We start from the raw sequence: 57,671 nt of genomic DNA, 5'->3' as shown, positions 1-57,671 counted from the left end.
GATAGGGAGTCCAATAATCGGACCGCTATCGTCATTATCCGCAATGATGCGTACTTGTTCGCCCGTCAACACTCGTTTAACCCTGTCCGCTTCAACATGGAGCATCTGGCGTCCATCAATGCCTCGCTCCAGCAAAGTCCGGCCTCGACTGTCGAAGATTTGCATTTGATACGTATCTAAAGAGTGCATGGAGAGTAAATATTGTTCAAATTGAGACAACGGCATACCTGCACGAAGTCGAACCAGATCTTGTCCCAATTTCGATAAATCCTGAAACGCAACCTCCTCCATCTCTTTTTGAAACAACATCCCAGATACAGAAAACGCAGCGAAAACCCCTACAATTAATGCTAGCATAAAAGTGAGCACGACCCGGACATACAGCGTCTTAATCATGGTATACCTCTAAGCGGTAGCCGAGACTGCGGGCTGTAACGATGTTGAATATGTCCGTATAACTGGAAAAACGTTCGCGAAGGCGCTTAATATGTACGTCTACCGTGCGATCGTCCCCTACGTAATCGATTCCCCATATTTCTTGAATCAGCTGCTCGCGCGTCAAGATTTGTCCTGGGCAGCTTGCGAGCTTAAATAGCAGCTCGAACTCTTTCAACGGCAATGTCATAGATGAATCGTCTTCCGGCTTAATCACTTTATAACTGCTGCGATCCAATCGCAGCTGGCCAAGCTGGACAACTTGTGAATATACGATCCGATAACGTCGAAGCAACGCTTTCACTCGCATGACGAGCTCCATCGGATCGAACGGCTTCGTTATGTAATCGTCAGTACCAAGCTGAAACCCTTTGATCTTCTGCCCCGGCTCCCCCTTCGCGGTCACCATAAGCAAGGGCAAATCAGGATAGCCGCGCCGCAGCTTGCTGCACAGTTCCCACCCATCCATACACGGCATCATAATGTCCAAAATAACCAAGTCCACTCGATTCACTTCCATTAGTTGAATGGCTTCCAATCCGTCCCTTGCTTCAAGCACCCGGAACCCTTCGTTACGCAAGTACAATCCGATAAGCTCGAGAATATGATCGTCATCATCCGCTACCAATATCGTCCTCATCCACCCCGGTCTCCTTCAACACAAATGGTTCGTTCCCACATGCAATATACTTGCCTGATGTTCACCAAGCAGTCAGCTTGAGGCTGTTCAAGTTCCCTTCTTGAACTTGACCTAATTGTATTATATTGCAAGTGTTAGATCCATAATTTTACGTATTGAAACAACCGTATCCACCTAATCTGCAGGCCCGATTTCGTCTTTCACCAGCCTGTCAGCGAAGTAGAGCTCTACATTAGGGTTCACTGTATGCAGCAGCTTGCACTCTTGCCGGACGGCACCGAACATTTCACCTCTCTGGGCAGCAGTCAGTCCTTCAGCCGTAATATAGAACTTCAAATCCATAATGTAACCCTCCTCGTTCACCTCGTCTTCGACCTCAATCTGCAGAGAGGTAATATTCCATTCCTTCTCATTAGCATAGTCCTCCATCGAGGTTCCCACACTGGAAGCGAGCCCGAGCAGCCATAGTTCCAAAGCACTGAATCCAGCTTCATGACCTTCACCCCCGCCTCCATGTTCAATTAAGACGTTGCGCGAATGGGCGCACCCAACTTGCTGATACGGTTTCTGTCTTTTCACAAATACATGCATAAGCAAAGTCTCCTTTTCATCCTCGGCCAGTTTGTTTGCAACTACTGACATAGTAAGGTTTACGGGCGAATTTCCAGTACTTTTTTCGACAATTTTCTCTCTTTTCATCATTATTCCTTTCATTTCCAATATCAGTTCTGTGGTTACGTTAGCAAAGATTCCGCTTAAAATCAGCACTGCTAAGGAAGTTCGAACAATAGTTACATTTTTGTAATAATGATTCTCCCAGACTATTGTCAACTTTTCAACAACTATGCTAGTCTAGTTTTGTCGATTAATTAGTAATCAACTTACATTTTTTACATTCAAGGAGGAGATGCAGTGAAAACCGCCTTACGCACTGTCCTAGTGGCAGGCGCAGTATTCGGTTGCATGCTGTGGGCAGACGGCGCTCTTGGAGCGACGGTACATGCTGCCGAAGCAAAGCAAGTGACGATTAACGTGAACGGAGAAGCATTACAATTTACTGATATTATTCCAATTCTTGATGAAGATGAGAACCTTTACGTCCCGCTGCGCGGCTTTGCCGATCGAATGGGGTATACGATAAATTGGACGACTGTTGATGAAGATATTGTTGAGATTGAATTTTCCAACGGCGACAAGACCATACGGTTCCGCACCGACAGTCCGAAAGCCGAAGTTGATGGCCAAACCGTTGATATGGGAAGCGAGCCATGGGCGTACAAAAACAATACATATCTCCCGCTGCGCTTTTTAATGGAGCAATACAATTTAGAATTTACATGGAATCCTCAATACTTAAAGACCATTCCAAGCATTGAGCGCCATGCCCCAGAAGTGTCTAAGGCAGCTGAGCCAAAAACAGGCGCCCTGACGGATCGCATCCTGAACACGGCCCATAGTTACGTCGGGGTGCCCTACGTATGGGGCGGCACTTCGCCGAGCGGCTTCGATTGCTCCGGATATGTTAATTATGTATATAGCAAGCATGGAATATCCCTGCCGCGCACTTCCCGCGACATGTACCGTGCCACCGGCACGTCCGTAAGCAACCCGCAGCCTGGAGATTTGCTCTTCTTTGCGGACGGAGGAAAATCCATAACGCATGTTGGCATCTACATCGGCAACAACCAGTATTTGAATGCTTCATCAGGCAATGCTCACCGCGTTATTGTGTCGAGCCTGTCATCCTCTTGGTCAAGCCGCACCTATGTCGGTGCCAAGCGTGTTCTTTAATTTACCTGTCTGGAGGCCGCAGAGATAATCTGCGGTTTTTTTCGTTTTTACATGCATAATTATTTTTATAGAGATTATAGTGACATCGCAGAAAAGTTCGGGATCCGGCGCAAGAAGCAGCAGCAGGGTAAGCTTGGTATTTAAACAGTACTATTACAGCACAAGGAAGGGATTGTTCAAGATTCCATAATCTGCTACGCTCGTAGGGAAACCGTTGCTGTGCAAAGGAGGAGAAGCATGAAATTATCTATAGGTGGATTTTCGTTCAATAACATGCGCGTGGAAGGGAAAATGGATATTTTCTCTTATATTGACACGGTGCATGCACGTTATCAGCTCCACGCCATTGATTTCTGGAACGCCTTCTTCGCTGACAGCTCGCGCCCGCTCTGGAAAGTCGCTGACGACGACCAACTGCGGCGCATCCGCGACGCTTTGAAGGAGCGAGAAATGACCCTGGTGAACATTGCTGTAGATAGCGCACATCTATGGGACGCTGATCCGGAGGTACGGGAGGCGCTCCATCAGAATGCGCTCTCCTATCTGCGGGCCGCTGAAATACTAGAGGCGAAATCGGTGCGCTTGGATGCGGTGCTGCACGGTGACGGTCAGCTAAGCGACGAAGCTTTGGAATACATTGTCGCACGTTACCGTGAATATGCTGATCGGGCCGCTGACGGCGGTTACTGGGTAGGCCCCGAAAATCATACCGGGCTCGCATTGTTCCCGGAATCTCTCGTTCGCATCTCCGAAGCAGTCGACCACCCGCATTACGGCATTCTGCTTCATCTCGGACGCTGGCAGGCGACAGGCGTTCCATTCGGCCACCGTAAAGCTACAGCGGAAGATGCCGCGCTCTTAGCGAAGGAAGGAGATCGACAAGTTAGCCGTTGGGTCCGCCATACCCATGTCGATCACCGCTTAGTTGAGGCAGATAACGCCGTGGAGCGTGTATCCAGCTTGATCCAAGCCGGATACGATGGATATTGGGCCATTGAGTACAATGCGGACAATGACCAATTGAACGCAGTAGGCGACGCATTGAACAAGCTGCGTCATCATGTGGCCGCGTGCCGGAACGAGAGCAGCAGCAGTTCAGAACATATTTCAGACTGAATGTTTTTATAGCGCGTGTTCAAAAAGACCTATTCAGCATCGAAAAGGTTGCAAGAACCCGAATTTAAGGAGGAGCGGATAGAGAAGAGATAGTGATAGCAGGAGGAAAATAAATGGAACGAAGACGTATCGCCATCATTGGTGTCGGTCAGATTGGAAAGCACCATGCAAGTGAGTATGCGCATGTCGGAGGTGTCGACGTTATCGCGGTATGCGATGTGAATAAAGGAGAAGCAACGCGCGTCGCCGAGCAATACAGGGTGCCCCATGTGTATACCGACTTCCGCAAGCTACTGCAACGAGATGACATCGAGGCTGTCGATGTATGCTTGCACAACAACTTCCATGCTCCAGTTACGATAGCCGCATTGGAAGCCGGCAAGCACGTCTACTGCGAGAAGCCGATTGCCGGCTCCTACCGGGACGGCGCAGCAATGGTAGAAGCCGCCGCAGCAACCGGCCGCATGCTGCACATCCAATTGGGGACGCTTTATTCCAAAGAGACGAAAGCAGCTAAAGCATTAATCGACGCCGGGAAGCTTGGCAAGCTGTATCACGCCCGCTCCACAGGCTTCCGCCGCCGCGGCCGCCCATTCGTCGACGGATACGGCTCGATGGCCTTCACACAGAAAGCGACCGCTTCAGGCGGAGCGCTATATGACATGGGCGTATACCACATTTCCCAACTGCTATACCTGCTTGGCCTGCCGAAGGTGGCGCGCATCAGCGGGCAGACGTATCAAGAAATGGAAATGCTCCAGGACCGCCGTGAGCAGAGCAAGTTCGACGTGGAAGAGCTTGGTCTTGGCTTCGTCAAATTCGAAGGCGGCGTGACGCTCGATATCGTAGAAGCATGGGCGATATACCTTAGCAGCTTCGAAGGCAGCAGCATCGTCGGATCCGAAGGCGGTATCCGCATGCCTTACCGCACGAGCCAGGGAGCGCATTCGTTCTCTTATCACAGCACAGTAGCTGATTTAGACTTGAACGCGACGATCGATCTCGATGCCATGGACAGCCGCAATCATTTGCTCAACCCGAATGAATGGGCATACGACTCTTCGCAAGGTCACTGGGCAGCTGCGTTGAACGGACTTGTGCCGCTTCTGCCAACAGCTGAATTGGCGCTGAACACCATGCTTATCAGTGAAGGCATCTATATGTCGAGCACGCTCGGTCGCGAGGTGACTGCGGAGGAGATTGCTGCATCCTCCATCTCCACGGCCATTGACTTATCTACCCTCTAACGGCTGCGACCACCCCCTTGTAAACGGCTTGGGGGTGTACGGTAGAGCTGCTCGTTCGCTCGGAGCGTCTGATATGTTGTATGATGGAAGCAGCAACACTGTCTTCCGTCCCGTGCCCGCACGGAGACCTAACATCATAGATAGAGGTGATGCGATATGTCCACATCCGAATCGATGACACCGTCTACCCGCTCCACTGCACCAGCCCTTCAAGCCGAGCTGACGCGCGGAAGCGCACCAGGCAAGCTAAGCTTGCACTTATCATGCGGCAGGCCTGGTGCCGAGTATGAAGTGTACAACAGCCCTTCACCCGACTGGGATCGGGCGCAGGCTACCTTCATCACCAGCACCACCGGCACCGAGGGAACAGCTCTGGAGTTCGGCGATCCAACGCCCGGACGCCGTTGCTACGTTCACGTGGTGCAGAGCGGTTATGCGGTGTTGACCGTAGGTGAACGCGTGCTGCCGCTTGCAGGCGGTTCCAACTTTCGCGATCTGGGAGGCTATGCTGCCAGCGACGGACGAAGAGTGCGCTGGGGCCGGCTGTACCGGGCCGCAGAGCTATCTGAATTGACAGCGGACGATGTGTCCTACCTCGATTCACTCCATCTGCGCGCCCTGTGCGATTTCCGCGACAGCGATGAAGTAGCCTCCATGCCTTCTCCGCCCCTGCAGGCAGTGAACAGCAATCACGTCCCGCTCGTGCAGTTGTCAGGGTCAACTGCCATTCGCCAATCGCGGGATGTCATCCGACAGCCGTCCGCCTTTAATACGGGCGAGCCGGGGCAGCTGCTCGTCGACCTGAACCGTTCGCTCGTTCATTCCACAGCCGGCATCCGCAGCGTCTTCGAGCTGCTGCTTCGCGAGGACGGCACGCCGCTTCTCTTCCACTGTACAGCCGGCAAAGACCGCACCGGTCTCATATCTGCACTCATTCTCATCGCGATCGGTGTCCCGAAGGAGACGGTCATGCACGACTATATGCTGACGAATAGGTACTTGAATGTCTTTAACTTGCGTCTGAAGACGGAAGCCAGGATAGCGGATAGGCTCGGGCTCGTGAACCCTGACGTGCTGCAAGCCGTCATGGAAGCTCGTCCAGAGTACTTGACCGCCGCGTTCGAGGAAATGGAACAAGCATACGGCGGCATCCACCCGTACCTAGAGGATGCCCTCGGCTTAACCGAAACGGATATAGAAGAGTTGAAGCGGAAGCTGCTGGAGTAACTGCAGCGCCAGCCTGTCACGGCCCTTGCCCCCACGGAGGTTTTCCGTAAGGGTCAGGGCTTTTTCGCATGGAGCGAGAACGAATAAGATGTTGATAGAAGGAACCTTGATTCTCTATATATTTCTTTTGAACGGAAAAAATAGAAGAAGACCAAGCCCTCAAAGAGAACTCGGTCTTCCGTATACACTAATATAGCTGTTCAGTTGTTCAACTGCTCTGCTATCCCAATGTGACGACTTCGTACTGCGAAGCCAAATCGACAAATGCGCCCATACTCGATATTTCGCCTGCTGCCAGCTCATCTGCGATGCCATAATGATCGACACATGTCTTGCAAGCGAGCACCGGCACCCCCGCTTGAGCCAATTCCGCGAACTGCAGCGATGCCAGCGAACGGGACGTAAGGGCCAACACTCCGCGGTTCATGCAGAAGATGGCCGCCGGTTGCTCCTCCCGCTGCTTTAGCAACGTCAAAAATGTTTCCAGAATGGTAGCGCCGAGACCGTTCTCCTGCGCCCCAATCGAATCCGATGTCAGTAAAATGACTTTCCCGTTCATGCTTCTTGACCTCCCAGCCTGTACGGCAATCTCTGCCGATCTCTCACGCAGCCTGCTCATTCCGGTCTATTCGTGCGTCAAGATTCGGCGTAATTACTTCTTCGGCAGCTCAAATGAGCTCTTTAACGAAACAATTAAGTTAAACACGATATGATCTTCGCTCGAGCCTTTTGGATCGACATTGAAATACCCATGTCGGAAAAATTGGAACTTATCCTGTCCCTTTACATCCTTCATGTTCGGTTCCACGAAGCCGTGTTCCTTCACGAGCGAATTCGCATTGATGCGATCCAAGAACGATGACGAATCATCTTCATCATTCTCTTCATCCAGGATAAGCGGCTCATACAGACGGAATTCAGCCGGAAGCGCGTGCGAGGCTTCCACCCAGTGAATCGTCCCCTTCACTTTACGCCCGGTAAATCCGCTGCCGCTCTTCGTTTCCGGATCATACGTGCAGTGAATTTCAACCACGTTGCCGTTCTCGTCTTTCACGAAGTCATGGCATTTAATGAAATAGGCGTGCTTCAAGCGGACTTCATTGCCAGGGAACAAGCGGAAATACTTGTTCGGTGGATTTTCCATAAAGTCATCTTGCTCGATATAGATTTCGCGGGAGAACGGAACTTGGCGTACGCCCATTTCCAGATTCTCCGGATTGATTTCTGCATCCAGCCATTCCACTTGGCCTTCCGGATAGTTCGTAATAACGACCTTCAGCGGCTTCAGAATGCCCATTGTCCGCGGAGCTTTCAGCTTCAAGTCTTCACGAAGGAAATGATCCAAATATTTCGAATCGATAACGCCACTCCCCTTCGTTACGCCGATCTCCCGACAGAACGTACGAATGGACTCTGGTGTATAACCACGGCGGCGAAGCCCGGAAATGGTCGGCATGCGCGGATCATCCCAGCCGTCCACCGCTCCTTCATCAACCAACAGCTTCAGCTTGCGCTTGCTCATCACCGTATTTGTCAAATTGAGGCGGGCAAACTCATATTGATGCGGTATCGATTCCATCTCGCACTGTTCGATGAACCAATCGTACAGCGGGCGTTGGTCCTCGAATTCCAACGTACAGATCGAGTGCGTGATGCCTTCTATTGCGTCCTCAATCGGGTGTGCGAATGCGTACATCGGATAGATGCACCATTTGTCGCCCGTATTATGATGCGTCGCATGGGCGATACGATAAATAACCGGATCGCGCAAGTTGATATTCGGCGAGCTCATGTCGATTTTGGCGCGCAGCACCTTTTCCCCGTTCTGGAATTCGCCGCCCCGCATACGTTCGAATAAATCCAGATTCTCTTCCACCGGGCGGTCACGATGCGGGCTGTTCTGTCCTGGCTCCGTCAACGTCCCCCGCGTCTGGCGGATCTCGTCCGCGCTCAAGTCATCGACGTACGCTTTGCCCTTGTTAATGAGCAGCACCGCACGCTTATACATTTCCTCGAAGTAATCCGACGCGAAATAAAGTCCGTCCCATTCAAAGCCGAGCCATTTCACGTCCTCTTTAATCGACTCGACATACTCCGTATCTTCCTTCAACGGATTCGTATCATCAAAACGCAAATGCGCGCGGCCTTTGAACTCGCGTGCGAGTTCGAAGTTCAAGCAGATCGACTTTGCATGTCCGATATGTAGATAACCGTTCGGCTCCGGCGGAAATCGGGTCACGATGCTGTCCACACGGCCTTCCTTCAAGTCATCTACGATGATGTTACGAATAAAGTTGGATGTGTTAGTTGGGTTTTCCACCAATAATCAACCTTTCTTTGCCCTTAACGCTTTGCTTATTAATATACCCGTATCGTTGCGGGAGTTCAACTCTGATTCACCTGCTCCCTCATGTGCGGGCAGATGCTTCGCGATCAAAAGCGACCTTTTTGAATACCTCTTATACAAGCAGATTAAACAACGTCATATCTTTGTTTAATTCAATAAACTGAATGCCTTTCTTGCGGAGCCGTTCGACAAGCGGCTCATAGTCTTCTGGATGCTTGAGCTCAATACCTACTAGAGCAGAGGCATTGTCCATGTTGTGCTTCTTATTATATTCAAATCGCGTAATATCGTCGTTCGGCCCGAGCACCTCCTGCAGAAACTCACGCAAGGCGCCTGCCCGCTGCGGGAAATTGACCGTAAAGTAATGCTTCAAGCCTTCATAGATAAGCGAACGATCTTTAATTTCCTGCATCCGATCGATGTCATTGTTGCCGCCGCTGATGACACAGACGACATTTTTGCCGCGGATCTGGTCACGGTACAAATCGAGCGCCGCAATCGGCAGCGATCCGGCAGGCTCAACGACGATCGCATTTTCGTTGTACAATTCGAGAATCGTCGTGCAAGCCTTCCCTTCGGGAACGCGAATTACATCATCCAGCACCTGCGAGCAAATCTCGTAAGGCAGCTGGCCGACCCGCTTCACAGCCGCACCGTCGACGAATTTATCAATCGTCTCCAACGTAAGCACTTCCTTCTGTGCCAGCGCCGCCGTCATGGAAGCTGCCCCTTCCGGCTCCACACCGATGATGCGGGTCGATGGGCTAACGGTCTTGATGTACGTACCAACACCAGCTGCCAGACCGCCACCGCCAATGGTAACGAACACGTAATCAGCCGGCACATCAAGCGACTCCATAATCTCCATGCCTACGGTGCCGTTCCCTCCTACGATAAAGGGATCATCGAACGGATGGATGAAGGTCATGTCGTTCTCTTTGCAAATGTTCATCGCCGCTTCGAATGCATCATCATACGTATCTCCCGTGAGCACCACATTGACATGAGAGCCCCCGAAGCGCTTCACCTGCGTCACCTTCTGGCTCGGTGTCGTGCTTGGCATGACGATCGTGCCTTGAATCTTCAACGCCTGGCAGGAATAAGCCACCCCTTGCGCATGGTTGCCTGCGCTGGCGCAGACGATGCCGCGTTCAAGTTCTTCGGCAGTTAAGTGGCGAATCATATTGTATGCCCCGCGTATTTTGAAGGATCGCACAATTTGCAAATCCTCCCGCTTCAAATATACGTTACAGCCGTATTTTGCCGATAATATCGGGTCTCGTTGAAGTGGGGTCCGAACAATCACTTCCTTAAGCACGTGGTGTGCGCGAACAATATGCTCCATTGTAACGGCTGGAGCCGTGTGTGTCGTCTCCATATCGGTTTCCTCGCTTTCGGTGTAGGTACTGCATGTCTAGTCTTATATTTTGCTTATAAAAATAAAAAAAACTCGCCCCAATAAGGGACGAGAGCTTCTTCTCGTGGTACCACCCTTGTTCCACAGAAACAAGAGCTGCATGAATAAGGTTACTTCTTACTTCTCTCAGACGCCTCTTCTCTTCTACTCAGGGAGCTAAAGACAGTATGAAAGCAATGCACCTTACTGCATACTACACTTCATGTCCTGCGGCACTTGGCCGCGGATTAACCGCGCATCCAGGTAACGGCGGATATACCGTCCACACTTACTATCTGCGAAGCCGCATGTTCCGGCAGAGTTCGGCATAGAATCTCGGAGAGGATGTTACGCTGTGCCAGACGTCGACTCGCACCAGCCGTCGACTCTCTTCAGACTGCATCACAACGCACTTGTTCTCGTCATCGATGTTGGTCTAACCTTCCAACTTATTTCTCTTATTATGAACAAGCGGCCTGCCCAATGTCAATGGGCCGCCGCAGTTCTTCACAAAACTCACAAAACGATGGCAATATTTCGATTATGATTCCGTGCCGGTAGCCTGTCCCTGCGGCATAGGCATAGGTGGCGCAGCTTGCTTCCGCATCCGTAGAATCGGCGTCAGCACTACAATGCCGATCAAAAACAAGACCGTCGCGGCTTCGTACATGAATACAATCGAGGTCATTCCTTTAATCCAGCCTGACAAGGACATCGTAATGACCATTGCCCCCATGAACATTGGGCTCAAAATGCCATTGACGCGACCGATAAACGCACCTTCGGTATTTTGCAAAATCATCGTATTGATTCCGATCTGAATCGAAGGCAGTACGAGTCCGCTGATGAACTGCGCGGTCAGCGTCAGCCACAGATCCGTGGACAGACCGGCTAACAGCATGCCGCCGCTGCTGGTCAGCATTCCGATTGCAAGCATATGCTGCGGCAACAGCTTCTTCGACAGCCCCATAGCCAGCGCCCCGCCGATCAGCATTGCGATACCGTTAGCCATCAACAGATAGCTCAAATATTCTTTTGGCAGTCCAAGCCGCTCCGTAACGAGGAACGCTCCCATCGGTTGGATGAGACCGAGCGCCAAGCCAGCAAAGGCAAAGCTAGCCCCAAGCGGCTTCAGCAGACGGCTCTGCATCACATAGCGGAAGCCTTCAGCCAGTTCTTGCCATACGTTCGAGTTGGCATGCTTCTCTTTATCCTCTGCATGATCAGATGGAAGAAACAGGAGCGCGACCGCGGACAATATAAACGCGATGCCCGTGACGACGAGCGATACGGATATGCCGTATTTTTGGAAAATAGCCGTTCCGATAGCCGGACCGAGTATCATGAATAACGCAACCATCGTTTGAAAGATGGACATCCCCGCCTGCAGCATCTCCTCTGGCACGTGCTGCTTGAACAGCTTCATAGAGGAAGGCTGCGAGAACTGGGATAAAATTGCGGAAATGAACGTCGTGAAAAAGACAGCTTGCCATGAGCCAGATAAAATGGTCAGCATGACGGCGAAAACAGACAGAGCGCTTAAGAAGTCACACCAAATCATCGTGCGCTTCGGGCGCCAGCGATCGGCGAATGTGCCGCCGATAAAAGAGAAGACGAAGATGGGAGCGAATTCCGCGACGGACACCATCGATACGGCGAACGCATCTCCATTCGTCATTTCCATTACAAAAAGCAGGACTGCAAAATTCCTCACCCATATACCAACCTGCATGAACAGACCGGCCAGCATGATTGCTTGCACAAAGCGATTGCGGAACAAGCTGAAAGCTGAATTGCTATTCCCAGATTGTGCGTTAGCCATGGTGCATCTCTCCCCATCACATCATAGATTGTCGTTCTGTTCTCTCTAATTTTGTTGCAGAACCCATTCAGTTTAATGGAATTCATCGAGCAGCGCAATCGTTTTTGAGACGTATTTTTTTCCTAACTGCGTATTAGTTTATCGGAAAAGATAATCGTATGCATCCGTTCGCAGAGGGACTTCTATCTCCTGTTCGAGAACGGATTGAGAGCGGTTCATGAGACGGAAAAGAGGTAGGTCTGCAGGAGGAGTTATGAGTTTTGAAGAATCATACAAATTTATTGAAATAACAGGAAATTATTATACATTGCTATGGTAAAGTATTAATGTTTTAATTAATTATCATAGTAACGTTAGGGTGACAATATAATGAATGCGGTCTTATTATCATTGGTCGTATTATTCGGATTAAGTTTGTTGCGGGTGAACGTCATCTTCTCCATGCTGACGGCCGCAGTCGTCGGCGGGCTGACAGGCGGACTCGGCATGACCCATATGGTGGAGGTATTCACCGAAGGCTTGAAGGATAACGCGAGCATCGCTCTGAGTTACGCGCTGCTCGGCGCATTTGCCGCAGGGTTGACCGAGACCGGACTGCCGGAGCGGCTGGTGAAGCGAGCCGTTCGGCTCGTGAGCGGGAAGCAACCGGGGGATACTCCGCGGGCTGCGGCACGTTACGGCGTGCTGGTTGCGATCGCCTTCATCGCCTGCTTATCGCAAAATGCAATCCCGGTGCACATCGCCTTCATTCCGGTACTGATACCGCCGCTCTTGGCGCTCTTTAACTCGCTTCAGCTTGATCGGCGCGCAGTGGCGTGCGCCTTGACCTTCGGCCTTATTACGCCATACATGTTCCTGCCGGTCGGCTTCGGCGCCATTTTCCATGAGACCGTAGTCAGCAATATGACAATGAACGGTCTTACTGTTAATGCGTCCATGCTGCCGAAAGCGATGATGATCCCTGCTGCTGGCATGGTAGTCGGCCTCATGACGGCGCTTGCCCTATCCTACCGCAAGCCGCGGACCTATAGCGTGGTCACGGAATCAGCGGCTGGAGCAGGCATGGGAGAAGCTGAGGCTGCAGAGTCCCGGACAGGCGCTGGCGGCACATGGGCCGGACTCGGTGCCGTGGCAGCAATGCTTGCCGTACAGCTTAGCACCGGATCGATGATATACGGCGCCGCAGCAGGTCTTGCCGTGCTCCTCATCACGCGCGTCATCGCATGGAGCCGGGCTGACCGCGTGCTTACCGATGGCATGCGCTCGATGGCTTACATCGGCTTCGTCATGATGTCGGCCTCCGGCTTAGGCGCGGTGCTGCGCGAAACCGGACATATCGAGTCGCTCGTGCAAGCGGCCGTCCATACGGTGGGCGACAACCGGGCACTGGCAGCTTTACTGATGCTGGCCATCGGCCTGCTCGTCACGCTCGGCATCGGTTCGTCGTTCTCGACGATTCCGCTCATCGCCACCGTCTTCGTACCGCTGTGCATCGAGCTCGGCTTCAGCCCGCTGGCGACCGTAGCGCTTATCGGGACCGCCGCAGCACTCGGCGACGCCGGCTCCCCTGCCTCAGACAGCACGCTCGGGCCGACGGCCGGATTGAATGCCGACGGTCGGCACGACCACATTTGGGACACGTGCATACCGACGTTCCTCCATTACAACGTGCCGCTCTTGCTGTTCGGCTTCATTGCCGCCATGGTGCTGTAAGAGGCTGTTCAAAAAGCTCCCTTTTTGAACACGCACTGTAACGGAATAGATAAAGGAGACCATGATGGGGTCTCGACAGAAAAGGGGCGATCCGCTGGATCGCCCCTTTCGCTTGTCTCTGTTGTAATCTTTGCCGTCCCGCCTACACGCCGTAACAACGCCGCGCATTATTCCGCAGCAGTTCCGCCGCTTCACTAATGTCCATCGCGTGAATTCGCGCCCACGTTCCGGCAACCTCACGGACCATCGAAGGTACAGTCACCTGACCCGCACACGGGCCTTCAAACGGCCATGGCCCATCCGTCTCAGTCATTGCTTGCTCCACCGGATAGCGGCGGGCCAGTGCCTGTATTTCCTCTTCATACACAATGTCCGGCGTGAATGAAACGAAATACCCGTTCCGCGCCATTTGCTCCACTGTCCGCGCATCTCCCTTGAACCAGTGAAAATGCGCCTTCTTCACACTGCTGCGCTCCAGCAAGTCAATGACGAGCGGAGCATCGTCATACACGGCATGCAGCACGATTGGCTTATTCCATGCTGCTGCCCGCTTAACGAAGTGCTCCAGCAGCTCCATATACGGCTGACGCTCGAAGGGCCGCCCCTGCTCCAGCGCCTCTTGTCGCATATAGTACGGCAGCCCGACCTCGCCTACCGCGATCATGTCTTCCCCATGCGCATCCATCCAAGCGAGCAGGCTGGCAAGTTCGGCATCGGCCGGCAGCGTCTGCTCGGGGTGAAAGCCGTAAGCCGGCAGCACTCGCCCGGGATAACGCTCGGCCCACGCCTTCGTGCGCTTGCCCGATTCCAGCCCCATCGATACCGCCACGACATAATCGAGGCCCGGCGCTTCCAGCGCTTGCTCGAGAGCCGCTGTATCCTCGGGCGGATACAGGTCCAAATGAATATGACTGTCCACCATATTCGCAAGCTGTTCAATCTGTTCAGGATGATTAGAATGATTAGGATGCTTGCGCTGCACCGTCATCTCTCTCCACCCCCTATTTCGCTTCGCCGTATTTCAATGCGCCATCCGTTCCGCTTCCATTGCCCGGCTTATCGTTCTTCCCTTTGCCTTGCTCCATCATACGGGCATTCCCCATCAGCGCGATGCAGATGAGCGCCAAGGCAACCGGCACGAGGGCCCACATGAAGGTGCCGCCGATGGAATCGCCAAGCGCGTCAGACATACCCTTTAGCACTTCAGGCGGTAAGTTCTGGCTCTGACCCGCATTAAGCAGCTGTTCCGGCTTAATATCGGCAGCTGCGCCACCCTCAGGGAACATCTCCTGCATGCGGCTGGAAAAGATACCCGATTGCACAGAGCCGAACACGGTAATCCCAATCGTCATCCCGAGCGAACGGGAAAAGGAGGCCGTCGAGTTGGCCGCTCCGCGCTGGTGATATTCCATGCCATGCATCGATGCCATGCTGATCAAGGAGAAGGAGAACCCTACACCAAAACCGGTTAACACCATGTACAGCGTAATTAACGCACGCGGTGTATCGGCCGACAGCGTGCTTAGCGAAAGTATACCTGCGGTAAAGAAAAAGCCGGATATAATCATCAATTTGCGATAGCTTGTTCTAGATGCCATAATTCCGCCAATCGAGCTCGTAATGACAGACCCCACCATCATCGGTGTCAGAACAAGACCGCTGTTCGAGGCCGCTCCGCCATATACCCCCTGAACGAACAACGGAATATATACAGTGGCGAGGACGAACGTGACTCCATAGAAGAATCCCACGCCCTGGCTGGCTGCGAACAGACGGCGCTTAAAGAGCGAGAACGATATAATCGGTTCCTTCACACGCTGTTCAATAAGAAGGAATGCAATCAGGAAGACGACAAACGTTGCGAATAGTCCTAGAATGACCGGCGAACTCCACTCAAACTTTTTGCCGCCGAGCTCCAGTGCGAACATAAAGCTCACTACGGCAACGACCAGCGTAACCGCACCGCCCCAGTCAATCCGCTGCTTCGTTGTCTTTGCTGTCTCTCTGTAGAACTGTAAAATAAACCATAATGACAGAACACCAAGCGGCAGGTTAATGTAGAACACCCATTCCCAGCCGATATACTCGGTAATATAGGCGCCCAGCAGCGGACCCGCCACACTTGATATACCGAATACCGCCCCGAACAGTCCAGTCATTTTGCCCCGTTTCTCCACCGGGAACACATCATAAATAATCGTAAATGCAATCGGCATTAAAGCGCCTCCGCCAATTCCTTGAATAGCGCGGTATACGCTCAGCATTACAATGCTGTCCGCAGTTCCGCACAATGCGCTGCCGATCAAGAAGACGAGTAGGCCAAATATGTAGAACCGTTTGCGTCCGTACATGTCCGACAGCTTTCCGAATATCGGCATGCCTGCCATCGTCGCAACCATATATGCGGAAGTAACCCAGACGTATTGCTCATATCCGCCCATCTGCCCGACAATGGTCGGCATCGCAGTCGCCACGATGGTGTTATCCATCGCCGACATCAAAATACCGAGCAGCAGTCCGGCAACGACGAAGCGTAAGTTGCTGTCCTTTGCTATCATTCTGTTTCCTCCCCAATCGAAACAGCTTTGCCGTCCCCTCGTTATGGACGAAACCGTTTCTGTGCGACAAATAAGTCGAGTATGAAGGTGATAAGCACATTATACTCATTCATCCAGAAAACTGCAGTTCCACTGTTCCGTTAACCTTCTTTTTTGACAGAACCTCATTATAAACGTAAAAACTAACATTTTCCACCCAAATATGAACGGTTGGTCTATTAATGATAGCATCCCTAAGCATACGCCTAGTTGGTTTACCTCTGTCTTTTCAAATCCATTTAGCGGACAGCGATTTCGTGATTTCCAATTGTGATACCAGCCCGCGAAGCAAGATGATCTGCACCTTTTTGAACACGAAATGTTAATAAATTGTGTTGATAAAGCTATTCGTATGCAATTACTGAAAAACGCAAGCCCTGTAATATTGCCAGGTCAGATAGGGCTTGAGATATTCGGTAGACACTCCGTAATAGAGCCTGTCCAAATGCTTCCTTTTTGAACATGCACTAAACGTAAAAAAGGGCTGCTCTCCTGTGGAGAACAACCCTTGCCGTATTATTCAACTGGCTTCTGAACGCTGTGCAGCAGCTCTGACAGATCCCGCTTCAAGCGGATGAACTCTGCTTCCGAGGCCAGCGCCTCGGTGCGCGGCCGCGCGAACGGCACCCGCACCTTCTGCAGCACCCGGGCTGGACGATTCGAGAGCACGTATATCGAATCGGACAGGAGCAGCGCCTCCTCAATGCTGTGCGTAATGAACAGCACGGATCGACGGTGGCGCTCCCATAGATCGATGAGCCAGCGCTGCATGCCGCTCCGCGTCAGCGCGTCCAGCGCACTGAACGGCTCGTCGAGGAGCATGAGCTCATGTGGGCTCATCATGGCGCGCAGAAAAGCGACGCGCTGCTGCATGCCGCCAGACAGCTCATGCGGGTAGGCACGCTCGTAGCCAGACAGGCCGACGTTCGCGAGCCACTTCCGCGCCTCTTCGCGCGCCTCCTTCTTGGAGGTCCCGGCTATTTCCTGGGCGAGGATGACATTGTCCTCCACCGTGCGCCAAGGGAATAGCGCGGGCTGCTGTGGCATATAGCTGACGTGTCCCGTCTGGCCGACGACGTCTTGGCCATTCACCTGAATTGCCCCTGCCGCCGGACGGAGCAAGCCGCCGATCAGGTGGAACAAGGTGCTCTTGCCTGAGCCGGAAGGGCCGATAATGGACACGAACTCGCCTTGCTGCACCGTCAGCGACACGTTGTCCAATACGTGGAGCTTGCCCGTGCTTCCGGCAAAGGACATGCTGGCGTCCTTCAACTCAAGCGCAAATGGGCGGCCTCCTTCTCGCGCGGAATGCACATCCCGCGCTTCCGCAAGTATCGCATTTCCGTTCATGGGGCTTCTCCTTTCATCACTTTTTGTCATCACGGCGCCAGTGGATCAGCACGCGCTCTAATGCGCGTACGACTCCGAACATCGCCAAGCTCAACAAGACGACGACCACAATCGCGACAAACATCCGATCGGTGCGGAACGCCGCCTTTTGCAGCACCATGTAATAGCCGATTCCTTTGTCTGTACCGAGCCATTCAGAAATAATGGCGCTCATGACGCTGTACGTCGCAGCAATCTTCAGGCCAGAGAACAGAGACGGCAGCGCATGCGGCAGCTCTAGCTTCCAGAATAGCTGGGCCCGCGTTGCGCCGGCCATGCGCATATAATTCAGCATCGTTCGGTCGGTCTGCGCCAGACCATCGAGCGCAGCCACGCATACCGGGAAGAAGCAGACGAGCGTGATGACGACAATCTTCGGCATCATGCCGAAGCCGAACCAAATCATGAGCAACGGCAAGAGCGCGATGGTCGGGATGTTCTGGCTGACGATGACCAACGGATAAATGGCGTCTTTGAGCCAGGGAATCGGATGAAGCAGAAACGCGAGCAGAAGCCCTACAGCTGCCCCGACTCCGAACCCTATGATAGTTAGCTTCAGCGTTGCGAGCGTATGCACCAGGAGGGCGCTCCCGTTGTCGGCCGCTTCCTTCATGATATCGAGCGGGCTCGGCAGCATCCATTTTTCTACGCCGGACACCATGACCCCGACTTGCCATAATAAGATAAATAGCAGGAACGCCGCCATGGGCGGTCCTGCCTTTGCGAGACGGCGTCGGTTCATGGCCGGTATTTCACCGTCAATTCATCCATCGTAATGCCGGAAGGCATGTACAAAATTTTGACCTGGGAAATGACGTTCAAACTACCCAATTCGATCATCGCTTCGTTCATCCGTTCAATGACCTGCATCAATTCACTCAGTTCGCCTTCCATCGTCGTTTCCAGCGGTCCCACTTGATACTTCACGCCTGAGGCTTGAATGACTTCGATCGCACGGTCCACGTAAGGGATCACATTTTCCCCATTCTTCGTCTTCGGAATAATTTGAATGCTCACTAAGCTGTTCGCCATTTTATTTCTCCTCCTTAGTCAAGTCTCCTATCCGTTCTGCACATTCCCTTCTCCTGTCCTTCTGGATGTTAAGCCGAAGGAAGGAAATCGTTCGTGTACGCTTTATCGATATCAATCGCTTTTTCCATCAGCTTGTGGTCGAGCAGCCAGTTCATGTAGTTGTCCCACACTTCCCGCTTCTGCTCGCCCCAACGTGCCGCATCATCCTGATATTTCGAGCTGAGCCATTTCTGGCTTGCCACAACCAAGTCTTTATCCAAGTCCGGAACGGCCTTCAAAAAAAGATCGGCTGCATCCTCCGGCTTGTCGATCGCGTATTGATAGCCTTTGGAGGTTGCGCGCATAAATGCTTTTATAAGTTCAGGATCCTCTTGAATCAGTTTTTCATTCGTCGCAATGACCGGAGTATAGTAATCTAATTTATCCGAGTATTGATTAACATACATCATATCTATCGGCTCATTGCGCAGCTCGGCTTCGATGCCCGTCCAGGCGTAGAAAATCCACGCGAAGTCGATATCCTTCTTCACGGCCGTAAAGAAATCCGCCGAACCCATGTTGACGTTCTTGATTTTGTCATAGTCCGCGCCTTCCTTCTCCATAAGAGAACGGATTACCATCTCTTCCACAGGAGAGCCCCAGCCCCCGTATGTTTTGCCTTCGAAATCCTTCGGCGTCTTAATGTTTTTGTCCTTCGGCGCTGCGAAGCCTGACGTATTGTGCTGAATGATGGCGGCGATGGACACAATCGGCACGTTCTGTACGCGCGCAAGTGTAATGCCCTCTTGAATGCTGATGCCGAACTGCGCTTCGCCGGAAGCGATCATCGCATCGGCTCCGCCGGTGCCCGGTTGGATAATCTCCACATTCAAGCCTTCCTCTTCATAGAAGCCCTGCTCCTTCGCTACATAGAGGCCGGTATGGTTCGTATTCGGCGTCCACTCCAGCACCACCTTGACGTCCTTCTTCTCCTTCGGCTGCTCCGTGTCTTGGTCTTGAGCACCGCTTTGCGCCGCCTCATTATTTTGAGGCGCTGCCTCTTGACCCTTTCCTCCGCATGCAGCCAGCACAACAGTCATCATCATGACAAGTGCGAGCAACCATCCGCGTGCCATCCGCGTTCTTTGCATCGTCAATCCCCCGCTTTTCTATTCGTTCATAACACTCTTTCGTTTCGTGCTTTTCAACGGCGTGACGACAACCAATGCATGCTATGAAAATAAAAAAAGCGCCCCTCATCGGGACGCTGTTCTGCCATTATATGCGTACATGCGAAAATGCATGGTGCGATGACCGCCATCTTCTCCTTCTTTCAAGTTAATGCTTGCCCGCCTCCGCTGCGTATAACCTTCGGAAGCCACTTGGCGTTCCAGAAGCGCAGCAAGTTACAGGACATCTGACAAGCATGAAACCTGATATTAGAGACGCGGTTCAACGTCTTTCCTACGCTGGCATTATCCAGATCAGGTGTAAGGGTCGGTATCTTTAATGGGATACAATCTCAGCCGGCCATATTCCAGCACCCCTAGCGTGCGTATATAGTTGTCGAAGTTTGCCGTTTCATTCGTAATTATAGTCCCCGGTCACCGTAAAGTCCAGCATTTTGGACCCGGATGAACCCCTTCGCCTACATCGTTTCTACACATTTTTCATGTACATTAATTCACAAGGAGGGATGAACAATGAAAAAGAGTGTCCTCGCCATTACCGTGCTGGCCACAGTCTTCGTCATGGGCACGGCTGCTTATGCAGCTGTGGATGATTCCGGGTTCGGGCAAATGCTGCCGTGGATGAAGCAAATGCATCCATCAATGAATGAAAATGAGTTGGAGCAAATGTATAACGATTGCCATGGACGAAACGGTGAACGGACGCGCGGCATGATGCAGAACGATATTCCGGCCGAATGGAGATAGAAGCATTTTCACAGTTGTGTTAAAAGAGAAACCCAATTCCGCAGGGAGTTGGGTTTCTCAATATTCTGTAACTGACTTAGTAATGGAAACTTTTTTCTTGTCTCCGAAATGATATAGCCATCCAACATAAACGTAATCGAGGCCTTTTGAAGATGGGCGACCACGTTTGAAGCAAGTTCTATGTGCTATCGTACCCTCTGTCAAATAGTAAGGTATTTCGACTCTTTATCATGAACGAAATGTTCCGTTCGTACAGTGGTGCGTTCAGACTGACGGGGAATCGCTTCATCCGACACTTTGCTCCGTTCTCCCCAGCCTTCAGGGGGCGGGCATTCCATGAGGGCTTCGTCCGGCACTTTGCTCCATTCTCCCCATCCTTCAGGGGGCGGGCGTTCCATGGGGGTTTCATCCGACACTTTGCTCCATTCTCCCCTTCCATCAGGAGGCAGGCATTCCATGGGGGTTTCATCCGACACTTTGCTCCGTTCTCCCCAGCCTTCAGGAGGCTGTACGCCAATGACCATTTCTGGTTAACTTCCAATATAATCGGACACCTCATGGCATGATCTCTATACGACACGGCATGTCCTATATCCTCGACATGATCCTTCCTGACTGTATGGGAGAATGGAGCAATGGACTATTGCACGGTAGCCCGACACTCGATATCATGTTTTCGTTTGCAAGGGACGGGGGTGCTGCCTTTCTGAATGAAGGGGAGAGTGAGGCAAGGGGTGGAAATGACATGCCTTCTCCGGGAAGGTAACGTGACGACTCCAAGGCAAAAGACATCTTCTATCCCGATTGTTTATAAACTCTATAGTGTAAAAGAAACCCGGCCGTGGGTCAGGTTTCTTTATATAGGGGATACGCACCTGCCAGTGCGTACTGCAAGCGCTTTGGACCTCCATGTTAACTATCGTCGGCTTCTCCGTCACCCCTCAGCCGTAAGCTCGTCATACCAGCGCTTTACATCCGCCGTCAGTCGTCCCGCCAGCTCAGGATGTTCCTCGGCCAAGTTGATGCGCTCGCCTGGATCGTCAGATAGGTCGGACAGATGAACTTCATCCGGCTGTCCCTTGTAGAAGTCCAGCATTCCGTTGAGCACAAGCTTCCAATTGCCTTCGCGCACGGCAAGCTGCTTGCCGTATTCCCAGTACAGCCGCTCGTGCGGCGAGGTCCCGGCTTGTGTCAGCATCGGCTTCAGACTGCGCCCGGCAAACGTGCCAGGGGCATACGGCACACCTGCCCAATCCAGCACCGTCGGCACTATATCAGCCATCATGACCGGCTCATCGTTCACGCTGCCGCATGTGCCGCCCCGAAGCGCATCCGGCACGTACAGAATGGCCGGCTCGCGGATGCCGCCGTCAAACAAGCTCGCCTTATGCCCGCGGAAGATGCCGGCGCTGCCGCCATAATATTCGTCCTCGCGTCCGTCCAGCCAGTTGCGCGCTTCCGAGGACGGCCCGTTATCGCTCGAAAAGAAGATGAGCGTGTTATCATATAACCCGGCGCGCTTCAAGGCCGCCACTACATCCCCAACTCCGTCATCGACCGCCGAGATCATCGCTGCCATCACTTGGCGATCCCAAGGCAAGTGCGCAAAGCGGTCCATATATTTCTGTGGCGCATGCATCGGATAATGCGGCGCATTATAGGCGACATAGAGGAAGAACGGCTTCTCTTCTTCCCCTGCTGCTTGAATAAATTCAACCGACTTCTCGGTAATGACCTCCGTCAAGTAAGCCCCGTTGTTCCACACTTCACGATCGTTGTCCCACAAGTCGTGCGTCGGATTCACTTCCGGCGAGCCATGATAGAAGATGTGGGAGTAGTAATCCACGCAGCCGCTTAAAAACCCGTAGTAATCGTCGAACCCGCGCTCGTTCGGACGCGCGCCTTCCCCTGCGCCAAGATGCCATTTTCCGTAGATGGCCGACCGGTAACCATGTGGCTGCAACAGCTCTGAAATCATCGGCACATCGCGATGCACGCCTGCAGTGTCCCGCTTGCCGCCGACGATATGGTCAATCCCGGCCCGCCGGGGATACTGTCCGGTAAGGAGCGAAGCACGGGACGGCGAGCAGACCGGGGAATTGGAATACCACTGCGTAAAGCGAATCCCCTTTTCCGCCAAATCATCCAAATGCGGCGTTCGTACAGCGTCCGATGCGTAGCACCCTAAATCGCCATATCCCAAGTCATCGCAATATATTAAGATTACATTTGGCTTTCTATACATTGCTGTAAGTCCTCCCTATTTGTCTCTTAGGCGCATGCGCACAAATTCAATAAGCAAACTGTCGTCATGCTCCTTCATCCATGAAGCCAACGCCTGCCGCATATCGGCCAACATATCGGCATAGGATGTGTGCCCAACCAGGTTAACTAACTCATGCGGATCGTCGCGCAGATTGTACAACTCGTCAATATCGCCGCAGTTGAATACATACTTGTAATCGCCGCGCCTAATCATACGCTGCGTGAACATGACGCCGCCAAGTCCAGCCCCTTCCGTGACGACCGATTCTGGCCAATCGTCTACCTCCTTGCCCTCTATGAAAGGCAACAACGAACGGCCATCCGTTCCTGCAGGAAGCTCATGAACGCCTGCACAGTCCAGCACGGTGGCATACAAGTCGCACATGCCTGCCATAGCGGACTCGCGCCGGCTTGCGGGCTGCCCATGGGATGGCTTAATGAGAAGCGGAATGTGGCACGTTTCGTCATACATGAAAAAGCCTTTGTCGCACAGTCCCCCATGGATGCCGAGCGATTCCCCGTGGTCGGCGCAGAACATAATAACGGTATTATCGTAAATGCCACGCTGCTTCAGGAAGTCAACGATGCGTCCGATCTGTGCGTCAATATGGGTCATGCTCGCATAATAGTGCTTCACGAAAAGCTCGAACACGCTCCAATCCGTCACCGGACTTCGTTTAATGTCATGTATGAGCGGCTTGCCCACTTCCTTTGCTTGGAAGTTCTGCCACGGCGGAATCGATATATTACGGTATAAATCCAGTGTGCTGCTGGGCGCAATATAAGGCTCATGCGGCCCCCAGTAATGAATGCCCATCATGAATGGCCGCTCTCTCTCCAGAAAACGTTCCATGTGAAACATGGCGCAATTTGTCAAATAATGCTCGATCGTCGTCTCAACAGGAGACGTCACTTCTGCCGCAAAATGACCTTCGTAATGCCCGCTGATGCGGTGCTCTATTTTCAGTTCCAGTCCGGCATCCGCCAAGTATTTCCTGAACTGCGGATAATTCCATCCGCCGCCCCCATGCCCAGGAAAGTCATCCCCCTCATAACCGACATCGGAAGGGAGGGAACGATGACCTGCCATGATGTCCGGGAACGCCACATGCTTCAAGTTGCGGTCGAACTTGGAGCGTTCCACCGGGCCTTGCCCGAGATGCCATTTGCCCGTATGTCCGATGCTATAATTCGTATGCCGCTGCAGTTGGCGGCTGAGCAGACTCGGACTGTCCGGAAGCTCGTTGACAATGCAGCCTAACGTGTACGTATTAGTCTGCATGCCGTGCTTGAACGGATACATGCCGGTCTGAAGCGAAGCTCTTGCCGGCGTGCAGACCGGACAAGTCGTATAGGCATTGTCGAATACCACGCTGTCTGCGGCTAACGCATCCAGATTAGGCGTCTGGCACAACGTATTCGGATCATAACAGCGCAGCGTGTCGCGGCGCTGTTGATCGGTGACGATCATAATGATGTTGGGACTCTGTTCGCTCACGCTTAGGCACCTCCTCTATGTGCGGGCTCCGTATAGTGCAGGTTCTATGAAAAGTGGATATAGCAAGAACAGCGAAGCCGAGCCTTTTCCGGCTGCGGCCTCGCTGTATATCCAATTATTGCTTTGATTTCTTCCACTCATCAATTTGACGCTGTGCTTCCTCCATCACTTTCTCAATGCCAGCCTGTTTATATTTTTCCATGGCCTTCGGCACATACACTTTCGGATCGACGGTTCCTGTCGTCAGTGTCTTCATGAATTCGTCCGTCACGTTCTGCACGGCCGCAATCTCGGTGCGAATCTTGGACGTATCCAGTGCAAAGCCAAGCAACGGCGCATTGATAGCTGAGTTGTTGAAATCATCGAACTTCTGCCATTTGTCTTTCGGATCTACCGGCAGCAAATCAAGCAAGAACAGGTTGCCCAGGGTGAAGGTCGGCAAATCGTAGCGTTCCTTCTTCGCAGGCAGCAGCTCAATCGTCTGATCGTCCACCCGCTTATAGTGCTCGCCTTCGATGCCGTAGTTAATCAGGTTGCGCAAATATTTGTCCGTGTTGAGCAGATTCAGGAATTCCATCGATTTCTCCGGATATTTCGATGTCGCAGAAATCGCCATCATCGACCCGGTAACGGACCAGTTGTATACTATCGGAGCCTCAGCCGGTTGAACGACGACTTTGTCTGGAATTCCCTCAGACCAGCTATTCTCCGCATACGGCTGGTAATGCGCCGTATCGACGAACCAACGTCCTGTCTTCAGCGCTTCACTCTGATTGGCATCGGTGTATGATGCGACATCGGACGGCAAGTATCCCGCCTTGTAGAACTTGCGCATCGTTTCGAACTGTGCCATCTGCTCTGGAGTATCCAGCGTAAGTTGAAGCTTCAAGTCTGTGGAATCAAGGGGGACGCCGATTGGAATATCCGCGTTAATGATATAATCGAACATTTGCGGCAGACCGATTTTGGAGTTGATCGGCTTGATGTTTTCTTTCTCAAGCACCGTCTTCAGCATTGGCTCCAAATCTTCAAGTGTCTTCACTTTTGTAATATCAAACCCATATTTATCGACCAGCGTCTTATTGAAGCGGAACACCCGCTGCGCCGGAAGCTCTTTGTTGACTGGAATCGCATACAGCTTGCCGTTAATCTTCGCCCCTTCAAGGAAGGATGGGTGGAGCGCTTCCTTAATGCCTTTTCCGTATTGGTCCACCAAATCATTCAGTTCAAGGAAGGCTCCCTTTTGCGAGTTGTTAATATAGTTAAATGCCCAGGAACAAGTAAATGCAATATCATACGGCTCGCCGGAAGCAGCAATAACTTGCATCTTCTGGTCATAATCGCCCCAATCCAGCATCTTCATCTTGATGGTGGCGCCGATTTTCTCTTTCGTATATTCGTTCACTTTCGCCATGACTTTGTCTACATCCGACTGCGGAGTGCCAATCGTGTACCAGATAAGTTCGACGGGCTTCTCATCCTTCTTGGCCGTTTCGCCGGAAGCATCGCCCGGCTTGGCCCCGGAAGAGCTGTTGCCGCATGCCGCTAGCACCATCGATGACATGAGCACCATAATGAGAGTGAGCAGTAATGTCTTCTTTCCATGTTTCATAGTAAATCCCCCTTGCTGCAAGATGGTGTGCTAAAGCTGTTAACCTCAGTTGATAGTATCTTACCCTTGCAAATGGACTTCATGAGCTATAATGGAATTACTGCAATAAGCGAGGTGAAGGATTACAAACGATGCGGAATGCATCGCCCTCCAACTTGTAATCGCTTACATTGTTTATATCTTTATTATATTTGACCTATTGAATAGAATCAATCTAATTTTCTTACCATTACACTTCCGATCACTTACACTCCAGGCTGCCACTACTTATCCCTTGACGCTGCGCGATGCTCGGAGGCAGCTAGTCGCAGCAATGACTGCAGATAGAATGCAATCTATCATTTCCACGAAGCCAAACAAGCACCTCCCCGCATCGGTTCATTGCGGTCCAGGAGGGCTTGTTTTAATTAAAATGGGAGTTCTGCATGCATAAGCATGTACAACCTGACCCGCTATTTGCACAGCAGCTTATTCGCTTTCACTGTGGCAACATGAACGAGCCCCTATTCTTTGCGAAGGTTTTATGAAGCCGCGAGAAAACCTCTAGCGAGACCTTTCAAAAGATGGGGGATCGCGTTTAGACTGACGGGGATTCGCTTCATCCGACCCTTTGCTTCGTTCTCCCCTTCCGTCAGGCGACGGTACGCTCGGGGGGCGACATACAACCCTTTGCTTCATTCTCCCCTTCCATCAGAAAACGGCACACCTTAAGGAAAACGCTGGTTCAACGCCATCATGCTCAACCGTTTATACACTGGTATCTATGCAACACGTCATGCGCCTTGGCCCCCTCGTTATCCTTCCTGACTGTATGGGAGAATGAAGCTAAGAGCCGTTCTAGGAAAGTCTGGACCGAAATCATGGTTTCGTTTGAAAATAGGGGCTGAATTTCTGAATGATGGGGAGAGTGAAGCAATGGGTGTACAGGCATACTTTCTCCAGGAACGGGAACGCCTAAAAGCCTGCCTTCCTTTTCATACAAAAGGAAAACAGGCCAGCAGGCCGAACCTATAGGGCTGACTCGGATGCGTCAGTTAGAAGTCCGATCCCGCTCCAGATAGTCAGGCACACGGAAGCTTCTTGCCCAATACAGAAACGGTGTCGATGCAATGGATAAGATTAGCTTCACCACGTAAGTGGTCAAAAAGATCTGGAACCAGACGTCCCACGTATATAATCCGGAACCGGCAAAGGCAATCGTGCAGAAAACGAGAGAATCGGCCAATTGACTAATACCGGTGCTTCCGTTGCTGCGAATCCACAGCTGGTTTGCTTTCGGATATTTTGCCCTTACCAAGGCAAACAGCTTCACGTCGAGAAATTGGCTGACAAAATATGCCGTCAAGCTGCCTAGCGCCAGACGCGGCATGAGACCGAAGATCGTTTCGAGCGACGGCTGGGCAATGTCGGTTGGCTGCGGCGTGAAGACGAGCGCCATCTGCATGATGACCGTCGTCATAATAAGCGTAAAGAATCCGAACCATACGGCACGGCGCGCTTCCTTCGGCCCGTACTTCTCGTTCAGTAAATCAGACGTCATGAACAGGCTAGCATTGGCCGTATTGCCAAGCGTCATGACGATGCCAAACATTTCGATCGTCTTAGCGACTTGAATGTTCGCGATTACGGTCATTACTCCTATCCAGGCATATAAGCCGTACTTCCCGAACAGCCGGTAGCAGAGCAAAAAGAACGCAAAGTTCGCCAAAACGAACGTGACGCCCCACACAAAATTAAACATGATGCAATCCCCTTTAGTTTTGATTACGCGGGATGGTTTCGAACCGCGACGCCTTGCCGCAACATCATCTACAGATGGGATAGTGCCGGGCGCAGTCGTTAACTTTAACATAAATGAATGAGAAAGCCAATACAAAAATCGCATGTCCGGAGTGCTTGGAACCAGACATGCGAAGAGATTTAATTTCCTTATTCATACGAATGACTATTCAAGACGGCATCTCCCAAAACTCATGGCCCTGGTCAGATTTCAAATAATCTATCCCCTGCTGCATGACTTTGATTTGCGCCTGGTAGTCCTGCATGCCGAACTGTATCGAAATGAGGCGCGGCGGCGAAAAATTCGTCTTATACTCCTCATATACTTCTTCTAACTGCTGCAACAGCCGGATTCGCTCGCTCATCCCCTCTTCCAGCCAGCGAATCAAATCATCCGTGCTTCCGTATTTCCCAAAATATAGTCGGGCCAATATATCTGAACGATAAAAGTCCGCCTGAATCGGAGAGGCTAAGTACTGCTGAAACTGCTGCTCGCCAAGATCGGTAATCGTGAACAGGTGCTTGTCCGGCTTGCCCTCCTGCATAACGGTCTCCTTGACGATCATGCCGGATTTCTCCAATTGCTTCAGTGCCGGATAGACGGAACCATAGCTGGCATCAAAAAAATGGGATAACTCTATTTCATATTCCTGTTTAATGTCATATCCCGACTTAGGACCTTGCATGAGCAGACCGAGTACGATGTCTTTCGCTTGCATGTTCTTTTCACCTCATTGTTTGTTCGGCAAAGTTTGTTTTTGCAAAGAGCATGTAGGTGTTGACATATGATCCGAATGCATCTGATTTTACGGTGTCTTTATTGTATAAGATAGAGGCTAACATGGCAAAGTATGGTGTAGAGTATTTTAAAAATTGTTTATTTGGTGTGACATTTATCACATCTAAAATATGGACTCGATGTTATAATTGGGTTGTCAAAAGGTTAGTTAAAATTTTCACAAAGTATTTTTTAATAAGGAAAAGGTGGGGACTGAAATGAAAAAGAAACTTGTACTGTTGTTATCCGCAGTATTGGTCGTAGGCATGCTGGCTGGCTGCGGCGATAAGAAAGAAGAAGCGAAAGAACCTGCAACAGGCACGGAAACAACTACTGACACTAACACAGCTACGGAAGCTCAATACAAAGATGGCGACTACCATGCCGAAGCAGCTGACTTTGACGAAAAATCCGGCTGGAAAGATACCCTCGACATTACTGTAAAAGATGGCAAAATTACAGCAGTTAACTGGGACGCTGTCAGCAAAGACGGCGGCAAAACAAAGAAAGAATTGGGCGAAGAGTATGGCATGAAAAAAGCCGGATCTGAGTTCGAATGGAGCGAGCAAGCCAAGAAAATGGATGAAGAATTGATCGCGAAGCAAGATCCTAAAGCTGTTGCAGTTAACGGCGAAGGCAAAACAGACGCTGTATCTGGCGTATCCATCCACGTAAGTGGCTTCGTGCAATTGGCTGAACAAGCGTTGGCTCAAGCGAAGTAAGACGAATCTCTTATCTTCCTTGATGGAAATAGGTAAGACTTTGGAAGCTCCGCTGTAGGAAAGCAAGATGGTCAACGAGCATGCTTTGGACGGCTTGGTGAAAAACATCATTGCTTTTTTACTCGCGGGGCTCCATTGTTGATAGCATGAAGTTCAATTTTTAACCATTTACAAATAAATAGCTATCGCAGGGGTGAAACCATGAAAAAGATCGTTGTCTTGGGCGGCGGTTACGGTGGGGTCCTGACGGCGAAGAAGCTGGCGAATCGTCTAAAAAAAGACAAAGACGTCAGCATCACGCTGATAGACCGCAAACCTTTCCATACGATGATGACCGAGCTGCACGAAGTTGCGGCCTGCCGTGTTGATGAAGAAGCCATCAAGATGGACCTGAAGCAAATCTTTGCCGGTCGCAAAGTAGAAGTCGTATTGGATGAAGTTACGAATATCGATTTCGACGGCAAGGCATTGAAAGGCAAGAAAAAATCTTACGATTATGATTATCTCGTAATCGGTACCGGGTGCAAGCCATCCTTCTTCGGCATTTCCGGTGCGGAAGAGAACTCATTCTCGCTGTGGTCCTTCGAGGACGCAGTCGTATTGAAGCATCAAATCCGTCAAATGTTCATGGATGCAACGAAAGTATCGGATCCAGAACTGCGCAAGCAAATGCTGACATTCGTCGTCGTCGGCGCCGGGTTTACCGGTGTGGAAATGATCGGCGAATTGGCGGAATACCGTGAAGAGCTGTGCCACGAGTTCTGTGTGGACGAGTCAGAAGTTCGCCTTGTCGTAGCCGATATGGCTCCGAAGATTTTGCCTATTCTGCCGCAGAATCTGATTGACAAAGCGGATAAATATCTCCGCAAAATGAAGGTTGAAATTGTAACCGGGGCTAAAATTTCCGGTGTTACGCCGAATTCCGTCGTTCTCGGTGAGAACAACGAGATCAAATCGAGCACCGTCATTTGGACGGCCGGTGTCGAAGGTTCCGACCTCGTCGGCAACCTCGACGTACAGCAGCAAGGGCGCAAACGTATTTTGACGAACGACAAGCTGCAGTCCGTTGACCATGAAAATGTGTATGTTGTCGGCGACAACATCTTCTATATTCCGGAAGGCGAAGAGCGTCCCGTTCCGCAAATGGTCGAGAACGCAGAGCATTCCGCGGGTCTCATCGCCCACAATATCACTTGTGACATCAAGGGCGGAACGAAGAAGTCCTACAAGCCTACGTTCCACGGTACGATGGTGTGTATCGGTGGCCGTTATGGGGTAGCTGCCGTGGGCACGCCGAAGAAAATGTTCCACTTCTCAGGCTTCATGGCGATGTTCTTCAAACATATGATCAATATTGTGTACTTCTTGCAAGTACTCGGATTCCATAAGATTTGGTCTTACATGATGCACGAATTCTTCCATGTTAGAAACCGCAGAAGCTTCGTCGGCGGTCACTTCTCGAAACGTTCGCCGAATTTCTGGCTCGTTCCGCTGCGGATTTATATCGGTGTCATGTGGCTGATGCAAGGCTGGGAAAAAGGCGCAAAATTGCTGAAGGATCCTTCCCAGATGTTCTTGATCCCGCCTAAGGCGATGGACGGCGTAACGGCTGCTTCGCAAGCGGTGGATGCGGTGCATTCAACCGTAGATGCTCAGACGGCGGCATCGGCCGTAGAGGGCGCAAGCTCGGCCATCAAAGCGATTCCAGTGCCTAACTTCATTAAGGGTATTGTGGATTGGTCGATGGATTTAATGTTCTACACGCATGACGGCGGCTATACGACGATGGCTTACATTTTCCAAGGCTGCATGGTTGCGGCTGAAGTCATCTTCGGCATTATGCTCATCTTGGGCTTGTTCACAGCTATCGCTTCGATAGCAACATGTGCAATGGGCGTCATGATTTACACGTCCGGTATGGCTCCTTATGAAATGTTCTGGTACTTCTTCGGCGGCATCGCGCTTATCGGCGGTTCCGGCAGCACGTTCGGTGCGGATTACTATCTGTACCCTCGCCTGAAACGAATCTGGAAGAAGATACCGTTCGTGAAACGTTGGTACCTTTATACGGATTAATACGTAAATAAGAATAGTCTTTATTGCATATAGGAAAAGTAATGTGTACCATGTGTCACATTACTTTCCTTATTTCTGAGGGAAGCGGGGGGTTCCCATGAATCGGCAACTCATAATGGAAACAGGTCGGCTCCTGACGCAAGAGATGCCGCCTGAAGCAGGCATCCGATTGACGGTCGGAAGCGATGAACATTTCTTGTTGGATATGGCGAGCGCGCTGCATGCCTACGATATGGAGCCAGATGAGCGGCGGGCGCTGCTCGGCTGCTATTGGCTGCTTCGTCAAGCCATGCGCACCCATCAGCATGTTCCTGCCGAGGAACAACTTGCGGGTAAAACCGTATTGGACGGCGACTTTTTGATGAGCATGTATTACCAATTCGCCGTTCGCCACGGACAGATGAAGCTCGTCATCGACTTGGCCACAACGAACAAGCGCATTCAGATTCGGCGCGCGGAAGGCAACACGACGGATATGCTTCTGCACCAGCGCATATGCCGGTTTCTAGCGAAGCATTACAAGCAGGTGGCTTATGAAGTCATATAACGATTCGCTTCACGAGCAGTTGAATATCCCGCTGCAGCGCATTAATCGCGATTTAGAGCGCATCGTTCTGCACGATCCGGATGTATCCTCCCGATCCATTGTCGCTCAAAGCGTCTTGGAACTCATCCGTGCAGGCGGCAAGCGCCTTCGTCCGATGATGACGATCGTAGGCAGCCGATTCGGCACTGAGCCGGAATCCGACGACGCATACCGTCTTGCAGCTGTCGTCGAGCTTATCCATGCGGCCTCGCTCGTTCATGACGATATTTTGGACCAGGCGGATATGCGGCGTGGCCAACCGGCCCTGCACCGCAAGACGGGTATATATAAAGCGGTGCATATCGGCAATTACATGATGAGCCGTGTCATCGAGCTGATGACTTCCAACGTCCAAGAGCCCGAACGTTACATTCAGGATGTAGCGTCCGTGACGACGACCCAGCTATGCATTGGCGAATACCAGCAGATGCATCATCGCTACAATTTCGAGCTGTCGCTTGATGAATACTGGGAGAAGACGCGCAACAAGACCGCGCTCCTAATGGCGACATGCTTGCAGGTCGGGGCGAAAGCCTCCGATGCCGACGACAGGGTATCGGAGCTGCTCTATGCCTTCGGCGACCATCTTGGCATGGCGTTTCAAGTTCGCGACGATATTATGGACTTTACCAAGTCTGCGGAACAATTGGGCAAACCAGCCGGTGCGGACCTTCGCAACGGCCATGCAACACTGCCTGTCATATTAGCAATGAAGGACGAGGCTGTAGCGAGCAGGCTGCGCGAGCTGCGTTCGACTTCACCTGATGCGGCGTTCGACGAGGCTATTGAATTCATTCGCGCCAGCGGCGCATTGGACCAAGCGCTGTTGATGAGCCATGACTTTATGCAACGGGCATGGGGCATCATTGATCAGCTCTCGGATTTCAACGCTCATGAGGATTTAAGAACGCTGTGGAACTACTTCGAAGAACGAACTTACTAACGATATCATGAGTGGAAAGCCGAACCCTTTTTGTGAAGGGCTTCGGCTTTATTGTTATCTTCATTTACAAATTGTACCGTTTACTCTTTTGCGCGTTAGGGCAAGGTGGTATTATGTTAATGTGCAGTTTGCTTGTCAAGCTATCACATCTTAGACAAAGGGGGATCGACAATGAAGCCTCGACGATTTGTAATCGAAGCCGTGATGTTAGCGGTATACGGTCAATTATTTACTCCCAAGCGCCCGGTGGAGTATATCATTCCTTACACGACCATTATGGAATTGTATGAGATGCGTTTAGAAGGCGATCAGGTGATGCCCGATCCTGAAGATGACGTACATGCCAAGCAGCAGATTGAGCAGCTCATTACTTTTTTCGAGAGTGAGCTGAATAAAAAGAAAATCGAACGTGCCTTGACGGTGCCTTGGCGTCAAAGCCCACCGCTGCTTCTGCAAGAAAACGTCTCCTGCATCATCGTGAATGCCATGGACAATGCCCGCTATGGAGAGCTGTTCGATCCAGTGGAGACTGAACTTATTCTTACTGCATTACGCGAACAAGCTCCCCTGCTCACGGATCAATTCGAGTTTGTCGGCCGTCTAATCGAGAATGAAATTCCAATTCCGATATATGATATCGATGACCTTGATTATGCACTAGAGCAAGAGGACGCCAAAGGCGATTCCAACATGAAATAGCGACAACCCGCCCCTTCGCTGTCAGGAGGCGGGTTGTTGTTGTTTAAATGATTTATTTTCGCTGGAGCCTATGTGAAAATATCTCTGTTCATCCGTCCCCCTCTTCGCCAGATCCACGGTACAAAATACAGTCCCCATGACTTTTAATGGCCTTATCCGTGCATTTCGCTGTACATTTTCCAATGGAGCTTACTACGACCGCGGGAAACAATGTAGTTCAATTTTATATAGAGGGTGCGGCTTCGAAAATACTGAACATACTAGCGCTGGGCGTATAGAAGTTGATGTAACTCTCTATTTTATCAGTTATGTCATACGACATACCCGACGAACTGCAAATGTACATTCGTTTTCACCATTTTTTCTAATAAGAGCCTGAAAAACTGCAAAAATGCAATCGAAGTGTTCATTAACATGAAAAAGGGAAGCCATGCCGGGATATCGGAGCATGACCTCCCCTTGCTTATGTTATCGCAGAAAATAATCGGCCATCGTACAGAACAGGATGACCATGCTAATGACTTGGTTCAGGTTATATGACGCTACATTCATTCGTTGGCGGCTCGATGGCTTGATGATGTTGTGTTCAATCGCGAGCAGCACGACGGCAGCTCCGATGCCTGCCAAGTAAAGCCAGCCTAGGCCTTGTATGAAGAACAGAGCGAGCAGCAGCACAATCATAATCGTATGCAGCGAGCGGGCGATGAAGAGAGAATCTTCGTACCCGAATATGCTCGGCACCGACCACAACCCCGTCTTGCGGTCGAATTCAATGTCCTGCGTAGCATAGATAATATCGAAGCCCGCGATCCAGAGCATGACGATGGTTCCCAGAATGAACGGCGTAACGGCGAACTGCCCCGTTACCGCGAACCAGGCGCCGACTGGCGCGGAAGCAATCGTAAAGCCCAAGTACAGGTGGCATAGCCATGTAAACCGCTTCGTGTATGAATACGAGCAGATGAGCACAATCGCTACTGGCGACAGCCAGAGACAGAGCGAATTGAGCATGCCTGCCGCTAAGATGAAGATAGCGAAATTAATGATGACGAACAGCGTCACTTCGCGTTCCCGCAGCAGCTTGCGCGGCATATGGCGGTGCGCGGTGCGCGGGTTCGCTTCGTCGAAGCGCCGATCCACGAGTCTATTAAAGGCGTTCGCTCCATTCCGAGCTCCTATAAGCGCGATCAGCGACCACAGCATCACATGCGCCGAAGGTATGCCGCCTGCCGCCCAGACCATGGAGATGACGGCAAACGGCAGCGAAAACAGCGTATGCGAGAACATGACAAGCTCGCCGAACATGCGCGTCTTCCGGAATACTTTCTGAATCATTTCCATGAGTTGCTCCTCCATTACGGGACGTTCCGGCATTGTCTCTCAACTATTAAAGTCAAAACGGAATAGTCGAGCCTGATGAGGAACGCCCATATCCGCTTAAACCTGATGCCTGCGACGCCCGCATGACTTACGGCTGAACGCCGGCCTAAATGCCAGCCAGCACGTCATCCAGCTCGGTCAGCATCGACTTGATATTTTCTTCCGTCATGACGATCGGCGGCTGAAATGCGAGCACGTTGCGGCCCACACCATTCTTCCCGATAATGAAGCCCCGATCCTTCATCGCTTCAAGCACGCGGTCCGTCAATGCCGCGCTCTCACCATCATCTGCACCGCACAGCTCGGCACCAAGCATCATGCCCTTTCCGCGCACGTCGGCGATCATTCTGTGCTTCGCTTGGAGCTTTTGCAGTCCCGTCTTCAATAAGCCGCCTAGACGCTCTGCTCGTTCCACCAAGCCTTCCTGCTCAATATAGTCCAATACGGCGAGCGCAGTCACTGACGATACTGGATTGCCCCCGAACGTCGATGCAGATGCGCGGTTGAAGCTGGCCGCGATCTCATCGGTCGTGGCGAAGGCACCGATAGGTATTCCGTTGCCGAGCGCTTTCGCCATGGACATGATGTCCGGCACGACGCCGTAATGGCTCATGGCGAACATGCTTCCCGTACGGCCGAACCCGGTCTGAATCTCGTCGGCGATGAGGAGGACGCCATATTGCTCCAGCAATGCCTTCACTTCGCGGAAGTACCAATCCGGAGGCGCGATCATGCCGCCGTTCCCTTGAATTGGCTCTACGATCATGGCCGCAATCGTGTCGCCCTTCTCTGCGAGCACTCGCTTCAATGCCTCAATCGAACGGCGCGCAGCCGTCTCGTCATCGGTCGTCGGATCATACGGACGCGGGATGAAGGTTACGCCCTGATCAAGGTGATCGTCGGAACGCCACATCGGAATGCCCGTCACGCCCATCGTCAAGAAGGTGCGTCCATGCAAGCCTTGCTCCAAGGCGATGAAGTCACGGCACTTCGTATGCAATCTGGCCAGCAGCATCGCGCCCTCATTCGCTTCTGAGCCGCTGTTGCAGAAGAAGGTCCGCTTCAGATTTCCAGGCAGAATCCCGTTCGCGAGCCGTTCCGCCAAGTCTGCCATCGGTTGGGTCAAATAGATGGTAGTCGTATGCTGCAACGTCTGCAGCTGCTTGATTGTCGCATCCGTAATGCGGGGATTGCAGTGCCCGCAAGCTACAACCGATACGCCGGCAAAAAAGTCCACATACTGTTTTCCCGTATCGTCGAACAAATATTGCATGGAACCGCGCACGATTTGCGGCGGATTGCTATAAAAATGATGCGTACACGGGAAGAAATATTGCTTCCGCTTCACGATGACGCCCTCCGGTCCGATATAACCGTTCTCTTTATCTTTTCCAGTGTCTATCACCTTTCATCCACCCCTTCCTTCGTTTATACTCTGGCTGGTTCCAAGGCCAGCGCTTGTCCGAACTGCAGCGATCCGAGCGTATAACCGGCATATACCGGCTTCATCTCACGGTACAGTTCTCCGCAGTGCGACAAGTCTTGAATAGCGGTCCGGTACATCCGAATGATGTCACGCAGCTGTTCGGTCGTGTATGTCTTGCCTTCAATCCGGAAATGGTTCACGCCTGCTTCATGCAGTTCCTTCAGGAACGGCATATAGCACAGCTCCTTCGCCAGAGCCAAGTGATTGCGGCCGTTCCAATCGCGGTAGACTGGATTTTCCCCTTTATCTGTCAGCAGCACAAGGTACTGATTGTCGACATGCTTGTTGTCTTCCTGCATAATCGGGTCCATCACTTCCGCGTTCTCGTACAAATCAAGCTCCAAATACATCACGATCGGCGAGCCATGCACGATAACTTCTACCGGCACCTTCGATTGCTTCAGCAGGTTCGAGAAATCGTCCAATGGAAGCTCCAGCGAAGAATGCACCCGCTCCATGCCGAAATGGTTGTGATAGAGCTCTGCCGACATATGATTGAAGACGTTCAAGTTAAAATCGCCAATCATCGGCAGTCCCAAGTCGCGGAATTTGTGCATCGCGCCGATATTGGTCACGAGCAATCCATCCAGACCATAGCTGCCATTGCGCAGCAAGTGATTGTATTGTTCCATATGCATTTCGTTCATCATCCGCGGCATGCCGAGAACGATCTGCGAAGCGCCCTTCATCGAGGTCAACGCTTCGAGATCATTCCGGGTAAACGGCCGATCTGGCTGGAATACATCACCGGTTACATATACCGTATCGACTCCCTCTTCCACAGCTGCCTTCGCTTGTTCCAAATTGTTGACGTGTACGGACAGCTGAGGACGCACATCCGCTGTTTCAGGCTTGCGGCTTTCCGCAATGGTGTCACGCACCTGCTCCAACCGTTCCAGCTTCACTTCGCGCTCCGCCGTAGGCGTGCTGAATACTTTCCCTGTGCTGTAGAACTTGCCTGTACCCTCATAACGGGTGTTAATATAATCAATTCCCGGCTTGCCGAACGCATAGGCAGTAGAGAAATCACGCTTACGATTCTCGTGCAGCGTCTCACTGTTCTCCATGCGGTCATAACCGATTGGGTCGGCAATATACCGGTCAATTGCGTCGCCATAGCTGTTAGTAATCATAAGCAGAAATTCCTGATCGCGCATCCGTCCTTCGAGCTTGAAGGAGGTAATGCCTGACTTAATCAGTTCAGGAATATGCTCATACATGTACATATCTTTCGCCGCCAGCGGATATTCGGTCGGATATACGTTGCCGTCCTTCTTCACGCGGTAGTCCCAGCGGCATGGCTTCATGCAGCGGCCGCGGTTGGCGCTGTTGCCGTACAGCATCGAGCTGTACAAGCAGTTCGCCCCATGCACCGTACACATATCGCCATGCACAAAATATTCAAACTCCATGCCCGTCTTCGCATGCAGCAGCTCGGCTGTATGCAGATCCATCTCGCGCGAAGCGACGACCCGCGTGACGCCCATTTGCTTGAGCGCTTCAATCATATCCAGATTGTGAACGTTCATCATGACGGAGGAATGGATGGGCACATTCGTTAATTTCATATCTTGGATGAGTGGGAATACGGCTAAATCTTGTGCAATGATCGCGTCCGGACCAATATCGTTCAAAAACGACAAATAGCGCTTTGCTTCGTCCAGGTCCTCTTCGTTCATCAGGTTGTTCACGGTCACGTACGCGCGTTTGCCGCGTTCATGCGTCATGTTAATTGCTTCACGTACTTCGTCGTACGATAAGTTATAGCCTTTGCGCATCATTCTCATATTGAGGCTCGGTCCCCCGAAGTATACCGCGTCGCAATTCGAATCAATGACCGCTTTGAAAATATCAAATGTTCCGGCCGGAGCCAACAGTTCAATTTCTTTTCCGTTAAAATATCTAGCCACAGTCGCTCTCCCCCAAGCTTATATTGTGTTTATTTTGCAGCATGCAGCAGCAATTTCCTCACAAAAATTATATCATATTTTAAACTAAACTTGTGATTATTTTCACAATTTATGACCAAAAATGTGCTGTTCCAAACACTATTGTTGAAAAAAATTCACGTTTTAGGCTCTTACCACCACATTACAAGCAGCAGCATCGCGATAAACAAAGCCATAAATGCATGATCCGCTCCACTCCACGCTAGCTTCCTAAGTGAAGTACGGGGAGCGTTCAAAACATAGCCCCGCGCCTCCATCGCTTGCACGAGCTCCTCTGCACGCCGAAACGCACTCACAATGACCGGCACCATGAGCGTCATGACCATTTTTCCTTTTTGGGTAAAGGATAGATCTTGAGCATCTGCCCCGCGAGACGCCTGCGCCTTCATCACCTTGTCCGCCTCTTCAAAAATGGTAGGAATGAAGCGTAACGAGATGCCGATCATCATCGACCATTGCTGCGGCGACCCGCCTGCGTATTTGATAGGCTTGAATACGCGTTCCAATCCGAGATTCAAATCTACCGGAGTCGTCGTGAATGTTAATATTGCTGTAAAAGTAACGAGCAGCGCCATACGCCATACCGCATACGCGCCATAGGTCACCCCGCCGGTCGTAATGTTCAGTCCGGCTACATTCACAAGTGAATTTCCGCTCTTATCGAACAGCATGTAGAAAATAAACATAAAGGCCATAATGAACCATAGCGGTCGTGACGCGCGAAAATAGCGGTACAGCGAAATGCGCGAGCTCATCATAATGAGGAGCGCGAATACGGTTAGTGCGGCAAGCTCCGTGAATTGCTCGGCTAAAATAACTGCAACCAGATAGATTACCATCGCAATGAGCTTCGCACGCGGATCGAGCCGATGAATCCAGGAGTCGGCAGCGACATAGCGGCCGATCATCATTTTGGCTTGCATAGCTGATCCTCCTTCCCGTTCTCGCCATCATAGTCATTCTGGATGTCTTTGAGCCGGGCTGCAATCCAGTCCGCCCATGCCTCGATATCGTACGGCAGTTCTTCCCACGCAGCGCCTGTCCTCTCCATTACGAGAGCGGCAAAGCGCAGCGTGCTCGGAATGACGATGCCCGCCGCTTCCAGTTGCTCCGGCTGACTCATCAATTCAGATCGCGTGCCTTGGAACGTCACCGTCCCTTCCTTCATCAGCACGAACGTATCCGCATAAGCAAACACCTCATCCAGACGATGCGTAACCATGACGATCGTCTTGCCCTCTTCCCTGCATAAGCGGTGAAGCAGCTGAATCAGCTCCGTCCGGCTCACCGGATCCAACGTAGCCGTCGGCTCATCCAATACGACCACTTCCGGGTTGGAAGACAACACGGTGGCAATCGCTATTTTACGAATTTGCCCGCCGCTCAGTTCGAAGGGACTCGCTTGCAGAAGCGCGTCATCCAAGCCGACTTGCCTCAGCGCCTTGCGGGCCGAAGCGGCAGCCTCCTCCTCACTCTGCCCGAATTGGAGCGGACCGAACTTCAGATCGCGCTCCACCGTCTCTTCAAACAATTGATGCTCGGGAAATTGAAATACGAGTCCGACTCGCTGCCGCAGCGATTTTAGGCCCTTCTGTTTCTCCCCGCCGACAAACGTATATTCAAGTATTTGCAGCGAGCCAGAGACGGGCTGCAATATACCGTTAAAATGCTGCAAAAGCGTAGACTTTCCGGAGCCAGTCGAACCGAGCACGGCAATGAATTGCCCCGCTTCCAGCGTCAGATCCAGTCCGTTCAGCGCCAGAGGCGCAGATGGCCCCTGTCTAGGGTAGTGAAACGTTAACCGTTCTGCTCGCACAATGGCCATAGCGAATTCACCAGCTCTCTTTCATCATTCGTATCCGCCACGCCGATGCCGCGCGCTTGCAGCGCTTGAGACAATGCCAACGTAAACGGAGGCTGCAGGCGGCATTCCCGCATTAGTTCTTCTTTATGGAACAATTCGGAAGGCCGCATATCGGCCGCAATCTGTCCCTCTTTCAACACAATGGCACGGTCCGAAGCTAGAATTTCCTCCGCATCGTGTGTGACAGAAATAATGGTGTAACGGCTCGACGCATGCATCTGCTGCAATTGCGCCGTTAGCTCCCGCTTGGAACGTTCGTCGAGCATCGAGGTAGCTTCGTCGAAAATAATAATATCGGGCCGCAGCACCATAATTCCTGCAATGGCCACCCGCTGCTTCTGGCCGCCAGACAGCTCTGCCGGATGGCGTTCCAGCCATTGGTCAACACGGAACTCAGCGGCAACCTCTGCAATCTGCCGCTCCATCTCTTCCCGGGAGACGCAGCGGTTCTCCATGCCGAATGCAATATCGTCCTTCACTGTCGTTGCAAAAAATTGATTATCCGGATTTTGGAACAAAAAACCGACGCGTCGGCGAATCTCACCTACGCTGCTATCATCAAGGTGCAGCCCATTCACATAAATATGCCCAGCATACGGCATAAACAAACCGTTCAACAGCTTAATGAGCGTCGATTTGCCCGAACCATTCGGACCGACGATGGATACCCATTGTCCATGCGGTATATGCAGCGATATGCCTGAGAACAATTTCTGCTTGCCTCCGTATTGAAAATGCACGTCCTTCATTACGATGGCATCGCCCGGATTTAAATCGTGCGCGGCCGACGATTCCAGAGACGGATGGGACGCAGATTGCTGCGTATGCGCAGGTGCGGGTACAGCCTGATGCGGCTGCGCTGCTTGAACTGGCTCCTGCTCCACGGAGAGCGTTCTGCGCTTGCCGTCTGCTGCGGATGCGTCGACTTGAGGAGTCCAAGTGTCGAACAGCGGCAGCTTCTCCAGCGCGGCAACGATGTATTTTACGGCAATGCCGATAAAAATCCCCGTAACGACCCCGGTAATGAGCAAAGCAGGCAAATAGTAAAATATATTAGCCGTACCGAAGACGATATACGCCGCCGTCAATTGACCTGCATTGTGGGCAGCCCCGCCGACAACGCTGATACCGATTAAGCTCACGCTGTCGCGGCCTATCTTCAGGATGGCATACATGACGATAAAGCTGAACAGCGATCCCAGAAAGCTGAATAAGAAAGCGGAGAATGTGCCGAGCATTAATGTCATGAGGAGCGTCTTCAGAACGACGAGCATTAGCGCATCGCGTCCGTTCAAAAAGTACAAGCATGCCAAAATCATCACGTTGGCAAGCCCCAGCTTCGCTCCGGGAATAGGGAGAATCGTCTGTACCGGGAGCATCGCTTCAACGAATCCGAGCACGACAGCAACAGCGCTGAAGATAGCTATAATGACCGCTTTCTTCAACGCTTCCGATTGGTTCGGCAGGCGTGAGCCCCCCGATTTATTGAACGACGGCATCGATGTCACTCTCCTCACCGCCATCTCCTTCGCTGAACAGCTCCACGAGCACGCGATGGGGCAGACATACAATCGTATCGTTCGGTCGCGATACGAAGCCGAAGGATAGACATACTTTGTCCGGGCAATCAGCATCGAACATTTCAATGCCGTAATCGTGAACTTTCAGGATGTTGAAGCCGTGATCGGTGTCCACTTTAATAATTTGCTCTTCCTGTGTCAATTCAACTTTTTTATAGGGCTCGCCATCTACGGATATATGGGCGACCACCTTTGAATTGTGCAAATTTTCACTTTCGTTCTGAAACAGCCACTTCGGCACGATAAACGCCAGCGCCGCGATGACAATTACACCGATGAGGATCAGGTCTCCACGTTTCATGTTTGTTGACTCCTCGGGATTCATTTTAATTTTGAAACTATATGTCATTATACCTCTTCGTGAAGGAAGGTTCAATGTTCGTTACTTGGCGGAACCGTGAACAAAGGATATAAAAAGAGCTTTCTTCGCTCCATGTATGATGTGCTTGATTTGCAACTTTTATGGGAACTGCTATAATAAGATGCTTGCATAAGACCACTTTAAGCTTAAAAATGTTGGAGGAATGGCCTATGACACATCGTTCACGCGGTTTACTGCGCAGCGCGCTCCTTCTGCTTGCTGCCTTCGCTCTCATTATTAGCGGATGCGGAAATGGCGGCAAAGACAACAGCGCTTCCGGCTCCAAGACGGAATCCGGTACGGCTGGCAGCAAATCTTCCATTAAACAACAGTCGTACTTCATCTTCGATACCATCGTTACCGTCAAGATATATGATGAGCGTGCCGGAGACAAACAATTCAAAGATATTGAATCCATACTAAATGAAATCGACGCAAGCATGAACCGAACGAAAGACACGAGCGAGCTTGCTAAAATACGCAGCGCTGCCGGCAAAGAGGCGGTTCAAGTATCGCAAGAAACGTTCGACGTAGTGGCGAAGTCTATCGATTATGCCGAACGGACGAAGGGCCGCTTCGATCCGACGGTCGGCCCGATAGTGGATTTATGGAACATTGGACACGAGAATGCCAAAGTACCGGATCCAAACGTATTGAAGGAAAAGCTGCAACTGGTCGGCTATCAAGATGTGACGCTCAATGCGGACAAACGTGAAATCAAGCTGAACCGAGCAGGAATGGAACTGGACATGGGCAGTATCGGTAAAGGATATGCAGCCGACCGTATTGCCGACTATTTGCGCGAATCTGGCTTTCCAAGCGCGATTGTCGACTTGGGGGGCAACATCTACGCCGTCGGTGAGAAGCCTGGGGGCACCGATTGGACCATCGGCGTGCAGGACCCGGACACTACCCGAGGCAATCAAATCGGCAAAATGAAGGTGAAGGACAAGACAATCGTCACTTCTGGCGTATACGAGCGTTATTTTGTCGAGAACGGGAAACACTATCATCACATTCTTGATCCCGATACTGGCTATCCTATCGAGAATCATTTGAGCAGTGTGACGATTGTTACGACTAGCTCGACGGACGCGGATGCGCTCTCCACCTCCACCTTTGCCCTCGGCTTGGAGGAAGGAATGAAATTCGTCGAATCCGATCCCGATGTGGAAGCGATTTTTATTACGACGGAGCATGACGTGTACTGCACCTCCGGCATCAAGAAAATTTTCGAATTGACGAACGATAAATATAAGATTGTTAATTAAAGGTTGTTCAAAAAGTCACCCTTTTGAACCTGCACAATCCGTGTTGCATCAACAATCAAAGCGCCCGCTATCGCGGCATCTCCTGCTCCATGCAGGCTGCCAGCGATAGCGGGCACTTCTGTCTTTTTGCACAATATGAAGATGTTGGAAGGATGTTATCCATGTTCTGGTTACAGCTATTTATTGTCATCATTGCCTTATACGTCGGATCCAGACTCGGTGGAATTGGCCTGGGTGTCATGGGAGGACTTGGTCTCTCTGTACTCACCTTCGGCTTCGGGTTGGAACCGACCGCTCCACCCATTGACGTGATGCTGATGATTGCTGCCGTCATCACGGCAGCCTCTACTATGCAAGCGGCCGGAGGGATGGACGTGCTCGTGCGCCTTGCCGAACGGGCGCTGCGGCGCAATCCGCAGCACATCACGTTCATGGCGCCGCTCGTCACGTACTTGTTCACGATCTGCGCCGGAACCGGACATGTGGCATACTCCGTTATGCCGGTCATTGCCGAGGTATCCCGCCAATCGGGAGTGCGGCCGGAACGGCCAATGTCCATCGCGGTCATCGCCTCCCAGCAAGCCATTACCGCAAGTCCGATCTCGGCAGCGACCGTCGCTCTGCTATCGCTCCTGTCCGATCAAGGATACCATCTATTTGATATATTGCTGGTGAGCATTCCCGCAACGTTCATTGGCTGCTTAGTTGCCGCATTAATTATGACCCGGTACGGCAAGCCTCTCGCTGACGACGAGGAATTTCGCCGTCGCGTCACAGAAGGAAGCGTGCCGCCAATTGGCGTTCGTGACGGGCATGATGCTGGCGGGCAAGAAGTGTCCAGTGCAAATCCCGGGTTGAGCCGAGGAGCAGTTGCTTCGGTCGTGCTGTTCTTGCTGGGCGTCGTCCTCGTCGTCCTATTCGGTTCCGTTCCGTCCCTGCGTCCTGCTTGGACAGATGCGGAAGGACTCATGCATACGCTGGGCATGCCCCAAGTCGTCGAAATGGTCATGCTCTCTACGTCTGCCGTCATTCTGCTCATCACCCGCATACCAGCCGGCAGTGTAGTGAAAGGCGGTGTGTTCGTCGCTGGCATGCAGGCTGTTATCAGCATATTCGGTATTGCATGGATGGGCGATACGTTCTTTAAAGGGAATATGGACGTGCTGCAAGGATCGATCCATGATGCCGTCACTGCGGCTCCATGGCTGTTCGCCTTCGCCTTGTTCGCCATGTCCATTCTACTGAACAGTCAGGCGGCAACGGTGCGCGGCTTAATGCCGCTCGGCATCGCTTTAGGCTTGCCTGCCCCTGCGCTCATAGCGATGTTTCCGGCGGTGAACGGTTATTTCTTCATCCCGAACTATCCGACGGTCATTGCGGCCATTCATTTCGATCGAACGGGAACGACACGAATCGGGCGCTTTTTATTCAATCATAGCTTTATGCTGCCTGGGCTCGTCGCGACCTCGGTCGCGGTTGTTATAGGCTTCATTCTATCCCAGCTTGTGCTCTAGGCGGCCTACGTCGCCTGGTCCCACACCAAATCCGCAGTAACCGCCGCCTGGCTGCCCGGCTCGGCGCGCACCCAGGCAAGCACAGTGAAGCCGTCTCCACCCGGCTCGAGCGGATATGCGCCCGCCCACGGCTTGCGCTCGGAAGCGGCAGCAGTAAGGTTCCAAGCGGATCCGAATGGACTGTCAACAGTGTGACCGCTAACACTAGCATCAGCATCAAACCTCCATAACGGTCCGATACCTGCCCGAGAAGCAGCTTCGCCATGCTTTGCATTGAATTTCGTTCCCTTCTCCCCTATCCCCAAATACTAATTAAGGCCATACCGGCCGCTACGACAGCCGACGTCACGATCCTCGTCCGCCCCTGCTGTTCTTTCAAGACAAATATGCCAAGCAATGTCCCAATGACAATGCTGAATTCACGAATCGGAGCCAGATGAGCGAGCGGCGCCAACGTCATTGCATACAGGAACAATAGGTACGAGCCTGGTGATAAAATGGTGCCAAGCACAATGGTGCGCCAATTGACGCGCCATTCCTGACGCAGCTGCTTCGTTCGGACGATGGATGGAGCCAGAAAGAGAAGCGCGCCAAAGTTAGAAATTTGGATAAGACCGAGCGGGCTGAAGAATTCCACGACCGTCTTGTCTGTAAGCGTATAGCCTGCGGTACACAGCCCGACGGAAGTCGTTACGGCCAAGGTGAGCCACCATCGTCTGTCTCGCGGCTCCTTCGAGGAGAACATCCCGCTTAACGCGAACAATCCGCCGACGATGAACCCCCATCCGATCCATCCCACGAGAGACAGGCTCTCGCTGTACATAAATACACTGACGATAGGCACGATAAGGGCTGCTGTCCCCCGCATCATCGGATAGACCTTAGATAGATCGCCATACTGATACGCTTTGGAGACAAGCCATAAATAAATCCCTTGCAGGAATAGAGAAGATAAGAGCAGCAATCCGGTTGGCCAAGTCCATTCCATCACGTATATATCATGAATAAAGAACGGCATAAACAAAATGGCAGCCAAACCGTGCAGACAAAATAAAAAGGATTCCTTATGGATGCTGCGCTTCGCGAACATATTCCATGTAGCATGTGCAAAGGCAGAAGCAATGACGAGCATTAATCCGTAAATAAACATGACGAGATTCCTTCTTTCGGTATGTAGAAGTATCACAGATTGCCATTTCCAGTAAAATGAGACTCGGTGAAACATATATCATCGAGTCTCATCCCGTGCAATCATCAAGTTATTAAGTGGCGGATAACACCGCTCCCGTCGTTATACGGTGGAAAAACGGCGAATGGGAAACGCGATGCTCCCCGACCGGATCGTTCGAATAGAACGGCAAACGCTCCGCCTCCAGCTCTTCCAGGCGGTCAGTCCGGCCTTCGACATAATCGATGAGGCGGTCTTCCGCCGATTGCAGGCGGGCAAGCACGCCGCCGTAGCGAATGTCGAGCACTTCCCAGCCGAACGGCTTGCTCGTCGCCATCCACAAGCTGCGGTGCGCCTTGCGAGTCGTGTCGACAAGCGCGCGAATGCGCGGCAGCACATCCTCCGCGATACGGCGCAGCTCCGCTGTGTCGCCGCCTTGATAAGCGCGCGTCACTCGCAGACCGCTCGCCGCCTTCGCGGCGAGCGTCTCGGCGAGCTTCGCGTACAGGTCGAACACGTGCACGTGGTCTCCGGTCGCCTTCCCGCGCGCATCCGCAAGCCGCTGCGCCAGCTTCGCATAATGCTCCGGCAGCGCGGTCTCCAGCTCGCCTTCAATATGCTTATCGAACAAGCCGATAAGCGTATCCTGCCACAGCAAGAACTTGGAGCCGTTCGAGCCGTGCATGTTGTTCTTCGTTACACCCGGCGTCTCGTCCAGATACGTCAGCTGCCAGTAATCGTCGAAGTCCTGCCCCGTACACAGCTTGAAGCGTTCCTTCATCTTCGCTTCATCCACTTCGCCTGCCGTATAACCGTGCTCCGCGAACAATTGCAAGCCAAGCAAAATCGTCATGTGGTTCGTTTCTTGACCGTTATCGCCCCAAGCCGTAGCGAATACTTCCTTAATCCCCTTCGACTTGCAAGCCATGAGCGCCGGATTCGTATTTTGCCACGTCTTGCCGTAGTTCGGACTCATGCTGCCCCATACCCAGACGCCGCCCGCAAATACCGGATCAGAACCGAATTTGCGATGCTTCTCAATGAATTCCTCATAAAAGCCTTGGTCATCGTGATAATAATCCCAGTAGACGAACTGTACGCCCTTCGGAATTTTCTCTACCACTTCCGCTGAGAAATCAATGTCGAGATCGTAATAATGCCCTCCATTGTTCATCAACAAATGGAAGTACATATCGCTCCACATCATCGGCTCCAGACCATGCTTGCGCGTAATGTCCATGACACGGTTCAAATGCTCGTTCATAATGTCAAACCGCTCGCGGAAGCCATTCTTGAACAGATAGCGGCCGAGGCCAAGTCCGAAGGCTTCGTCCATACCGATATGAATGCGCTTGGAACGAAGCGGCTTCGTAACAGCCACGATCATATCTTCGATAAATCGATACGTCTCCTCGGAACCGGCGAGCAGCACGTCCTCCGTATCGCGCAATTCATCCGCGTAATCCCACTTCAGCGCTTGCGCCAGATGGCCCAGCGTCTGTATGCATGGAACGATCTCGATGCCGAACTGTGCAGCATACTGATCGATGTCGTACAATTCTTCGGCGGTATAGCGGCCCCGCATGTAACCAAAATATGGACGTTCTGGTACTTCATACGTATCTTCGGTATAGAGCATGACGCCATTCAAGCCCATCAGAGCCATGGAACGCATCATTTCTTTCATCATATGCACATTCGGAACAGCGTTACGCGAAGCGTCGATCATCGTTCCGTTATAAGTAAATTGAGGATGTTCCGTTATGCTAAATTCCGCCTGCGCACGCGCCTGCTCTACAAAGAGCCCAAGCGCACGGAAGAAGTGAATCTTGTCTTGATAGCGGATCACACCTTGCCCTTGTGAAAGCTTGACTGTGAGAGGACCGTCCCCACGCTCCACGTGCACAGCAATGCCGTCCTCCGCTAGTTCAATACCTAACAGTCGCTGAAGTTCAACCACCCCTTGTGTCAAATCGTCGATGTTGCCTTGCATGTTCAGTTTCATGCCAGTTCCCTCCAAGTGGTCATCATTTCATATCCTGATAGCCTTTTTCTACATGTTGCGCGCGATGCCCGAGCCGGAACGGCTGCGCCTCCTGCGGCACGCCGTGAGCAATACGTCCGTTGCGGAAACGGTTACAGCTTAGTATGCCGCCCACAGCTAATCGAGCCACTGTATTATTGTACTATATGTGATCATTTACAGACAGAGAATAGTAATGGCTCACCTTCCTGTTGCTGCAAAGTTCATTCTTTTAACACGAACCACTGCCTATTCTAGCACATTTCCCAGCTCGCTCAACCGGGGCATATACAGACACGCGCACCGTCTGTCGAGTAGTAGGGCATTGACTCTTCATCATGATCGCAATGTTCCGTCGTACAGTGCGCGTTCTAACTGACGGTGATTCACTTCACCCGCCCCTTTGCTCCATTCTCCCCTTCCATCAGAAAGCGACACGTCCTGTGACCACTCTAGTTAACTGCCATCATGAGCGGTCGGTATATGGCAGGATACGCAACGGAATGTGCCTTATCCTCGACGTTATCCCTCCTGACTGTATGGGAGAATGAACATAAGGGCCATAGCACGGAAGCCCGATATCATGTTTTCGTTTCAAAGGGAAGGGCATGCTGCCTTTCTGAATCAATGGGAGAGTGAGGCAAGGCAAGGGACGGAACAGGCATACCTTCTTCGGGAAGGGTAACGTGACACTCTAAGGCGAGATACCGAAAAAACCAAGCCGTATAAGGGCTTGGTTCATATGTCAGTTTTTTAATATAAACAGAATTAGCTTATGCTCGCCCCTGCCGTCGATGCCCCCGCAGATGTGGAAGCGCCTGACTGCGCTGGCACAGCTTGCGTCTTCACAGCTGTTTCTTTCTCGGGAACGTTCCGCAAGTAGGTCATATAATAAGCTCCAGCCACGAAGATGACGCCGCCAGCTAAATTGCCAAGCCAGACCGGAACGAAGTTCACGAAATAGTCTCCCCAGCTATAGTGGCCTTCGAATATGGCCGCTGGAATGACGAACATATTAGCCACAACGTGCTGAAATCCGATGGCAACGAATGTCATGGTCGGGAACCATATCCCCATAATTTTGCCGCTGAAGCTCTTGGCCCCGTAAGATAGCCAGACTGCCAGCGCAACAAGCCAGTTGCAGCCAATACCGGATATGAATGCTTGCAGGAAGCTGTCGTGCAGCTTATGCCCCGCCACAGCCACCGTCTTTTCCAAGTAAACCCCAGATGCCGTCAGACCGACGATATGCCCGAAGAAATACGCAACGAACAGCGCCCCTACAAAGTTGCTCAGTGTAATGACGATCAGGTTGCGCATCATTTCACCCGTAGAAATGCGGCCCTTCATACGTGCCAATGGCACTGCCATCATGTTGCCTGTCAGCAGTTCCCCGCCTCCAAGCAGAACGAGAATGAGCCCCACCGGGAACAATGACGCTCCGATTAAGCTGTTGATGCTGCCCCATTCTTGAGGCGCATCTGCGGTTACACGAATATATAGCAAGTACCCGAGCGCAATGAACGCTCCGGCAAGAAATCCAAGGATAATCATCGCCGAGAGCGGATTTCTCGCTTTCACAACACCGGTCTCCACCGTCGCCTCTGCAATCTGCTGCGGCTTTAAATAGCCAGCCATATGAATCCCCCCTGTACACCAATACCGATATGCCTGATTCTGTCATGTCAAGAAAATCTGCAGCCGTTCCTCTCTTTTTCGAGCATCATGTGCATGAGAAGTTCCGGTTGCAAGTTCATTGTAACGAAGTGTTTCAGACGATGTTGTGCAATTTATCACAAAGATTGCTTCAAAGATGTACCATTTTATTCACAAGTCGCAACGTTGCTCCCCATACCGAATAGGCCTGCGAGCGTATAACGCCTGCAAGCCTGTTGAACGTACTTTGTTGCCTATATTAGATGAAGGTTCCTTCGCGCTTCTCCATAATACTGCGGGCGATATGAACGCCTGCCGCCCCGGCTTGCGCCAGTCCGCGGGTCGTTCCCGCACCGTCTCCACCACAATATAGCCCCGCGATTTCCGATTCAAACGTCTGGTCCAGCTTCGGCCGGGCAGAATAGAACTTCGCCTCCACCCCATAGAACAGCGTATGTTCCGAAGCGATGCCTGGCGTTACTTTATCCAGCGCCTCCACCATCTCCACCAAACTTTTCATCGTGTTGTATGGCAAGACGAGGCCCAAATCACCCGGAACCGCTTCTCTCAAGGTCGGCTCAAGGAAGCCTTCCTTGATGCGGTTGTCCGTGGAACGGCGTCCGCGCATAATGTCGCCGAATTTCTGTACAATGACGCCCCCGTTGGACAGATCATTCGCCCGCTTGCAGATCTCGCGCGCGTATTCGTTCGGCTTGTCGAACGGCTCCGTGAACTTATGCGAGACGAGCAGCGCGAAGTTCGTATTGGCGGAGCCGAGCTTCGGGTCTTTGAAGGAATGGCCATTCGCACACATAATGCCGCTATGATTCTCCACCACGACGTGTCCTGACGGATTACTGCAAAAGGTGCGGACCTGTGTCCCAACGGACGTATTGAATATGAATTTCCCTTCATATAAATGCTCATTAATTTCACGCATAACAACATCGGATGTCTCCACGCGCACGCCGACATCCACTTGGTTGTTGAACATCTTCAGGCGGCGCTTCTTCAAGATTTCCGTCAGCCACGCCGAACCGTCACGTCCGGGGACGATTACGACCTGAGCAGCCTCATGGGTGTCTCCATTCTTCATCTCGATGCCTGTCACCACATGGCGGCCGTCCTGCTTGACGGTGACGATGTCGGCCACTTCCGCCTTGTACACCATATCAATGCGCGGGCGCAAATATTCATATATCGATTTCATAATTTCCAAGTTCTGCTCGGTACCCAGATGGCGCACCTGCGCCCGCAGAAGCTTCAGCCCAGCTGCGTAACCTTGCTGCTCAATGCGGCGAACGGTCTCAGTCGTTGGGTCTGTAATTTCTGGTGTCGCACCATGTTCCAAATTGATGCCATCTACATATTTAATCAAGTCCAACACGTGCGAGGGCGGCAAATAATCGGTCATCCATCCCCCGAACTCGGTTGTAACGTTAAATTTGCCGTCACTGTAAGCTCCGGCACCACCGAACCCGTTCGTGATAGAACACGCCGGAAGGCAGCCCGCAAATTCCTTCTTGCCGGCAGCCGGCGGGCACATTTGAATCTTCTCCTCCAATATTGGGCAGCTGCGGCGGTAAATATCATGTCCTTTATCCACCAGCATCACTTTCAAATGGGGAGCCTTCAACGTCAGTTCATAGCATGTAAAAATTCCAGCCGGTCCTGCGCCAACGACAATTACATCATATTTGCTCATTGGTTCCTCCTCGATATGCGCGTTGTCTTGGTCTGATTCGTCTCTGTTCCAGGGCCCACAATGATGCGGGCAAAAAAATATCCTGTTACGTTCAGGTATGCAAAAGCACACCCATCGTAGTCAGGAATTTACGGCTCCTGGTAGAGACCCCCAGACCTTATCTCCAGGGATATACGAACAGGATAAACAAATAAGAGTCCAATCGCTCCTTGCAGTCGCTTTGCTGGCGACATGGATATTGTATCGAATTCTACCGAACATGTCAACAGTTTATCAGCCTAATGTTCGTGATTAAACATTAAAAACAGGCGGAATCCAGTTTCTAACCTTAGTTAATATGTATAAAACACGAACATTTACTCTCTCCCCTGCTTTTACAAGCTTCTTTTCCACGACAACAGACTACTCAACTCCATCATCTCGATCTATGATAATAAATGATATTTATTACACAATCTTTGATTATAAAGAAACGGAGTGTTCTCCATGACCTTGAAGCCCGCCTCGGATTCGGACGGTCTTATTTTAGACAAACTGTACGTAACGAAAGGAAATTCAACATTATTAGAATCACTTAGCTTAACGATACGGCCCGGCCAATGCCTGGCAGTTCAATGCAATCATATAACCGGCTCGCTAATTATAGATGTGTTAATGGACAGATCGAAGCTCTCTGCTGGACGAGCGACATGGGGCGGCCAGCCTCTGTCCGCTGCCTCTGCAACTTCCCGTATCGGCTGGATAAGGCAAATAGACGCCATTCATGAGCGGCTTTCTGCACGAGAAGCGCTCATTTTCTATATGAAGCTGTACGGCTCGTTCAACAAATCGCGGGTGGACCAGCTGCTGCAACTGGTCGGACTGCAAGAACAGCAGCATACTCCGCTCGACAAATGCTCGGTATCGGAGCAGCGGCGATTCCATCTGGCTCGGGCTGCTGTTCATCGCCCCGAACTGATCGTCCTTGAAGATCCTGAATTCCAGATGGACTTGGAGAGCAGCTATTTGCTGCGTCAATGGATTCAGTCGATGTGCGGGGAGGGTGTCTCCATCTTCATGACGGTACCGTCGTTAGAAAGCGCGTTAACGATGACGGATGATGTCATTCGCTGGACCCCGTCCGGCTTCAAGCCCGTATTGCTCGAGGAGGAAGCCGACGGCACGGAGGACCAGAACGACGCAGCCATTATGGAACCGGAGGAACCGAATACTGTCTACGACATAGATGTAACAGCTCCAGACAGCGAAGAAACGCTTTATGATCCAGCAGTGTCAGCAGCTCAGGCAGCAGAGGCTTCCGCCGCGCGGAACGAGGATCCGGGCAACGCTGACGAGATCTCATCGGATTCGGCGCTGGAGGACGATGCCGATACACCCGGACAACGCTGGTATCCACAGCTCTCGTTCGATAAAATTCCAGCACGTGTGGAAGACAAAATCGTGCTCATCGACCCGCTTGAAATGAATTTCATCGAGAGTCAGGATGGCACGTCACAGCTGCACGTTCATTCCGGCATGTATCCTTGCTCGATGACTCTGACGGAATTGGAAAAGAAACTAAAGCCGTTCGGCTTCTTCCGCTGTCATCGCTCCTACCTGGTCAACCTGCAGCGGGTGCGTGAAGTCATCATTTGGTCCCGCAACAGCTATAGCTTGGTGCTGGATGATGAGAAGAAAAGCACGGTGCCGTTATCAAAGAATAAGTACGAAGAGATGAAAACCATCATGGGAATTAGTTGAACCCACTTGCTCCACTCACCCCGTGAAGTGTTCCATTCACCCTCCAGAGTGCGCTAGTTGCCGCCTTTATAAGGCGTCTCCCGGGCATTCGGGATATGATGAGGATGTCAAAAGGCAAGCTGCAAACAACGCTTACCGTTCGCAGCTTGCAGGCAGACGACACAGAGTACGACACTCATCATAACCATTTATATAAAGCGAGGTAACGTGACATGGAACCAATCATTGAAGTGCAGGCTTTAACGAAGGCGTTCGGCAACAAACAGGCCTTGAGACAAATCGACTTTACAATACAACGCGGAGAAATATACGGCTTTCTCGGGCCGAGCGGCTCCGGTAAAACGACGACGGTGAAAATTCTGTCTGGTCAAATGCTTCCAACTACCGGAACGGCCCGCGTATTCGGCGTTGACATTGCAAAGATGAACGAAGTCGAACGTCATCGCCACTTGTCGCGAATCGGGATTCTAACCGATAACAGCACCTTGTACGACCGGCTGTCGATTCAAGACAATTTGGAGCTATTCTGCAAGCTTTACAATGTTCCATCGAGCCGCGCAAAGGAAGTATTGGAGCAGGTCAATCTCGCTAATGAACGGCAGACAACAGTCAAGACACTCTCCAAGGGTATGAAGCAGCGGGTTACACTGGCAAGAGCTCTGCTGCATAATCCGGACATTTTGTTCCTGGATGAACCGACATCGGCTCTGGACCCTACCAACACAAGACATATTCATGATGCGCTGAAAGCTCTAAACCGTGCTGGGACGACCATCTTCCTCACGACACACGATATGGAAGAAGCCGAATCGCTCTGTCATCAGGTTGCTTTCCTCCATCAAGGTCATATCGCTGCAATGGACACACCGCAAAGGCTGCGCTTAAAATATGCGGATTCGACAATAACGGTAACGACTACCGAGGGCACCTATTCGGTGCAGCGCGATGACGAAGGCGCACGCCGTATTTACGACTGGATGACGACCGGCAAAATGGTGGCGATTCATTCGAACGAACCGACCTTAAGTGATATTTTCATCAAAGTAACAGGGGGCATATTAAAATGACACTTGCAATGAAACGTGTTTCGGCCATTATTCAAAAGGAGTGGAAGGATTCTTCCAAAAACCCGGTGCTGCTGTTAACTGCCGCAATTCCTGTCATATTTGCTTTCTTGTTCCGTAGCGAACAGAGTGTGGGGGCTTCCGTCCTCACAATGCCTATGAACATGGCCCTAAGCATTACCGGAGCTTTCGTGCAGGCGATGATGGTTGCCGAAGAGAAAGAGAAGCATACGCTGCGCGTACTCATGCTCTCTCCGGCCAAGCCGATAGAAGTGCTGCTCGGCAAGAGCGCCATCTCGGCCATTATGACAGTAAGTGCAGTCATCCTGTCCATCTTGATTGCCAATACACCGAGCATCAACCTAGTGTCTTTCTTACTCCTGCTCATCCCGAACATCGTCATGTATTTGGCGCTCGGCACCTTAATCGGATTGATGTCCCGCACGTCAATGGAAACGTCATTCCTCGGCATGCCGCTCCTGCTCATCTTCCTCATGGGACCGATGTTCGGCGCGTTGCTGAACAGCGAAGCCGTTAACGTCGCTATTGGCTACTTGCCGACGGAACAAATGGCGGCAGCTTGCGACATCCTCTGGAATGGCGGCAGCTTGACTGATATTTGGAGCCATATCGGCGTTACTTGCATCTGGGCGGTTGCCTCTGTCCTATTATGCATCATTGTGTATCGTGCAAAACGTTATGACGCGTAACGAGTTCTTTCGACGCGAACATGGCGAGGAAGCGTTATTTCCCGAGAAATACGCCGAATGATGACAAAAAGCCCCGTGTGAGGACACCATTGAAGGATCCTTGCACGGGGTGTTCTTATTTAAAGGTGTTCACATTGAACCTTTTGAACATAGACGAGCGTGGCAATTGGGGTTTGGTTCTTCTTATATAAAGGTGATCTACGATTGAGTTTAACAACCTCTTTTAAAACTTTTTTTAAAATTGTTTATAATTATTTTTATAGTTTCGTGTCCACGTCACGTCCCGGACGCTTTTCGCCGCCGAACAGATCGCTCAAGCTCCATTTCCCTCGTTCAATCACCAAGTCTTCTAGGGCGAAATGCTTGATGGATTTGACGCATGGCAAAGATAACAGCTCCCCGAGCAATGTCTCGACATGCCAAGCCCGGGACTTCAATGTCAATTGAAGCAAGACGCATTCCATATCCAATGCGCCGACATCCGTATTCGACTGCAATCCATCTCCAGTTCCATTCCACGAATCAAGAGGCTCGACTGCCATGTCGCATACGGTTAGCCCCTGCTCCTTAAGGAGTTGCAGCACCGTACCAATATGGCTCGGCGCATCATGCACGACGAGGGCAAGATGCCGGGTCTGCGAAGACTTCGTGAAGCGCGCGAACTTTTTCTCGAGCTTATTCAGCATGAACAGACTGAAGAAAGCGGTGAATGCGGTCAAGATGGCGCCGTAATAGAAGCCTGCCCCTACAGCGAGGCCGATGGCGGCTACTACCCATAGTGAGGCTGCCGTCGTCAGCCCTGACACAGTCATCCCGGTCCGCAGAATCGTGCCTGCTCCCAAGAAGCCGATGCCGCTGATGACTTGAGCCGCAAGGCGTGCCGGGTCCATCCGGACGTTCGTCTCATAGATGAATGCCGAGAAGCCATAGCTGGAGAGCATCATAATCAATGCCGAGCCGAGACAGACGAGAATATGCGTGCGGAAACCGGCCGCATGCTCGCCCAGCTCGCGTTCCAGCCCGATCGCGCCGCCGAGCGCTACCGCAATGATCACGCGAATCGTTAATTCCCAATAATCGATTTGCCATACTTCGGGGTGTATGGCTATCATGTCCGTCATCATATTCATCATCCTTATAAAGTTCACATGGTTTCTAGCTTATGCGGCTGCCCGGGCATTAAGAAGCTTATCCGGCCCGGAAGCACGCTTGATCACGGTGTAACAAAGGATTAACCCTGCCCGCTGCGACCATCTTCGGCCGCAACGATGACCTGAACGCCAAGCTCGCTGATTTGCCGTATCCATTCCGGAGAACAGCCTTCGTCCGTAATGATCCTAGACACCTCTTCCAACGGCGCAATACGGGCAAAGGTCGTCTTGCCGAACTTCGTATGATCGGCCAGCACGATAGCCTCTTCAGCCCGTTCCATCATCCGCTGGGAGAGGCTCGCCTCGTTCAATTCATAATCGGTGGTGCCTTCAACAAGCGACACGCCGCCGACAGAGATGAATGCCTTGTGCACGGTGAACTGCTGCAGCATCTGTTCCGTGAGCGTGCCAGACGCAGTCTGCGAGCGGCCGTCGATCTCCCCTCCGGCGAATATTATCTTGCCGCGGAATAGTTCAAGCGCCAGCAGCATGACGGGAATGGAATGGGTGATCATCGTCACGTCTGGCCGATCCTGCAAATGACGGATGAGCTCGATCGTTGTCGTTCCGTTGTCGACCATAATTGTCTCGCCCTGGCCAATCAGGGACGAAGCATATCGGCCAATAGCCCGCTTCTCTGCGGCAAGCATGTTCGTACGTTGAACAAAAGGCGCCTCCCATGCCTCCATGCGAGCCTTGATGGCCCCACCGTATACCTTCTTGAGCTTGCCCTCTTTCTCGAGCCGATCCAAGTCACGGCGAATCGTTTCGGTGGACACTTGGAGTTGATCCGCCAGCGACTGCACTTGGACGCGTTCGGTTCGGTCCAGCGTCGCAAGGATGTCTACTTTGCGCTCCTCATAGGACAAAGACATCGAGCCAGCTCCTTCTGTGTATTGTTGTGGATTCTTGTTAATTCATGTTGTTTGATGTTAATCATAGAGGGTTTCCGATAGACTGTCAATGATGAAAAAACGCGAATCTGCCTCTTTATAATCGTATAAGGAACCCTTTAAAACAAGGAAAAATATCGTTGGTGGAACACAGCACAAAAATGCGAGTTCTGGTTGTTTTTCGTAACGCTGATTGACGGTAGGCGAAACTAATATAACGAAGCAAAAAGCAAAACCCGGCAGAATGAGGACCGCCGGGTTTTGTTCCGTATTAATTTGAAAACAGACGGCTGTGCAGCCCTTCGACGGCTTTCGTCGGCTTGAAGACAATGAAGCGATATTCCGCTACGCCATGGGTATAGAAAGGGTCCTGGTCATCCAGACGATCAATCGCCACGTTCACGACATGCGCAAGATGATTATCCGGTATGTCAAAAAGAAGAAAGGGCTATCCCCTCGTCATCTTTGATGACTTTGATATGCTCCCCTTACGGTAGACAGGTGAAATAATAAAACCTGTGTATGGGGAG

General features: G+C 51.7%; 50 protein-coding genes, 2 riboswitches and 1 other annotated feature (1 of these 53 running past the window's edge). Of the genes, 16 read left to right on the top strand and 34 right to left on the bottom strand.

Annotated features, from left to right (window positions below; translation table 11 throughout):
- The 3 genes from LQV63_RS07605 to LQV63_RS07595 form a co-directional block, all read right to left on the bottom strand.
- Positions 1-396 carry the beginning of a sensor histidine kinase gene (locus LQV63_RS07605; RefSeq protein WP_233696252.1) on the bottom strand. Its footprint begins 966 nt before the window's first position, so 396 of the gene's 1,362 nt are visible here — the first part of the coding sequence; the start codon lies at positions 394-396; its stop codon lies beyond the left edge, outside the window.
- Positions 389-1,075 (bottom strand): response regulator transcription factor, encoded by a 687-nt coding sequence (locus LQV63_RS07600; protein WP_019420971.1) that lies wholly within the window; start codon positions 1,073-1,075, stop codon positions 389-391. The genes LQV63_RS07605 and LQV63_RS07600 overlap by 8 nt, the downstream gene beginning before the upstream one ends.
- A 174-nt stretch (positions 1,076-1,249) precedes the next feature.
- A complete protein-coding gene (locus LQV63_RS07595; protein ID WP_019420972.1) occupies positions 1,250-1,666 on the bottom strand; it encodes an OsmC family protein in 417 nt (138 codons plus the stop codon).
- 321 nt (positions 1,667-1,987) lie between these two features.
- Between LQV63_RS07595 and LQV63_RS07590 the strand changes: the two genes are divergently transcribed.
- The 4 genes from LQV63_RS07590 (at position 1,988) to LQV63_RS07575 (ending at position 6,456) form a co-directional block, all read left to right on the top strand.
- Complete coding sequence (locus LQV63_RS07590; RefSeq protein WP_233696251.1) at positions 1,988-2,866, top strand: C40 family peptidase; 879 nt, start codon at positions 1,988-1,990, stop codon at positions 2,864-2,866.
- A gap of 237 nt (positions 2,867-3,103) precedes the next feature.
- The gene (locus LQV63_RS07585; protein WP_019420974.1) at positions 3,104-3,982 is read left to right on the top strand and encodes a sugar phosphate isomerase/epimerase family protein; all 879 of its coding nucleotides are present in this window, start codon (positions 3,104-3,106) and stop codon (positions 3,980-3,982) included.
- 113 nt (positions 3,983-4,095) lie between these two features.
- On the top strand, positions 4,096-5,229 hold the full coding sequence (locus LQV63_RS07580) for a Gfo/Idh/MocA family protein (RefSeq protein WP_233696250.1): 1,134 nt from the start codon (positions 4,096-4,098) through the stop codon (positions 5,227-5,229).
- A gap of 156 nt (positions 5,230-5,385) precedes the next feature.
- The gene (locus LQV63_RS07575; protein WP_233696249.1) at positions 5,386-6,456 is read left to right on the top strand and encodes a tyrosine-protein phosphatase; all 1,071 of its coding nucleotides are present in this window, start codon (positions 5,386-5,388) and stop codon (positions 6,454-6,456) included.
- 220 nt (positions 6,457-6,676) lie between these two features.
- On the opposite strand, the gene LQV63_RS07570 is transcribed toward LQV63_RS07575, so the two are convergent.
- The 4 genes from LQV63_RS07570 to LQV63_RS07555 form a co-directional block, all read right to left on the bottom strand.
- Positions 6,677-7,015, bottom strand: a complete 339-nt coding sequence (locus tag LQV63_RS07570; protein ID WP_019420977.1) for a DsrE family protein — start codon at positions 7,013-7,015, stop codon at positions 6,677-6,679.
- A 93-nt stretch (positions 7,016-7,108) separates the two neighbouring features.
- Entirely contained in the window at positions 7,109-8,776 is a 1,668-nt protein-coding gene (locus tag LQV63_RS07565; protein WP_233696248.1) for a glutamine--tRNA ligase/YqeY domain fusion protein, read from the bottom strand.
- 139 nt (positions 8,777-8,915) lie between these two features.
- Positions 8,916-10,181, bottom strand: a complete 1,266-nt coding sequence (gene ilvA, locus LQV63_RS07560; RefSeq protein ID WP_019420979.1) for a threonine ammonia-lyase IlvA — start codon at positions 10,179-10,181, stop codon at positions 8,916-8,918.
- Between the two features lie 80 nt (positions 10,182-10,261).
- Positions 10,262-10,634, bottom strand: a binding site (T-box leader).
- Positions 10,635-10,740: 106 nt separating this feature from the next.
- The gene (locus LQV63_RS07555; protein WP_233696247.1) at positions 10,741-12,021 is read right to left on the bottom strand and encodes an MFS transporter; all 1,281 of its coding nucleotides are present in this window, start codon (positions 12,019-12,021) and stop codon (positions 10,741-10,743) included.
- A gap of 369 nt (positions 12,022-12,390) precedes the next feature.
- Here LQV63_RS07555 and LQV63_RS07550 point away from each other — a divergent pair, with 369 nt between their 5' ends.
- A complete protein-coding gene (locus tag LQV63_RS07550) occupies positions 12,391-13,734 on the top strand; it encodes a Na+/H+ antiporter family protein (RefSeq protein WP_233696246.1) in 1,344 nt (447 codons plus the stop codon).
- A 142-nt stretch (positions 13,735-13,876) separates the two neighbouring features.
- Here the strand turns inward: LQV63_RS07550 and LQV63_RS07545 are convergent, their stop codons facing one another.
- The 6 genes from LQV63_RS07545 to LQV63_RS07520 form a co-directional block, all read right to left on the bottom strand.
- Positions 13,877-14,722: a TatD family hydrolase gene (locus LQV63_RS07545; RefSeq protein WP_233696245.1), complete on the bottom strand. Its 846-nt coding sequence runs from the start codon at positions 14,720-14,722 to the stop codon at positions 13,877-13,879.
- 13 nt (positions 14,723-14,735) lie between these two features.
- Entirely contained in the window at positions 14,736-16,292 is a 1,557-nt protein-coding gene (locus tag LQV63_RS07540; RefSeq protein WP_233696244.1) for an MDR family MFS transporter, read from the bottom strand.
- Positions 16,293-16,847: 555 nt separating this feature from the next.
- Positions 16,848-17,681: an ABC transporter ATP-binding protein gene (locus LQV63_RS07535; RefSeq protein ID WP_019420986.1), complete on the bottom strand. Its 834-nt coding sequence runs from the start codon at positions 17,679-17,681 to the stop codon at positions 16,848-16,850.
- Positions 17,682-17,697: 16 nt separating this feature from the next.
- On the bottom strand, positions 17,698-18,462 hold the full coding sequence (locus tag LQV63_RS07530; RefSeq protein WP_233696243.1) for an ABC transporter permease: 765 nt from the start codon (positions 18,460-18,462) through the stop codon (positions 17,698-17,700).
- Positions 18,459-18,752 carry a thiamine-binding protein gene (locus tag LQV63_RS07525; RefSeq protein ID WP_019420988.1) on the bottom strand — a complete coding sequence of 98 codons (294 nt, stop codon included), beginning with the start codon at positions 18,750-18,752 and terminating at the stop codon, positions 18,459-18,461. Before LQV63_RS07525 ends, LQV63_RS07530 begins: the two co-directional genes overlap by 4 nt.
- A 68-nt stretch (positions 18,753-18,820) precedes the next feature.
- Positions 18,821-19,882 (bottom strand): ABC transporter substrate-binding protein, encoded by a 1,062-nt coding sequence (locus tag LQV63_RS07520; protein WP_233696242.1) that lies wholly within the window; start codon positions 19,880-19,882, stop codon positions 18,821-18,823.
- 292 nt (positions 19,883-20,174) lie between these two features.
- Positions 20,175-20,289, bottom strand: a riboswitch (TPP riboswitch).
- Positions 20,290-20,434: 145 nt separating this feature from the next.
- Between LQV63_RS07520 and LQV63_RS07515 the strand changes: the two genes are divergently transcribed.
- A complete protein-coding gene (locus tag LQV63_RS07515; RefSeq protein WP_233696241.1) occupies positions 20,435-20,668 on the top strand; it encodes a hypothetical protein in 234 nt (77 codons plus the stop codon).
- Positions 20,669-20,868: 200 nt separating this feature from the next.
- Here LQV63_RS07515 and LQV63_RS07510 read toward each other — a convergent pair whose 3' ends face one another.
- The 6 genes from LQV63_RS07510 to LQV63_RS07485 all read right to left on the bottom strand — a co-directional run bounded on the left by LQV63_RS07510 (position 20,869) and on the right by LQV63_RS07485 (position 28,541).
- Positions 20,869-21,192, bottom strand: a complete 324-nt coding sequence (locus tag LQV63_RS07510; RefSeq protein WP_233696240.1) for a hypothetical protein — start codon at positions 21,190-21,192, stop codon at positions 20,869-20,871.
- Positions 21,193-21,602: 410 nt separating this feature from the next.
- Positions 21,603-22,913, bottom strand: coding sequence for a sulfatase family protein (locus tag LQV63_RS07505; RefSeq protein WP_233696239.1), 1,311 nt, complete (start codon positions 22,911-22,913; stop codon positions 21,603-21,605).
- Between the two features lie 15 nt (positions 22,914-22,928).
- On the bottom strand, positions 22,929-24,431 hold the full coding sequence (locus LQV63_RS07500; RefSeq protein ID WP_233696238.1) for a sulfatase-like hydrolase/transferase: 1,503 nt from the start codon (positions 24,429-24,431) through the stop codon (positions 22,929-22,931).
- Positions 24,432-24,546: 115 nt separating this feature from the next.
- Positions 24,547-26,043, bottom strand: coding sequence for an ABC transporter substrate-binding protein (locus LQV63_RS07495; protein WP_233696237.1), 1,497 nt, complete (start codon positions 26,041-26,043; stop codon positions 24,547-24,549).
- Between the two features lie 1,030 nt (positions 26,044-27,073).
- Complete coding sequence (locus tag LQV63_RS07490; protein WP_019420417.1) at positions 27,074-27,784, bottom strand: queuosine precursor transporter; 711 nt, start codon at positions 27,782-27,784, stop codon at positions 27,074-27,076.
- Between the two features lie 208 nt (positions 27,785-27,992).
- A complete protein-coding gene (locus LQV63_RS07485; RefSeq protein WP_233696236.1) occupies positions 27,993-28,541 on the bottom strand; it encodes a PadR family transcriptional regulator in 549 nt (182 codons plus the stop codon).
- A 277-nt stretch (positions 28,542-28,818) separates the two neighbouring features.
- Here LQV63_RS07485 and LQV63_RS07480 point away from each other — a divergent pair, with 277 nt between their 5' ends.
- From LQV63_RS07480 to LQV63_RS07460, 5 genes are all read left to right on the top strand, one after another.
- Complete coding sequence (locus LQV63_RS07480) at positions 28,819-29,322, top strand: FMN-binding protein (RefSeq protein WP_019420415.1); 504 nt, start codon at positions 28,819-28,821, stop codon at positions 29,320-29,322.
- 201 nt (positions 29,323-29,523) lie between these two features.
- On the top strand, positions 29,524-31,398 hold the full coding sequence (locus LQV63_RS07475) for an FAD-dependent oxidoreductase (protein WP_233696235.1): 1,875 nt from the start codon (positions 29,524-29,526) through the stop codon (positions 31,396-31,398).
- 97 nt (positions 31,399-31,495) lie between these two features.
- On the top strand, positions 31,496-31,945 hold the full coding sequence (locus tag LQV63_RS07470; protein WP_019420413.1) for a hypothetical protein: 450 nt from the start codon (positions 31,496-31,498) through the stop codon (positions 31,943-31,945).
- On the top strand, positions 31,932-32,927 hold the full coding sequence (locus LQV63_RS07465; RefSeq protein ID WP_019420412.1) for a polyprenyl synthetase family protein: 996 nt from the start codon (positions 31,932-31,934) through the stop codon (positions 32,925-32,927). Before LQV63_RS07470 ends, LQV63_RS07465 begins: the two co-directional genes overlap by 14 nt.
- 171 nt (positions 32,928-33,098) lie before the next feature.
- Positions 33,099-33,626 carry a hypothetical protein gene (locus LQV63_RS07460; protein ID WP_019420411.1) on the top strand — a complete coding sequence of 176 codons (528 nt, stop codon included), beginning with the start codon at positions 33,099-33,101 and terminating at the stop codon, positions 33,624-33,626.
- Positions 33,627-34,094: 468 nt separating this feature from the next.
- Here LQV63_RS07460 and LQV63_RS07455 read toward each other — a convergent pair whose 3' ends face one another.
- The 7 genes from LQV63_RS07455 to LQV63_RS07425 form a co-directional block, all read right to left on the bottom strand.
- A complete protein-coding gene (locus tag LQV63_RS07455; protein ID WP_019420410.1) occupies positions 34,095-34,967 on the bottom strand; it encodes a UbiA-like polyprenyltransferase in 873 nt (290 codons plus the stop codon).
- Positions 34,968-35,112: 145 nt separating this feature from the next.
- A complete protein-coding gene (locus LQV63_RS07450; protein WP_233696234.1) occupies positions 35,113-36,411 on the bottom strand; it encodes an aspartate aminotransferase family protein in 1,299 nt (432 codons plus the stop codon).
- 23 nt (positions 36,412-36,434) lie between these two features.
- On the bottom strand, positions 36,435-38,402 hold the full coding sequence (locus LQV63_RS07445) for a peptidase U32 family protein (protein WP_233696233.1): 1,968 nt from the start codon (positions 38,400-38,402) through the stop codon (positions 36,435-36,437).
- 170 nt (positions 38,403-38,572) lie between these two features.
- On the bottom strand, positions 38,573-39,364 hold the full coding sequence (locus tag LQV63_RS07440) for an energy-coupling factor transporter transmembrane component T family protein (RefSeq protein WP_233696232.1): 792 nt from the start codon (positions 39,362-39,364) through the stop codon (positions 38,573-38,575).
- Positions 39,349-40,266, bottom strand: coding sequence for an ATP-binding cassette domain-containing protein (locus LQV63_RS07435; protein ID WP_233696231.1), 918 nt, complete (start codon positions 40,264-40,266; stop codon positions 39,349-39,351). The genes LQV63_RS07440 and LQV63_RS07435 overlap by 16 nt, the downstream gene beginning before the upstream one ends.
- The gene (locus LQV63_RS07430) at positions 40,239-41,804 is read right to left on the bottom strand and encodes an energy-coupling factor transporter ATPase (protein WP_233696230.1); all 1,566 of its coding nucleotides are present in this window, start codon (positions 41,802-41,804) and stop codon (positions 40,239-40,241) included. Before LQV63_RS07430 ends, LQV63_RS07435 begins: the two co-directional genes overlap by 28 nt.
- Positions 41,788-42,186 (bottom strand): NusG domain II-containing protein, encoded by a 399-nt coding sequence (locus LQV63_RS07425; protein ID WP_019420404.1) that lies wholly within the window; start codon positions 42,184-42,186, stop codon positions 41,788-41,790. The genes LQV63_RS07430 and LQV63_RS07425 overlap by 17 nt, the downstream gene beginning before the upstream one ends.
- 230 nt (positions 42,187-42,416) lie before the next feature.
- On the opposite strand from LQV63_RS07425, the gene LQV63_RS07420 reads away from it, so the two are divergent.
- Both LQV63_RS07420 and LQV63_RS07415 read left to right on the top strand, forming a co-directional pair.
- Positions 42,417-43,517: an FAD:protein FMN transferase gene (locus tag LQV63_RS07420; protein WP_233696229.1), complete on the top strand. Its 1,101-nt coding sequence runs from the start codon at positions 42,417-42,419 to the stop codon at positions 43,515-43,517.
- Positions 43,518-43,678: 161 nt separating this feature from the next.
- Positions 43,679-45,031 (top strand): anaerobic C4-dicarboxylate transporter family protein, encoded by a 1,353-nt coding sequence (locus LQV63_RS07415; protein ID WP_233696228.1) that lies wholly within the window; start codon positions 43,679-43,681, stop codon positions 45,029-45,031.
- 5 nt (positions 45,032-45,036) lie between these two features.
- On the opposite strand, the gene LQV63_RS07410 is transcribed toward LQV63_RS07415, so the two are convergent.
- From LQV63_RS07410 to LQV63_RS07390, 5 genes are all read right to left on the bottom strand, one after another.
- Positions 45,037-45,336, bottom strand: a complete 300-nt coding sequence (locus LQV63_RS07410; RefSeq protein WP_233696227.1) for a hypothetical protein — start codon at positions 45,334-45,336, stop codon at positions 45,037-45,039.
- On the bottom strand, positions 45,327-46,181 hold the full coding sequence (locus LQV63_RS07405; protein ID WP_233696226.1) for a DMT family transporter: 855 nt from the start codon (positions 46,179-46,181) through the stop codon (positions 45,327-45,329). The genes LQV63_RS07410 and LQV63_RS07405 overlap by 10 nt, the downstream gene beginning before the upstream one ends.
- Before the next feature lie 112 nt (positions 46,182-46,293).
- Positions 46,294-48,204 carry a beta-N-acetylhexosaminidase gene (locus LQV63_RS07400; RefSeq protein WP_233696225.1) on the bottom strand — a complete coding sequence of 637 codons (1,911 nt, stop codon included), beginning with the start codon at positions 48,202-48,204 and terminating at the stop codon, positions 46,294-46,296.
- 786 nt (positions 48,205-48,990) lie between these two features.
- Complete coding sequence (locus tag LQV63_RS07395) at positions 48,991-49,860, bottom strand: formate/nitrite transporter family protein (protein WP_233696224.1); 870 nt, start codon at positions 49,858-49,860, stop codon at positions 48,991-48,993.
- Between the two features lie 277 nt (positions 49,861-50,137).
- A complete protein-coding gene (locus tag LQV63_RS07390) occupies positions 50,138-51,583 on the bottom strand; it encodes an NAD(P)/FAD-dependent oxidoreductase (protein ID WP_019420396.1) in 1,446 nt (481 codons plus the stop codon).
- Between the two features lie 97 nt (positions 51,584-51,680).
- A riboswitch (purine riboswitch) is annotated at positions 51,681-51,780 on the bottom strand.
- Positions 51,781-52,069: 289 nt separating this feature from the next.
- On the opposite strand from LQV63_RS07390, the gene LQV63_RS07385 reads away from it, so the two are divergent.
- The 3 genes from LQV63_RS07385 (at position 52,070) to LQV63_RS07375 (ending at position 55,097) form a co-directional block, all read left to right on the top strand.
- Complete coding sequence (locus tag LQV63_RS07385; RefSeq protein WP_233696223.1) at positions 52,070-53,323, top strand: LytTR family transcriptional regulator DNA-binding domain-containing protein; 1,254 nt, start codon at positions 52,070-52,072, stop codon at positions 53,321-53,323.
- Between the two features lie 212 nt (positions 53,324-53,535).
- Entirely contained in the window at positions 53,536-54,390 is an 855-nt protein-coding gene (locus tag LQV63_RS07380) for an ABC transporter ATP-binding protein (RefSeq protein ID WP_019420394.1), read from the top strand.
- Positions 54,387-55,097, top strand: a complete 711-nt coding sequence (locus LQV63_RS07375; protein WP_233696222.1) for an ABC transporter permease — start codon at positions 54,387-54,389, stop codon at positions 55,095-55,097. Before LQV63_RS07380 ends, LQV63_RS07375 begins: the two co-directional genes overlap by 4 nt.
- Positions 55,098-55,354: 257 nt before the next feature.
- Here the strand turns inward: LQV63_RS07375 and LQV63_RS07370 are convergent, their stop codons facing one another.
- The 3 genes from LQV63_RS07370 to LQV63_RS31335 form a co-directional block, all read right to left on the bottom strand.
- Positions 55,355-56,221 carry an MgtC/SapB family protein gene (locus LQV63_RS07370; protein WP_019420392.1) on the bottom strand — a complete coding sequence of 289 codons (867 nt, stop codon included), beginning with the start codon at positions 56,219-56,221 and terminating at the stop codon, positions 55,355-55,357.
- Between the two features lie 107 nt (positions 56,222-56,328).
- Positions 56,329-57,123 carry a DeoR/GlpR family DNA-binding transcription regulator gene (locus LQV63_RS07365; protein WP_233696221.1) on the bottom strand — a complete coding sequence of 265 codons (795 nt, stop codon included), beginning with the start codon at positions 57,121-57,123 and terminating at the stop codon, positions 56,329-56,331.
- A gap of 289 nt (positions 57,124-57,412) precedes the next feature.
- The gene (locus tag LQV63_RS31335; RefSeq protein ID WP_267933942.1) at positions 57,413-57,538 is read right to left on the bottom strand and encodes a hypothetical protein; all 126 of its coding nucleotides are present in this window, start codon (positions 57,536-57,538) and stop codon (positions 57,413-57,415) included.
- Between the last annotated feature and the right edge of the window lie 133 nt (positions 57,539-57,671).

The sequence above is a fragment of the Paenibacillus profundus genome, from assembly GCF_021369635.1.
GTDB lineage: Bacteria > Bacillota > Bacilli > Paenibacillales > Paenibacillaceae > Paenibacillus_B > Paenibacillus_B profundus.
Note: the sequence above shows the minus strand (reverse complement) of the source record. Positions and strands in the feature narration are given on the sequence as shown.

Coding starts and splice junctions, on each gene's coding strand:
- LQV63_RS07600 (WP_019420971.1), bottom strand. CDS start 1,075: ATGAGGACGATATTGGTAGCGGATGATGACGATCATATTCTCGAGCTT.
- LQV63_RS07595 (WP_019420972.1), bottom strand. CDS start 1,666: ATGCATGTATTTGTGAAAAGACAGAAACCGTATCAGCAAGTTGGGTGC.
- LQV63_RS07585 (WP_019420974.1), top strand. CDS start 3,104: ATGAAATTATCTATAGGTGGATTTTCGTTCAATAACATGCGCGTGGAA.
- LQV63_RS07580 (WP_233696250.1), top strand. CDS start 4,096: ATGGAACGAAGACGTATCGCCATCATTGGTGTCGGTCAGATTGGAAAG.
- LQV63_RS07575 (WP_233696249.1), top strand. CDS start 5,386: ATGTCCACATCCGAATCGATGACACCGTCTACCCGCTCCACTGCACCA.
- LQV63_RS07570 (WP_019420977.1), bottom strand. CDS start 7,015: ATGAACGGGAAAGTCATTTTACTGACATCGGATTCGATTGGGGCGCAG.
- ilvA (WP_019420979.1), bottom strand. CDS start 10,181: ATGGAGACGACACACACGGCTCCAGCCGTTACAATGGAGCATATTGTT.
- LQV63_RS07555 (WP_233696247.1), bottom strand. CDS start 12,021: ATGGCTAACGCACAATCTGGGAATAGCAATTCAGCTTTCAGCTTGTTC.
- LQV63_RS07550 (WP_233696246.1), top strand. CDS start 12,391: ATGAATGCGGTCTTATTATCATTGGTCGTATTATTCGGATTAAGTTTG.
- LQV63_RS07545 (WP_233696245.1), bottom strand. CDS start 14,722: ATGACGGTGCAGCGCAAGCATCCTAATCATTCTAATCATCCTGAACAG.
- LQV63_RS07540 (WP_233696244.1), bottom strand. CDS start 16,292: ATGATAGCAAAGGACAGCAACTTACGCTTCGTCGTTGCCGGACTGCTG.
- LQV63_RS07535 (WP_019420986.1), bottom strand. CDS start 17,681: ATGAACGGAAATGCGATACTTGCGGAAGCGCGGGATGTGCATTCCGCG.
- LQV63_RS07530 (WP_233696243.1), bottom strand. CDS start 18,462: ATGAACCGACGCCGTCTCGCAAAGGCAGGACCGCCCATGGCGGCGTTC.
- LQV63_RS07525 (WP_019420988.1), bottom strand. CDS start 18,752: ATGGCGAACAGCTTAGTGAGCATTCAAATTATTCCGAAGACGAAGAAT.
- LQV63_RS07520 (WP_233696242.1), bottom strand. CDS start 19,882: ATGCAAAGAACGCGGATGGCACGCGGATGGTTGCTCGCACTTGTCATG.
- LQV63_RS07515 (WP_233696241.1), top strand. CDS start 20,435: ATGAAAAAGAGTGTCCTCGCCATTACCGTGCTGGCCACAGTCTTCGTC.
- LQV63_RS07510 (WP_233696240.1), bottom strand. CDS start 21,192: ATGGTCATTGGCGTACAGCCTCCTGAAGGCTGGGGAGAACGGAGCAAA.
- LQV63_RS07505 (WP_233696239.1), bottom strand. CDS start 22,913: ATGTATAGAAAGCCAAATGTAATCTTAATATATTGCGATGACTTGGGA.
- LQV63_RS07495 (WP_233696237.1), bottom strand. CDS start 26,043: ATGAAACATGGAAAGAAGACATTACTGCTCACTCTCATTATGGTGCTC.
- LQV63_RS07490 (WP_019420417.1), bottom strand. CDS start 27,784: ATGTTTAATTTTGTGTGGGGCGTCACGTTCGTTTTGGCGAACTTTGCG.
- LQV63_RS07485 (WP_233696236.1), bottom strand. CDS start 28,541: ATGCAAGCGAAAGACATCGTACTCGGTCTGCTCATGCAAGGTCCTAAG.
- LQV63_RS07480 (WP_019420415.1), top strand. CDS start 28,819: ATGAAAAAGAAACTTGTACTGTTGTTATCCGCAGTATTGGTCGTAGGC.
- LQV63_RS07475 (WP_233696235.1), top strand. CDS start 29,524: ATGAAAAAGATCGTTGTCTTGGGCGGCGGTTACGGTGGGGTCCTGACG.
- LQV63_RS07470 (WP_019420413.1), top strand. CDS start 31,496: ATGAATCGGCAACTCATAATGGAAACAGGTCGGCTCCTGACGCAAGAG.
- LQV63_RS07465 (WP_019420412.1), top strand. CDS start 31,932: ATGAAGTCATATAACGATTCGCTTCACGAGCAGTTGAATATCCCGCTG.
- LQV63_RS07460 (WP_019420411.1), top strand. CDS start 33,099: ATGAAGCCTCGACGATTTGTAATCGAAGCCGTGATGTTAGCGGTATAC.
- LQV63_RS07455 (WP_019420410.1), bottom strand. CDS start 34,967: ATGGAAATGATTCAGAAAGTATTCCGGAAGACGCGCATGTTCGGCGAG.
- LQV63_RS07440 (WP_233696232.1), bottom strand. CDS start 39,364: ATGCAAGCCAAAATGATGATCGGCCGCTATGTCGCTGCCGACTCCTGG.
- LQV63_RS07435 (WP_233696231.1), bottom strand. CDS start 40,266: ATGGCCATTGTGCGAGCAGAACGGTTAACGTTTCACTACCCTAGACAG.
- LQV63_RS07430 (WP_233696230.1), bottom strand. CDS start 41,804: ATGCCGTCGTTCAATAAATCGGGGGGCTCACGCCTGCCGAACCAATCG.
- LQV63_RS07425 (WP_019420404.1), bottom strand. CDS start 42,186: ATGAAACGTGGAGACCTGATCCTCATCGGTGTAATTGTCATCGCGGCG.
- LQV63_RS07420 (WP_233696229.1), top strand. CDS start 42,417: ATGACACATCGTTCACGCGGTTTACTGCGCAGCGCGCTCCTTCTGCTT.
- LQV63_RS07415 (WP_233696228.1), top strand. CDS start 43,679: ATGTTCTGGTTACAGCTATTTATTGTCATCATTGCCTTATACGTCGGA.
- LQV63_RS07405 (WP_233696226.1), bottom strand. CDS start 46,181: ATGTTTATTTACGGATTAATGCTCGTCATTGCTTCTGCCTTTGCACAT.
- LQV63_RS07400 (WP_233696225.1), bottom strand. CDS start 48,204: ATGAAACTGAACATGCAAGGCAACATCGACGATTTGACACAAGGGGTG.
- LQV63_RS07395 (WP_233696224.1), bottom strand. CDS start 49,860: ATGGCTGGCTATTTAAAGCCGCAGCAGATTGCAGAGGCGACGGTGGAG.
- LQV63_RS07390 (WP_019420396.1), bottom strand. CDS start 51,583: ATGAGCAAATATGATGTAATTGTCGTTGGCGCAGGACCGGCTGGAATT.
- LQV63_RS07385 (WP_233696223.1), top strand. CDS start 52,070: ATGACCTTGAAGCCCGCCTCGGATTCGGACGGTCTTATTTTAGACAAA.
- LQV63_RS07380 (WP_019420394.1), top strand. CDS start 53,536: ATGGAACCAATCATTGAAGTGCAGGCTTTAACGAAGGCGTTCGGCAAC.
- LQV63_RS07375 (WP_233696222.1), top strand. CDS start 54,387: ATGACACTTGCAATGAAACGTGTTTCGGCCATTATTCAAAAGGAGTGG.
- LQV63_RS07370 (WP_019420392.1), bottom strand. CDS start 56,221: ATGATGACGGACATGATAGCCATACACCCCGAAGTATGGCAAATCGAT.
- LQV63_RS07365 (WP_233696221.1), bottom strand. CDS start 57,123: ATGTCTTTGTCCTATGAGGAGCGCAAAGTAGACATCCTTGCGACGCTG.